At 46.7% G+C, this 48,969-nt stretch carries 52 protein-coding genes, 1 tRNA gene and 1 other RNA gene; 26 read left to right on the plus strand and 28 right to left on the minus strand.

Annotation, left to right across the window (positions count from 1 at the left end; all coding sequences use genetic code 11):
- The 10 genes from ICN24_RS00005 to ICN24_RS00050 form a co-directional block, all read right to left on the minus strand.
- A partial coding sequence (locus tag ICN24_RS00005) for a tetratricopeptide repeat protein (RefSeq protein ID WP_216220509.1) occupies positions 1–1,261 on the minus strand: 1,261 nt, incomplete at its 3' end.
- An 89-nt stretch (positions 1,262–1,350) separates the two neighbouring features.
- Positions 1,351–1,863: a pilin gene (locus ICN24_RS00010; RefSeq protein WP_216220510.1), complete on the minus strand. Its 513-nt coding sequence runs from the start codon at positions 1,861–1,863 to the stop codon at positions 1,351–1,353.
- A 122-nt stretch (positions 1,864–1,985) separates the two neighbouring features.
- Positions 1,986–2,690 carry a TerC family protein gene (locus ICN24_RS00015; RefSeq protein ID WP_216220511.1) on the minus strand — a complete coding sequence of 235 codons (705 nt, stop codon included), beginning with the start codon at positions 2,688–2,690 and terminating at the stop codon, positions 1,986–1,988.
- A 79-nt stretch (positions 2,691–2,769) separates the two neighbouring features.
- Complete coding sequence (gene sucD / locus ICN24_RS00020) at positions 2,770–3,663, minus strand: succinate--CoA ligase subunit alpha (protein WP_216220512.1); 894 nt, start codon at positions 3,661–3,663, stop codon at positions 2,770–2,772.
- Between the two features lie 15 nt (positions 3,664–3,678).
- Positions 3,679–4,848, minus strand: a complete 1,170-nt coding sequence (sucC, locus tag ICN24_RS00025; protein ID WP_216220514.1) for an ADP-forming succinate--CoA ligase subunit beta — start codon at positions 4,846–4,848, stop codon at positions 3,679–3,681.
- 188 nt (positions 4,849–5,036) lie between these two features.
- Complete coding sequence (gene recX, locus ICN24_RS00030) at positions 5,037–5,555, minus strand: recombination regulator RecX (protein ID WP_216220516.1); 519 nt, start codon at positions 5,553–5,555, stop codon at positions 5,037–5,039.
- A gap of 4 nt (positions 5,556–5,559) precedes the next feature.
- A complete protein-coding gene (recA, locus tag ICN24_RS00035) occupies positions 5,560–6,651 on the minus strand; it encodes a recombinase RecA (protein WP_216220518.1) in 1,092 nt (363 codons plus the stop codon).
- A gap of 118 nt (positions 6,652–6,769) precedes the next feature.
- Entirely contained in the window at positions 6,770–7,303 is a 534-nt protein-coding gene (locus ICN24_RS00040) for a DUF2878 domain-containing protein (protein WP_216220520.1), read from the minus strand.
- A 61-nt stretch (positions 7,304–7,364) separates the two neighbouring features.
- A tRNA-Met gene (locus ICN24_RS00045) sits at positions 7,365–7,441 on the minus strand.
- Positions 7,442–7,518: 77 nt separating this feature from the next.
- Positions 7,519–7,944, minus strand: a complete 426-nt coding sequence (locus tag ICN24_RS00050) for a hypothetical protein (protein ID WP_216220522.1) — start codon at positions 7,942–7,944, stop codon at positions 7,519–7,521.
- A gap of 60 nt (positions 7,945–8,004) precedes the next feature.
- Here ICN24_RS00050 and ICN24_RS00055 point away from each other — a divergent pair, with 60 nt between their 5' ends.
- The gene (locus tag ICN24_RS00055) at positions 8,005–8,325 is read left to right on the plus strand and encodes a DUF6150 family protein (RefSeq protein ID WP_216220523.1); all 321 of its coding nucleotides are present in this window, start codon (positions 8,005–8,007) and stop codon (positions 8,323–8,325) included.
- Between the two features lie 17 nt (positions 8,326–8,342).
- Complete coding sequence (locus ICN24_RS00060; protein ID WP_216220525.1) at positions 8,343–8,954, plus strand: MOSC domain-containing protein; 612 nt, start codon at positions 8,343–8,345, stop codon at positions 8,952–8,954.
- A 53-nt stretch (positions 8,955–9,007) separates the two neighbouring features.
- On the opposite strand, the gene ICN24_RS00065 is transcribed toward ICN24_RS00060, so the two are convergent.
- Together ICN24_RS00065 and ICN24_RS00070 are read right to left on the minus strand one after the other, a co-directional pair.
- A complete protein-coding gene (locus tag ICN24_RS00065; RefSeq protein WP_216220527.1) occupies positions 9,008–10,678 on the minus strand; it encodes an MFS transporter in 1,671 nt (556 codons plus the stop codon).
- A gap of 225 nt (positions 10,679–10,903) precedes the next feature.
- Positions 10,904–11,533, minus strand: a complete 630-nt coding sequence (locus tag ICN24_RS00070) for a trimeric intracellular cation channel family protein (RefSeq protein ID WP_216220529.1) — start codon at positions 11,531–11,533, stop codon at positions 10,904–10,906.
- Between the two features lie 89 nt (positions 11,534–11,622).
- Between ICN24_RS00070 and maiA the strand changes: the two genes are divergently transcribed.
- Positions 11,623–12,315 carry a maleylacetoacetate isomerase gene (gene maiA, locus ICN24_RS00075; protein ID WP_216220531.1) on the plus strand — a complete coding sequence of 231 codons (693 nt, stop codon included), beginning with the start codon at positions 11,623–11,625 and terminating at the stop codon, positions 12,313–12,315.
- On the opposite strand, the gene ICN24_RS00080 is transcribed toward maiA, so the two are convergent.
- Genes ICN24_RS00080 through ICN24_RS00090 form a run of 3 tightly spaced genes read right to left on the minus strand, consistent with a single transcriptional unit; the run spans position 12,286 to position 15,017 of the window.
- Positions 12,286–13,215, minus strand: coding sequence for an AEC family transporter (locus tag ICN24_RS00080; protein ID WP_216220532.1), 930 nt, complete (start codon positions 13,213–13,215; stop codon positions 12,286–12,288). The two genes, maiA and ICN24_RS00080, sit on opposite strands and share 30 nt — an antisense overlap.
- A gap of 20 nt (positions 13,216–13,235) precedes the next feature.
- Positions 13,236–13,760 (minus strand): gamma carbonic anhydrase family protein, encoded by a 525-nt coding sequence (locus ICN24_RS00085; RefSeq protein WP_216220535.1) that lies wholly within the window; start codon positions 13,758–13,760, stop codon positions 13,236–13,238.
- 54 nt (positions 13,761–13,814) lie between these two features.
- On the minus strand, positions 13,815–15,017 hold the full coding sequence (locus tag ICN24_RS00090) for an ammonium transporter (RefSeq protein ID WP_216222133.1): 1,203 nt from the start codon (positions 15,015–15,017) through the stop codon (positions 13,815–13,817).
- 136 nt (positions 15,018–15,153) lie between these two features.
- On the opposite strand from ICN24_RS00090, the gene ICN24_RS00095 reads away from it, so the two are divergent.
- Positions 15,154–15,522 (plus strand): Rap1a/Tai family immunity protein, encoded by a 369-nt coding sequence (locus tag ICN24_RS00095; protein WP_216220536.1) that lies wholly within the window; start codon positions 15,154–15,156, stop codon positions 15,520–15,522.
- Positions 15,523–15,569: 47 nt separating this feature from the next.
- Positions 15,570–15,857: a glycine zipper domain-containing protein gene (locus ICN24_RS00100; protein WP_216220538.1), complete on the plus strand. Its 288-nt coding sequence runs from the start codon at positions 15,570–15,572 to the stop codon at positions 15,855–15,857.
- A gap of 45 nt (positions 15,858–15,902) precedes the next feature.
- Here ICN24_RS00100 and ICN24_RS00105 read toward each other — a convergent pair whose 3' ends face one another.
- Complete coding sequence (locus ICN24_RS00105) at positions 15,903–16,292, minus strand: OsmC family protein (RefSeq protein WP_216220540.1); 390 nt, start codon at positions 16,290–16,292, stop codon at positions 15,903–15,905.
- 64 nt (positions 16,293–16,356) lie between these two features.
- Positions 16,357–16,746 (minus strand): rhodanese-like domain-containing protein, encoded by a 390-nt coding sequence (locus ICN24_RS00110; RefSeq protein WP_216220542.1) that lies wholly within the window; start codon positions 16,744–16,746, stop codon positions 16,357–16,359.
- 58 nt (positions 16,747–16,804) lie between these two features.
- On the opposite strand from ICN24_RS00110, the gene ICN24_RS00115 reads away from it, so the two are divergent.
- The 9 genes from ICN24_RS00115 (at position 16,805) to ICN24_RS00155 (ending at position 26,785) form a co-directional block, all read left to right on the plus strand.
- Complete coding sequence (locus tag ICN24_RS00115; protein ID WP_216220544.1) at positions 16,805–18,067, plus strand: putative Na+/H+ antiporter; 1,263 nt, start codon at positions 16,805–16,807, stop codon at positions 18,065–18,067.
- Between the two features lie 67 nt (positions 18,068–18,134).
- A complete protein-coding gene (gene miaB / locus ICN24_RS00120; protein ID WP_216220545.1) occupies positions 18,135–19,481 on the plus strand; it encodes a tRNA (N6-isopentenyl adenosine(37)-C2)-methylthiotransferase MiaB in 1,347 nt (448 codons plus the stop codon).
- Positions 19,471–19,953 (plus strand): rRNA maturation RNase YbeY, encoded by a 483-nt coding sequence (gene ybeY / locus ICN24_RS00125; protein WP_216220547.1) that lies wholly within the window; start codon positions 19,471–19,473, stop codon positions 19,951–19,953. The genes miaB and ybeY overlap by 11 nt, the downstream gene beginning before the upstream one ends.
- Before the next feature lie 33 nt (positions 19,954–19,986).
- Positions 19,987–20,826 (plus strand): HlyC/CorC family transporter, encoded by an 840-nt coding sequence (locus ICN24_RS00130; RefSeq protein WP_216220549.1) that lies wholly within the window; start codon positions 19,987–19,989, stop codon positions 20,824–20,826.
- Between the two features lie 8 nt (positions 20,827–20,834).
- Positions 20,835–22,367, plus strand: coding sequence for an apolipoprotein N-acyltransferase (gene lnt, locus ICN24_RS00135; protein WP_216220551.1), 1,533 nt, complete (start codon positions 20,835–20,837; stop codon positions 22,365–22,367).
- 60 nt (positions 22,368–22,427) lie between these two features.
- Positions 22,428–23,312, plus strand: a complete 885-nt coding sequence (gene glyQ / locus ICN24_RS00140; protein ID WP_216220553.1) for a glycine--tRNA ligase subunit alpha — start codon at positions 22,428–22,430, stop codon at positions 23,310–23,312.
- A gap of 23 nt (positions 23,313–23,335) precedes the next feature.
- Positions 23,336–25,474, plus strand: a complete 2,139-nt coding sequence (gene glyS, locus ICN24_RS00145) for a glycine--tRNA ligase subunit beta (RefSeq protein ID WP_216220555.1) — start codon at positions 23,336–23,338, stop codon at positions 25,472–25,474.
- Positions 25,471–26,043 (plus strand): D-glycero-beta-D-manno-heptose 1,7-bisphosphate 7-phosphatase, encoded by a 573-nt coding sequence (gmhB, locus tag ICN24_RS00150; RefSeq protein WP_216220557.1) that lies wholly within the window; start codon positions 25,471–25,473, stop codon positions 26,041–26,043. Before glyS ends, gmhB begins: the two co-directional genes overlap by 4 nt.
- Before the next feature lie 7 nt (positions 26,044–26,050).
- On the plus strand, positions 26,051–26,785 hold the full coding sequence (locus ICN24_RS00155) for a 1-acyl-sn-glycerol-3-phosphate acyltransferase (RefSeq protein ID WP_216220559.1): 735 nt from the start codon (positions 26,051–26,053) through the stop codon (positions 26,783–26,785).
- A 9-nt stretch (positions 26,786–26,794) separates the two neighbouring features.
- Here the strand turns inward: ICN24_RS00155 and rsmA are convergent, their stop codons facing one another.
- Genes rsmA through ICN24_RS00175 form a run of 4 tightly spaced genes read right to left on the minus strand, consistent with a single transcriptional unit; the run spans position 26,795 to position 32,546 of the window.
- On the minus strand, positions 26,795–27,583 hold the full coding sequence (gene rsmA, locus ICN24_RS00160; protein WP_216220560.1) for a 16S rRNA (adenine(1518)-N(6)/adenine(1519)-N(6))-dimethyltransferase RsmA: 789 nt from the start codon (positions 27,581–27,583) through the stop codon (positions 26,795–26,797).
- Position 27,584: 1 nt separating this feature from the next.
- The gene (gene pdxA, locus ICN24_RS00165) at positions 27,585–28,589 is read right to left on the minus strand and encodes a 4-hydroxythreonine-4-phosphate dehydrogenase PdxA (protein ID WP_216220562.1); all 1,005 of its coding nucleotides are present in this window, start codon (positions 28,587–28,589) and stop codon (positions 27,585–27,587) included.
- Positions 28,564–30,024 carry a peptidylprolyl isomerase gene (locus ICN24_RS00170; RefSeq protein WP_255532507.1) on the minus strand — a complete coding sequence of 487 codons (1,461 nt, stop codon included), beginning with the start codon at positions 30,022–30,024 and terminating at the stop codon, positions 28,564–28,566. The genes pdxA and ICN24_RS00170 overlap by 26 nt, the downstream gene beginning before the upstream one ends.
- Positions 30,021–32,546, minus strand: a complete 2,526-nt coding sequence (locus ICN24_RS00175) for an LPS-assembly protein LptD (RefSeq protein WP_216220564.1) — start codon at positions 32,544–32,546, stop codon at positions 30,021–30,023. Before ICN24_RS00175 ends, ICN24_RS00170 begins: the two co-directional genes overlap by 4 nt.
- A 32-nt stretch (positions 32,547–32,578) precedes the next feature.
- On the opposite strand from ICN24_RS00175, the gene ICN24_RS00180 reads away from it, so the two are divergent.
- The 10 genes from ICN24_RS00180 (at position 32,579) to ruvB (ending at position 42,145) form a co-directional block, all read left to right on the plus strand.
- Positions 32,579–33,580 (plus strand): aminoglycoside phosphotransferase family protein, encoded by a 1,002-nt coding sequence (locus ICN24_RS00180; protein WP_216220566.1) that lies wholly within the window; start codon positions 32,579–32,581, stop codon positions 33,578–33,580.
- A gap of 12 nt (positions 33,581–33,592) precedes the next feature.
- A complete protein-coding gene (gene murU, locus ICN24_RS00185; protein ID WP_216220568.1) occupies positions 33,593–34,309 on the plus strand; it encodes an N-acetylmuramate alpha-1-phosphate uridylyltransferase MurU in 717 nt (238 codons plus the stop codon).
- Positions 34,302–35,669, plus strand: a complete 1,368-nt coding sequence (pepP, locus tag ICN24_RS00190; RefSeq protein WP_370623082.1) for a Xaa-Pro aminopeptidase — start codon at positions 34,302–34,304, stop codon at positions 35,667–35,669. The genes murU and pepP overlap by 8 nt, the downstream gene beginning before the upstream one ends.
- A gap of 7 nt (positions 35,670–35,676) precedes the next feature.
- Positions 35,677–36,825: an FAD-dependent monooxygenase gene (locus ICN24_RS00195; protein ID WP_216220571.1), complete on the plus strand. Its 1,149-nt coding sequence runs from the start codon at positions 35,677–35,679 to the stop codon at positions 36,823–36,825.
- A gap of 143 nt (positions 36,826–36,968) precedes the next feature.
- On the plus strand, positions 36,969–37,985 hold the full coding sequence (dusB, locus tag ICN24_RS00200) for a tRNA dihydrouridine synthase DusB (protein ID WP_216220572.1): 1,017 nt from the start codon (positions 36,969–36,971) through the stop codon (positions 37,983–37,985).
- A gap of 33 nt (positions 37,986–38,018) precedes the next feature.
- Positions 38,019–38,258 (plus strand): helix-turn-helix domain-containing protein, encoded by a 240-nt coding sequence (locus tag ICN24_RS00205; protein ID WP_216220574.1) that lies wholly within the window; start codon positions 38,019–38,021, stop codon positions 38,256–38,258.
- Between the two features lie 47 nt (positions 38,259–38,305).
- The gene (purH, locus tag ICN24_RS00210) at positions 38,306–39,886 is read left to right on the plus strand and encodes a bifunctional phosphoribosylaminoimidazolecarboxamide formyltransferase/IMP cyclohydrolase (protein WP_216220576.1); all 1,581 of its coding nucleotides are present in this window, start codon (positions 38,306–38,308) and stop codon (positions 39,884–39,886) included.
- A 24-nt stretch (positions 39,887–39,910) separates the two neighbouring features.
- Positions 39,911–40,429 carry a crossover junction endodeoxyribonuclease RuvC gene (ruvC, locus tag ICN24_RS00215; RefSeq protein ID WP_216220578.1) on the plus strand — a complete coding sequence of 173 codons (519 nt, stop codon included), beginning with the start codon at positions 39,911–39,913 and terminating at the stop codon, positions 40,427–40,429.
- A gap of 36 nt (positions 40,430–40,465) precedes the next feature.
- On the plus strand, positions 40,466–41,047 hold the full coding sequence (ruvA, locus tag ICN24_RS00220) for a Holliday junction branch migration protein RuvA (protein ID WP_216220579.1): 582 nt from the start codon (positions 40,466–40,468) through the stop codon (positions 41,045–41,047).
- A gap of 27 nt (positions 41,048–41,074) precedes the next feature.
- A complete protein-coding gene (ruvB, locus tag ICN24_RS00225) occupies positions 41,075–42,145 on the plus strand; it encodes a Holliday junction branch migration DNA helicase RuvB (protein WP_216220580.1) in 1,071 nt (356 codons plus the stop codon).
- Here ruvB and tyrS read toward each other — a convergent pair.
- Positions 42,142–43,374, minus strand: coding sequence for a tyrosine--tRNA ligase (gene tyrS / locus ICN24_RS00230; RefSeq protein WP_216220581.1), 1,233 nt, complete (start codon positions 43,372–43,374; stop codon positions 42,142–42,144). The genes ruvB and tyrS overlap by 4 nt on opposite strands.
- 76 nt (positions 43,375–43,450) lie before the next feature.
- On the opposite strand from tyrS, the gene ICN24_RS00235 reads away from it, so the two are divergent.
- On the plus strand, positions 43,451–44,578 hold the full coding sequence (locus tag ICN24_RS00235; RefSeq protein ID WP_216220582.1) for an anhydro-N-acetylmuramic acid kinase: 1,128 nt from the start codon (positions 43,451–43,453) through the stop codon (positions 44,576–44,578).
- Between the two features lie 12 nt (positions 44,579–44,590).
- On the opposite strand, the gene erpA is transcribed toward ICN24_RS00235, so the two are convergent.
- The 4 genes from erpA to rplM all read right to left on the minus strand — a co-directional run bounded on the left by erpA (position 44,591) and on the right by rplM (position 47,068).
- Positions 44,591–44,965: an iron-sulfur cluster insertion protein ErpA gene (erpA, locus tag ICN24_RS00240; RefSeq protein ID WP_114639235.1), complete on the minus strand. Its 375-nt coding sequence runs from the start codon at positions 44,963–44,965 to the stop codon at positions 44,591–44,593.
- A 92-nt stretch (positions 44,966–45,057) separates the two neighbouring features.
- Positions 45,058–46,116 carry an N-acetyl-gamma-glutamyl-phosphate reductase gene (gene argC, locus ICN24_RS00245; RefSeq protein ID WP_216220583.1) on the minus strand — a complete coding sequence of 353 codons (1,059 nt, stop codon included), beginning with the start codon at positions 46,114–46,116 and terminating at the stop codon, positions 45,058–45,060.
- Positions 46,117–46,228: 112 nt separating this feature from the next.
- Positions 46,229–46,630, minus strand: coding sequence for a 30S ribosomal protein S9 (gene rpsI, locus ICN24_RS00250; RefSeq protein WP_071466175.1), 402 nt, complete (start codon positions 46,628–46,630; stop codon positions 46,229–46,231).
- A gap of 9 nt (positions 46,631–46,639) precedes the next feature.
- On the minus strand, positions 46,640–47,068 hold the full coding sequence (rplM, locus tag ICN24_RS00255) for a 50S ribosomal protein L13 (RefSeq protein ID WP_068949468.1): 429 nt from the start codon (positions 47,066–47,068) through the stop codon (positions 46,640–46,642).
- Between the two features lie 411 nt (positions 47,069–47,479).
- Between rplM and ICN24_RS00260 the strand changes: the two genes are divergently transcribed.
- Positions 47,480–47,902 carry an OsmC family protein gene (locus tag ICN24_RS00260; RefSeq protein WP_216220584.1) on the plus strand — a complete coding sequence of 141 codons (423 nt, stop codon included), beginning with the start codon at positions 47,480–47,482 and terminating at the stop codon, positions 47,900–47,902.
- On the opposite strand, the gene rnpB is transcribed toward ICN24_RS00260, so the two are convergent.
- An RNA gene (gene rnpB, locus ICN24_RS00265) (RNase P RNA component class A) lies at positions 47,903–48,209 on the minus strand.
- Between the two features lie 48 nt (positions 48,210–48,257).
- Positions 48,258–48,969 (minus strand): dihydroorotase (pyrC, locus tag ICN24_RS00270; RefSeq protein ID WP_255532508.1); only part of this gene is annotated, 712 nt, incomplete at its 5' end.

Below are 48,969 nucleotides of genomic sequence, written 5' to 3' on the forward strand. Positions count from 1 at the left end.
CACGACGATGGGTCTCAAAGAGCTGTGCAGTCAAAATGGCTACCGCATGATTATTCAGATCAGCAGAAAAGTACCCAATGCGGATTTTTGAAGCAGGCGCCCTCTTGGGGATGGGGCCTAAGCTCAAGTTGGCCGGGAACTTCTCCTGAGCATAAGTTTGGGCAGCCAACTGATGCAAGGCGGGGTCATCGGTGAGGGCGAGGACGAGGAAGGGTTCTGTAACTTTTTTCTTGGCTCGGATGTCGTCAGACAATATCGTATTCTTCTGCTCAAACCGATCCCAGAGGCACATTTTCATTTGAGTGTGAAGAGAGGCGCCCTTCATCCAGTCAATATGCACGCCAATATCATTGGCTTTCTGATAACTAGCTAAAGCGTCTGGATACTCTTTGAGATCATTGAACGCTACACCCTTATTAAACCAAGCCTGCGCATGTTTTGGGTTCAGGGATATCGCCTTGTCATAACAATCAATCGCATCCTGATATTGCATTAAGGCACTTAAAGAGGCGCCTTTATTTAACCAAATCTCAGCAGAAGTTGGCTCAATCTGCAGAGCATGGTTGTAGTGTTCTAGCGCCTCTGGATAGCGCTTTAAGGAATGCAGAGTATTGCCCTTATTCAACCAAGCCTCTACTAGATCAGGCTTGATACTTAAGGCCAAATCATATTGAGTAATTGCATCATCAAAACGTCTTACTCGTTTTAGTGCAGCACCGTAATCCACGATGCAATTCAGATAATTTGAATTGATGGATAGTGATTTTTCGAAATAGGCTAAGGACTCTTCTAGCTGGCCAAGCTCTACCAAGGCTTTAGCGTGGTTGTAGTAAGCCTCATAAAAGTCGGGCTTTAATGCCTCTGCTTGAGCATAGTGCAGGAGTGCTTCCTGATATTCACCAAGATCACTGAGGATATTTCCTGCATTAAACCAAGCCTGAAACATCCCAGGATTGATCGCCAATGCTTTTTTCATCACTACAATCGCCTCGGCATTCTGTCCCAAGGCATTGAGCGAAGAGCTCAAATTTGAGAGTGCAGAATCACTGTCTGGATTTAGCAAAAGAGCATGTCCATATTCTTCAATTGCTTCTAAATGCTTTGCTTGGCTAGCGAGAACTACGGCCAAAAGGTGTAATGCATCAAAGTGATTTGGCGCCAACTGAATGGCACTCTTTAGTAGCATTTCTGCCTGTGAATAATTGCCACCCTGAAATGCATGAAAGGCTTTGCCAAGGATTTCGTTTAGTTGGGTGGTCATGAAGTTGGCTGGCTCAGATTTCTTGACAGTTTACTAAACTATCAACATCGAACGACACTCATCTGAGCCAGTGAACCCATCTAAAAAGACTACTTAGTGATTCTGCATTCCGAAGGCAATAGTTGGGGGATAAGATTGGTCTCTACAGATCTACAAGACCAACCACCAGCCCAAGTTGAGGCCTCTGGTTTTGATAAATCAAGTGCTTTAGGAGAATTTGCATCAGGCTCATTCGTGGGCACGAGATGTAATGTATTTTTACCTTCAGGCGCCACACTGACCTGGTAATCAATCGCAATGGCACCAGAGGGTGTAATTTCAATTAACTTCACACTTCGGGTTGGCGTAAAGGTAAATGAGCCCTGGGTTGCTTCATCCATAGGAACCGTGCCCCGACTCGCAAAAGCCTCAGTAACCGCTAGCTTTGCACTGGATGATAAATTCATGCCCTCCACTACCCGGCTACGAGCGATGTAATCCTGATATTGCGGCACTGCTACTGCGACCAATATCCCAATGATGGCGACGACCACCATCACTTCGATTAGGGTGAAACCCGCTTCTGAATCTTGATCTTGCAATGCTTTACTTGAACGTTCCATATCTTTTAGCTCCCGAGGTGAAAATCTACTATCTTCCAGTCTATACCCGTTCAGCTCAAGGAAGTCAGCAACAAAAAAGCCGGCTATTGAAGCCGGCTGATTCTGATTGAGATGAATGAAATTTATGCCTCTTTAGCGGCATTCTTTTTCTTGAAATAGTTACCTAGCAAAATCACGACGGCCACGCCAACACCCTCGAAAATCATATGGGCATCAGACATCGCCTCCTGAATAGAGTCTTTAATTGCTGGATCTTCAACTAACATACCGCCAGCCAATAAGCCCAATAAGCCCGCTCCCAAAGTGATGATGATCGGAAAGCGATCCATCACCTTGAGCAACATAGTGCTGCCAAAAATAATCAATGGAATTGATAAGCCGAGGCCAATGATGAGCAAAACCAAGCGAGTTTCTTCTGGACCTTTTTGAGCTGCAGCTGCTACCGCGATCACATTATCTAAACTCATTACCAAATCTGCTACCAAAATCGTACGAATAGCGCCCCAAATATTGGAGTGGCCATCCATTTCTGCTTCATCATCGCTGTCAGCCAATAGCTGCACACCAATGTATACCAATAGAATGGCGCCAATAATTTTTAAGTACGGCAGTGATAGTAATTGGACTGCGGTAATGGTGAGTACCACACGCAAAATAATGGCTGCAGCACTTCCCCAGAAAATCGCCTTCTTTTGCTGACTAGGCGGCAGATTGCGTGACGCTAAAGCAATTACCACGGCGTTATCGCCGGATAACAAAATATTGGCAACGATGATGGAAAGTAATGCTGCCCAAAAAGTGGCGTCAGAAAATGCTGAAAAATCCATAAATTGTCTCCCTAATTTTTTATATTTTTAGTAGGTATATATTACAAAAAGGGCGCTGTTTTTGCAGCGCCCTTCTTTATTACAACATCGCTTTTAACAAAGCAGCCATTTCGGATGGGTTCTTCGTTACCTTGAAGCCACACTCTTCCATAACAGCAAGCTTGGCATCTGCAGTATCGGCACCACCAGAAATCAATGCGCCCGCGTGGCCCATACGTTTTCCAGGAGGCGCTGTCACACCAGCAATGAAGCCAACCACTGGCTTTTTCATATTCTCTTTGCACCAACGAGCAGCTTCTGCCTCGTCTGGTCCACCGATTTCACCAATCATGATCACAGCATCTGTTTCAGGATCTTCATTGAACATCTTCATGATGTCGATGTGCTTCAATCCATTGATTGGGTCACCGCCAATACCAACGGCAGTGGATTGACCTAAGCCAACAGCCGTCAATTGACCAACCGCTTCATAAGTCAAGGTACCAGAACGACTAACAACGCCGATGCGGCCTTTCTTATGAATATGGCCTGGCATGATGCCAATCTTGAGTTCGTCCGGAGTGATGATGCCTGGGCAGTTTGGGCCAAGCAATAAAGTCTTTTTGCCACCCTTCGCTTCTTTAGCCTTCATCTTATTGCGCACTTCAAGCATGTCGCGCACTGGAATGCCTTCAGTAATACAGATCACGAAATCCAAATCAGCCTCAACCGCTTCCCAAATTGCAGCAGCTGCACCTGGAGGCGGAACATAAATAACTGAAGTAGTTGCGCCAGTTTGCTGAGCAGCTTCTTTAACAGTTCCATAAATAGGAATATTAAAAATAGACTCGCCAGCTTTTTTAGGATTTACACCAGCAACGAAACAATTCTTGCCGTTTGCATATTCCTGGCATTTTTCAGTATGGAACTGACCGGTCTTACCAGTAATACCTTGTGTAATAACTTTGGTGTTTTTATTGATCAAAATAGACATATTGAAATTCCTGGATTATTTGTTTTTGGCAACAGCAGCAACTACCTTGGTAGCTGCTTCAGCCATTGAATCGGCACTAATGATTGGCAAACCAGAGTCTGCAAGAATCTTCTTGCCCAACTCTTCGTTTGTACCTTTCATGCGCACAACCAAAGGTACTGTGAGGTTGACTGCTTTACATGCAGTAACAACACCATCAGCAATCACATCGCAACGCATAATGCCGCCGAAGATATTGACCAAAATCGCTTCAACGCTCTTGTTCTTGAGCATGATCTTGAAAGCTTCGGTTACTTTTTCAGCTGTAGCACCACCACCAACGTCCAAGAAGTTTGCTGGCTCACCACCGAACAACTTAATCGTGTCCATCGTAGCCATTGCCAAGCCTGCGCCGTTTACTAAGCAACCAATGTTGCCATCTAAAGAGATGTAAGCAAGGTCAAATTTAGAAGCTTCGATCTCCGCAGCATCTTCTTCATCGATATCGCGATAAGCAACGATTTCTGGATGACGGAACAATGCGTTTGGATCAAAGTTGAACTTGGCGTCCAAAGCCTTGATCTTGCCATTGCCTTCAAGAATCAATGGGTTGATTTCAACCAATGAAGCATCGGTATCCCAGTAAGTCTTGTACAAATTCTTAAATACATCACGTGCCATTGGAATGGAAGCTTCTGGAACGCCAATACCTTTAGCAACGATGTCACAGTCAGCATCTGTTAAACCAATCAATGGATCAACAAAAACTTTGATAATTTTTTCTGGATGCGATTCAGCCACTTCCTCAATATCCATACCGCCTTCGCTAGAAGCCATGATCACATTCTTTTGTGTCGCGCGGTCTGTAACGATGCTGAAGTAGTACTCTTTTTTGATATCTGCGCCGTCTTCAATTAAGAGACGATTTACTTTTTGACCTTCTGGTCCTGTTTGGTGAGTCTTGAGCTGCATGCCCAAAATTTCTGAAGCATATTTCTTCACTTCATCCATGCTTCTTGCTAATTTAACGCCGCCGCCCTTGCCGCGACCACCAGCGTGAATCTGCGCCTTTACAACCCATACTGGGCCACCAAGCTTTTCAGCAGCTTTAACTGCCTCATCAACACTAAATGCAGGAATGCCATTAGGAACAGGCACATTAAATTGGCGAAGAAGTTCTTTGCCCTGGTACTCGTGAATTTTCATAATTACTCCGAAACGGTATCTTTTTTAGCAAGCGATGAGGATTAGTAAAACCGATTTCGCCTGAATCTCATACTTACCCTGGATATAGCTAAATTAGCTAAATTTGAATAAATGCGAACGGCTTGACCGACTCCCTAAGTCTATCATGCTGCAATGCCGCAAATTGCGTTTCTAGATCCGTAATTGCCCTAATCCGGGGTCTGGCCACCGATGATCTTGGCCACCACATCCGAGCTAAATCCCTTTGAAGCCAAGAAGCGATATTGCCGCGCACGCTCCTTCTGATCCTGGGCCTTTGCACCATATTTTCGAGACCAAAGCTCATAGGCACGCTGAAATTCTGTCTCTTTTAGTTGTCCAAGCAGCTGAGATGACTGCTTCGAATCAATGCCCGCCCGCTCTAACTCATCGGCAATTTTTCGGACTCCATAACGCTCGCTACGCCTGCGCACGAGGGCTTCGGCAAAACGCTCGTTGGACAGCCAGCCCCGCGCCTCGAAATCATCCAAAACAGCTTCAATATTCAAAGCGCTTGTCTGGGGGGTCTGCTCATTTTGCTCAGCCCCAAGTTTTGCCCAGCGTGCTTCTGATTCGGCGAGCTTTGCAGCCAAACCCTTGCGACTGTATTCGCGCAAGGATAAAAGACGCAAAGCCCGAGCTTTGAGACTCGGGCTTTGTTTGGGTTTTTTACTACCTAATTCTGACATCGAATTATTCGACTTCCTCTTCCTCGCTCAGGACATCAGTCACCACAGCAGAGCCGACTTTCACACCCAGCTTCTCGCGGATTTTTGCTTCGATATCTTTTGCAATCTCTGGATTCTCTTTTAAGAATTCACGCACATTATCTTTACCTTGACCAATGCGATCGCCGTTGTAGCTATACCAAGAGCCTGATTTTTCAACGATATCGGCTTCAACACCCATATCAATGATTTCACCTTCTCTTGAAATTCCGGCGCCATACATAATGTCAAAAATCGCTTCACGGAATGGTGGAGAAACCTTGTTCTTAACAACCTTCACGCGGGTTTCGTTACCAACAACCTCATCACCTTTTTTGATGCTGCCAATACGACGAATGTCTAAACGCATAGAGGCATAAAACTTCAATGCATTACCACCAGTGGTGGTTTCTGGTGAGCCAAACATCACACCAATCTTCATTCGAATTTGGTTAATAAAGATCACAGTTGTATTGGTGCGCTTAATTGCACCAGTCAACTTACGCAGAGCCTGACTCATCAAGCGGGCTTGTAAGCCTGGCAATGAATCGCCCATATCGCCTTCGATCTCAGCCTTAGGTACCAATGCTGCAACAGAGTCAATCACGATTAAATCGATCGAACCAGAGCGCACCAAGGCATCGGCGATTTCCAATGCTTGCTCACCGGTATCTGGTTGAGAGATCAATAGATTATTAACATCCACACCAAGACGGGAAGCGTATTGAACATCTAATGCGTGCTCAGCATCGATAAAGGCACAAGTACCACCAAGCTTTTGCATTTCAGCAATCGCATGCAAAGTTAAAGTGGTTTTACCGGATGACTCTGGGCCGTAAATCTCAATGACGCGACCACGTGCAAGACCACCAACTCCCAAGGCAATATCGAGGCCTAGGGAACCGCTGGATACCACCTGAATATCTTGACTAATTTCAGCATCACCCAATCGCATGATTGAACCCTTACCAAATTGCTTCTCAATTTGGGCTAGCGCTGCTGTAAGTGCTTTTTGCTTGTCTCCGCTCATCCCCTCAAATTCTGAAGAGGCTGATTTTCTTTTATCATCCAAGGCCATTTTTTGTTCCTTTTTCGCTTTTATTGGGCTTTTTCCCGAAGTTTTTTCTACTATTCGACAACTTAGGAGTTACTGTATATAAAAACAGTATTCTTTGCAAGCGACTTTTTCAAGGAATTTACGGATTTTTTACTAAGCCACCTTCGACAGGGGCGCCATCCCAATAGAAAAAGAGGGGAATAGCGATGGCCCAAACAAGCCCGATAAGGATCATTCCGATGGTCTGATTGCCAGTACCCCAGCTACCAGCCCCCATTCGCATACCCGCCTCATAAGACAGGGGACCGCAAATCCCACCTAAAAGCGCTGCCAAAACAGGTTTGCCGCGCAGCCAAGACAAAGAACCATTAATAGTGGTGGCAACCAATACCCAAAGCACCCACATCCATGCCGGAGATAAGTAGGGTGTAGGCCAAGAGTCCTCAAAACCCAAATACCCCAAATGCATGACTAAGCTATCGGTCACGATCCCATATATGAGGGCCCTACCCAAGAGGCGCATCGACACCTTAGGCTCATCCAACTGCCAAATATGAAAGGCGATATAAGCCAGCGTCGCGAGAACAGCCCAAAGCACCTGCTGATGTGCGGCGCCCAAGACACAAGCAAACCAACCAAGCTGGAAAAAGACAAAGTTCCAAAATTTAGCCATCTTGATATACCCAGCGAACCTAAGAAAAAGGCCACTGCCGGTGGGCAATGGCCTTTGGATTTGGTGGCGAATCAGGGATTTGAACCCCGGACCTGCGGATTATGATTCCGTCGCTCTAACCAGCTGAGCTAATTCGCCGAACTCGCTATTGTAAATGATCAGGCTTCATCTGTCTAAACGACGGGGGTAAAGGGCCTAAAACCCTCGATTAACCCTTATTTAATCTGAAATACGCTGACCGCCTCTTCGCGCCCATAGAGGACGTTAAATTCCACTTTTTTAGCCAAAAAGAGTTTTTTAAGAACCTCGTCCTTATTTTCAAAAATAATGGCAGTTTGCTCCGGATAGTGAGAAAAAGGGTCGCTCGTCACATCAATGACTGCGCCATCAATCTTCATTTGCTTAATAGAGCGCTTGTAGAGCCTATCCGGACGAATAAAAATGAGCCGCTTTACATACTTGTCCAATACGAGCTTTTGCCCCTGCTCGTTGGTCTTGTAGTAGTAGACCAACTCCTCTTTGCCATTAGCAGTCATATCACGCTCCTCATCCCACTTGGCGTAGATCGTTTGACTCATCATGCCCGCAAGCAAGATGAGGGCCAAACGGCTAATCACAAAATGCCTCTTTTGAAACTTCATGGGTTGATCATATCAGCCGAGTGAACACACTCAAAGCAGAAGGCGTACCATTTCACCACCATGAGTCGATTTCTTTTGCACTCCCTCAAGTGGATGCTGTTGAGTATCCTTTTCCACGCCCCTGTTTTTGGTGCGCAAATTTTTATCACCAATTACCCTTCCGAGGCAAATGCCAAAGTGTTTGTCACCAAATACCCATCTGAAGCCAATTGCATTGTGTATGAGACCCAATACTCCAGCGATAACGACCCAGGCGTATGGTTTTACACAAAATACAAAGGTGATGCGCGCGCAGTCATTTATTACACCCAATACAAATCAGATGCCGATCTCATTGTGTATTTCACCAAATACAAGAGTGATGCTCGCTGTCGCTATTAACCAAACTCAAGGTCCCCATGAGGCTACTCTCTATTTGCAGCGGTAAAGTTGCACCCCTATTTGGCAATCATCATCCCAACTACAAATCGGTAGCCTCAGCGATACGAAAATCGAGTATTAGCTCCTTACTAGATGCACAGCTTGTTGAAATCAGTGCGCTCGGCATTCAAGGAGATGAGCAGGCGGACCTGAGTGTGCATGGTGGAATTGACAAAGCAATCTATGTATATCCAGCGGAGCACTACCCTTTCTGGAATGCGCTACTCACCCGAGAAACCAAAAGAGCTGTGGAGTTGCAGCATGGAGCTATTGGCGAAAACTTCACGATCGAAGGCTTATTAGAAGCCGATGTCTTTGTTGGCGATAAGCTATTAATTGGTGAGCTCGAGTTTGCTGTTGTCAAACTGCGTGAACCTTGCTTCAAATTCAATGCCGCTCTTGGCTATCAGGGTGCCAGTAAGGCAATGTTGCAATCTGGGTTTAGCGGATGGTACTTACGGGTTCTCAAAACTGGAGTACTGAGCGCCGGCGCTCAAATTACGCTTATCCCAGGCCCTAGAGAAATCTCCATTGCACAGCAAAATCTCAAGCTCTTAAACAATCGCAATCAAAAAGATTTATGGGAATAAAAAAACCCGACCATTTCTGATCGGGTTTCTGATTTGCTGCAGACTAAAAATACTTAGTCGCGGGCATAGATATCTACGTCTTTGGTTTCACGTACAAACAATGTACCGATTACCAATGTCATTGCAGCAATGATGATTGGATACCAGAGGCCATAGTAAATATTGCCGTTTTGCGCAACCAAGGCAAAGGAGATTGTTGGCAATAAACCGCCGAACCAACCGTTACCGATATGGTATGGCAAGGACATCGATGTGTAACGAATGCGGGTTGGGAACATCTCAACCAACATCGCTGCAATCGGACCATAAACCATGGTGACTAAAAGTACGAGGTAAACCAAGAGGAGCAATACAGCGACATAGTTAATCTGTGCTGGATCTGCTTTAACTGGGTAACCTTCTTTAGTCAGAGCTTCACGAATGGCTTTCTTGAACTCAGCATCCTTCGCTTTTGCTTCTGCTGGGTCTAAGCCCTTAGAAGAGTAGCCTTGGATTTCGATATCGCCAATTTTCACAACCGCTGTAGAACCAGCTGGACCAGGAATCGTGCTATAGCTAGCAGAATTAGAGGCCATCACTTGCTTTGCAATGTCGCAAGAGCTAGTGAACTTGGCTGTACCAGTTGGGTTGAACTGGAATGTACATTCATTCACATCAGCAGTAATAGTCGCTGGCGCAGTAGCCATCGCTTTTTCCAACGCTGGGTTAGCGAAGTGGGTCAAAGCGTTGAACACGGATACGGGAGTGTTCGGGATGTAAGTAATTACAGCCAATAACAAGCCGCCCATGATGATGACCTTACGGCCAATCTTATCTGACAAGCTACCAAATACTACGAAGAATGGTGTACCGATTACCAATGAAGCGGCAATCAATAAGTTTGCTGTCTTCGCATCTACCTTCAACACCTGGGTGAGGTAGAACAAAGCATAGAACTGACCTGTGTACCAAACCACCGCTTGACCCGCAACCAGACCAAACAATGCCAAGATCACAATCTTCAAGTTCTTCCATTGACCGAAAGACTCAGACAAAGGTGCTTTTGACAACTTGCCTTCTTCTTTCATCTTCTTAAAAGCAGGTGATTCATTCATGGATAAACGAATCCAAACAGAAATCGCCAACAATGCAATAGAAACGATGAAAGGAACGCGCCAACCCCAAACATCAAAGTCTGGGCCAGTGAATTCACGTGTGAACAAAATCACGAGCAAGGAGAGGAACAAGCCTAATGTTGCAGTAGTTTGAATCCAAGCTGTGTATGCACCACGACGACCATGCGGAGCGTGTTCTGCAACATAGGTAGCAGCACCACCGTACTCACCGCCCAAAGCCAAACCTTGCAGCATACGCAATGCGATCAAGATTACTGGAGCGGCAACGCCGATCGTTGCATAGTTAGGCAAAATACCCACGATGAAGGTTGCGCCACCCATTAGGAGGATGGTGACCAAGAAGGTATATTTTCGACCAATCAAGTCACCAAGGCGACCAAACACCAACGCGCCGAATGGACGCACGATGAAACCGGCAGCAAACGCTAACAGAGCAAAAATGAAGGCAGAGCCTGCATCTAGACCTGAGAAGAATTGCTTAGCAATAATTGCGGCAAGTGAACCGTAAAGATAAAAGTCGTACCACTCAAAAACCGTTCCCAAAGAGGAAGCAAAAATCACTTTGCGTTCTTCGGCGGTCATTGGGGCTGCTTTAGTTGATGTTGACATCAGTAGCTCCTAACTATTTTTATTGAAATAAATTACAACGAGCTGATTATGCTGCGAAAGATTTCAAAGAAATCCACTACTTAGGGTAATTCCCCATCAAATAGAGTGAGGGTTTTCCCACAAAAAATATGAGTGCGCTGCAATTACGCAACAAGAACTAGCTCTAGGTCTAATAAAAAACAAAATAACCATGAAACTAGAATGGGAAATTAGTAGGCTAATTGTTTAGCGAGTTTTGGTAATCAATATTTTGGGTACACGTAGGTCCCAGTAAATTGCAGCCGCACGCAAACCAAAAATGCCCAACATGCAAAGTGCCGAGCCCTCGAGAGCGTATTGCGGCAAGAAATTTAAAATCAACACGTAAGCACAGCAGCCCAAGGTAACCGGAATGGCATACAACTCATGCGACATGATGAGTGTTTTTCTGCCAGCCAAAATATCCCGAATCAAGCCGCCGCCAATTGCGGTAATGACGCCCAAAATGACTGGCGCCACTGGCAAACCAAAATCCATGCTCCAAGCTTTATCAGCACCCTGAATCCCAAAAAGGGCCGCACCAAAGCCATCAATGTAGAGCATCCAGCGATAGATCTGCGGCTGTGTAAAAAATGATTCCGCAACAAATGTCAGAATGCTTGCCCCCAATGCAAGCCAAACATATATTTGATTCTCAGACCAAAATACCGGCGCCTCCAAAATAATGTCGCGAATGGTTCCACCCCCAATCGCAGTAATTAAGCCAAGTACGAGAACGCCAAAAATATCTACGCCACGATCAGCAATAGCCAATACTCCAGTGACAGCAAATGCCATCGTTGCAATAACGCCAATCCAAAATTGAGTTTGTTCCATAGTTAGCAGTCTAAAACACTTTAATTTTCGTAGGCGTGATGATCTTGTGATCAATATACTAAGAGCAATCTATTTATTGAAATCCGCACATGACTTCACAGCCTAAACCCCAGCTCTATAGTTTCTGGCGCAGCTCTGCAGCCTTTCGCGTCAGAATTGCTCTCAATCTCAAGGGCATGGACTATGAAGTGCTTCCAGTACATTTAAATAAAAATGGTGGCGATCAACACTCTGAGTCATATGGCAGTAAAAATCCTAATCGCTTGGTGCCTTTATTGGATGATGGCAAAAACCACCTGCATCAATCTCTTGCCATCATTGAATACCTTGAGGAGTTACAAGCAACACCACCTCTACTCCCTAAATCTTTAATCGATCGGGCTTGGGTACGTTCTCTCGCTTTTGATATCGCCAGCGATATTCACCCTATTGATAATTTGCGTGTCTTACGTTACCTCGTCAAACAATTGGGCGTAAGCGCCCAAGCGAAAGATACCTGGTATCAACACTGGATTACCGTTGGGCTTGCTAGTCTTGAAAAACGCTTGAGCACGGATAAGCGGGTTGGGCGTTTTGTGTATGGTGATGAGCCAGGTCTTGCAGATATCTGCTTAGTGCCCCAGTTGTTTAATGCATTGAGCGCCAAAATCGATGTCAGCACATACCCTACGCTCATTCGCATCTTGAACGAATGCATGAAATTACCAGCTTTTATTGATGCCTCTTGGGAAAAGCAAATCGACGCCGAGGGATCAAACCCCGTTATTCCACCACAGGAATAAAGACAGAGTTAGCAAAGAACAAACGGTAGTAATCAATACCACGCGTGAAATGATGCTGCCATCCGCTTTGTAATATTGCGCCAACATAAAAGGGCCTGTACCCGTTGGCAGCGCACTCAGAATCACAATCGCATGCGTCCACAGTTTAGGCAATTCCAAAATCGGATCCGCAATCAGCCATGCGATCGCTGGTTGAATAACGAGTTTTGCAAAACCAATTCCCCACGCTTGACTAGGGGCAGTGTCCCGTTTTTGCATCAGGAATAATCCAATCGATACCAATGCACAAGGGATAGCGGCTGCAGCTAAAAATTGAATGACTTGTGCCAGAGGTCCATAGATCTGATAGCCAGTTACAGACCATAGCAAGCCTAGCGTGGGTGCAATCAATAGCGGGTTACTACACAAGGACCTGATCACACTCCAAACTATTTGATGTGTTTTCTGATGTGAGGCCGCACCAATTTCTATAAAAATCGTTGCAATCGCAAACATGCCAATCACAATAAAGGTAGAAATAATGGCTGGCGCCAACCCCTCCGGTCCAAGTGCAAGTACGCAAAGGGGGATACCCATATATCCGGTATTCGAATAGGAGGCACTCAGGCCATTAAAGCTAGCAGCCGCTAAGTCTTGATCACGCCACCAACTCAAACCCAGAACCAATGCAAAGACAATGATGCAACTTAAAAAGAAGGCGGCAATAAAACCGGGTTGCCAGAGTGTTTGCCAACCCGCATTCGCAGCAAAATTAAAAAGCTGGGCGGGCAGAGCCAACCAGACTACAAATCGATTAATTTCTACTGAAGCGCTTTCGCCCAATTTACCGGCGCGCCCACAGACATACCCAATCAGGATGAGAGCAAATACAGGCAGTACTACATTAAATACGTAGAGCAAGTGATTTTTATTTAAGTGAATTAAGTGATCTTTTTAAGCGTCTTGATGTAGCGCTGCGCATTATTGACATAGCGCCCTGCAATCTCACCAATCCCAGCAATTTGCTCTGGACTCAGTGTTTTTACTGCTTTAGCAGGAGAGCCAATAATCATAGAGCCGTCAGGAAACTCTTTGCCTTCGGTCACCAATGCACCAGCACCAACCAAGCAATGCTTTCCAATTTTGGCGCCATTTAATACTACCGCTCCAATACCAATCAAGCTGCCATCACCGATATGACATCCATGCAGCATCACTTGATGACCCACAGTCACATTTTTACCAATGATGAGTTCGTAACCTGGATCAGTATGCAAAACAGAGGCGTCTTGCACATTACTACCTTCGCCAATCTGAATGAGATCGTTATCGCCACGGATAACCACCTTTGGCCAAATATTGGCATTTTTGTGTAGCGCGACTTTGCCGATGACTTCGGCACTCTCAGCAACCCAAGCGCCCTCAGCCAATTGCGGGGCAATTCCGTCTAGTTCAAATATAGCCATGACTCATTATAGGTAGGAATCATGGCTATAGGTCAGCTGCCGTTTTTGATGCGCTTACCAGTTCGGTTCGCGATCCGGAGTTGAAGAAATGCGATGCACGCTCAAGTCAGCACCTTCGTATTCTTCCTCTTGAGACATGCGGATACCTAAGACTGTTTTTAGAGTGCCATAGACCACAAAGCCGCCCACGAGCGCGATACCAACACCTAGAGCACTGCCAATCAATTGACCGGTAAATGTCACGCCACCAATGCCGCCAAATAATTTAGTACCAAAAATACCGGCTGCTAATCCACCCCATAAACCGCAGAGTCCATGCAAAGGCCACACACCTAACACGTCATCAATCTTCCAACGGTTTTGCACTAAGGTAAACATATATACAAACAGAGCGCCAGCAACTAAGCCCACAAATAACGCTCCCATCGGGTGCATCAAATCCGATCCGGCGCATACCGCAACCAGGCCTGCAAGGGGGCCGTTGTAGGTAAAGCCAGGATCATTGCGACCAATGACCCAAGCTGCCAATGTGCCTCCGACCATCGCCATCAGGGAATTTAATGCGACCAAACCGCTAATCTTGTCGATAGTCTGTGCGCTCATGACGTTAAATCCAAACCAACCAACCGCGAGAATCCACGCGCCCAAAGCCAAGAAAGGAATGCTTGATGGCGGGTGTGCGGAAATTTGCCCTTCTTTGGTGTAACGCCCACGACGCGCCCCCAAGAGAATGACTGCCGGCAAAGCAATCCACCCGCCCACGGCATGCACTACAACTGAGCCAGCGAAGTCATGGAACTCCTCGCCAGTCAATCCTTTAATCCATGCCTGAATTCCATAATGCTGATTCCATGCAATGCCCTCAAAAAAGGGATACACAAAACCTACCAATACAAAGGTAGCAATGAGTTGAGGATTAAATTTGGCACGCTCAGCAATACCGCCCGAAATAATCGCTGGAATAGCTGCGGCAAAAGTGAGCAGGAAAAAGAACTTCACCAACTCATAGCCATTTTTTTCAGCGAGCAATTCAGCGCCGGAGAAAAAGTTCACGCCATACGCAATGCTGTATCCAATAAAGAAATACGCGATGGTTGACACTGCAAAGTCCACCAGGATTTTTACCAAGGCATTGACTTGGTTTTTCTTGCGAACGGTACCCAGCTCTAAGAATGCAAAACCTGCGTGCATCGCCAAGACCATGATGGCACCAAGCAAAATAAATAAAGCATCACTTCCGGATTTCAAAATTTCCATCTCAAGTTCCCCCTTCTTTTTTTGCATCATTATGGGGAATTAAAAACCTAATTCGGTGCACATTGCACTAAATTAGTGCATTAAATGCTTGAATTTATGGTTTATGATGGATTTACATACACTTAAGGGAGAACCCATGAAGAAAGTCCTCGTAGCTTTAGCCACTCTTGCAGCATTCTCAGGCATTGCTCAAGCCCAACAAAATGCCAGCGTAAAAGTACTCAGCACTCAAGAGCTCGTGAACGCCTGCAAGTTACCAGCAAGCCCAGAATCCCGTAGTTTCTGCGTTGGTTACTCCACTGCTATTTATGACACTTACCTGGCAACTCGCCATCCTCAACGTGCAAAACCATTTATTTGCGTTAAGCAACCCGCTCCATCACGCGATGAAGTAATTGCTGATTTCGTAAAATTTGGACAAGATGTTCCGCAACTTGCCAATCAACCAGCATCTGGTGTTTTCTTAGGCTTTTTGGCTTCACGCTTCCCTTGCGCCAAGAAGTAATCCAAACAAGCTAATCAATTACACATTTATTTAAAGGATCTGTTGATATGAAAAAAATTATCGCGATTACAGCTGCTACTCTCGCAATTGCAGGTTGTTCTAATATGAGCAACACTGAGCAACGCACTCTCTCTGGCGCAGGTATTGGCGCTGCTGCTGGTGCAGTTGGCACAGCAATTTTCCACGGCAACCCGATTTGGGGTGCGGTTGGTGGCGCAGCAGTTGGCGCAGCATCTGGATATGTTTATGATGCCTACAAAAAAGAACAGGCATCTGAATACAACTCTGGTTACAACGCTGGCAAAAATAACAAGCCTGCAAACGCACCGAACTAATTTAGTACTCTACTCGTAGTACTGCATTACCCAGCCCAGCTTGGATTAATTTACAAGCTGGGTTTTTATTTGGATGTCGCCTGATAAAGCCTTATGGATCGGACATTTGTTGGCAATCTCTATAAGGCGCTCTTTTTCTTCTGAGCTTAGTTTGCCTTCGAGCTGAATGGTGCGCGTAAAAATTTCTACATCGTTTGCGCGCTCAATATCCACCTTCACAATGGCATTGTCCAAATTGAGCGACTTACGACCAGCATACATTTTTAAGGTCATGCTAGTACAGGCCGCCAATGCGGCTCCTAAGAATTCATGTGGAGTGGGGCCAGTCTCTGCCCCTCCATTGCTAACGTAGGCGTCCGATAATAAATGCAGATCGCCAATCGTTAACTTTTGCTGCAAAGCCCCAACACCAAACTGAGAAACAACTGTTTTCATTTTTCTATCCATTCTAAAAATATTGATCTAGCTAAATTCATTACTAAGCGAATGCTATACGCATTCATTTTTTTACAATCGGCAAACCGGCATTTTTCCATGCAGTAAACCCACCCTCAAGGTGGCAAACATGGGGAACACCCATCTTTTGCAATGTAGCCGTGGCCAAGGCTGATCGCCATGCGGAAGCACAATACAAAAGCAAACGCTTACCCTCGCCAAATACGGGTTTGAAATACGGACTTTCGGGATCTACCCAAAACTCCAACATACCTCGCGGCGCATGAAACGCGCCAGCAATCATGCCCTCGCGCTCTAACTCGCGCACATCACGGATATCGACCCACTGAACATTCGGATCAGACAACAGTAGCTGCGCCTCGCCAAGCGGAATGGTTTCAATATGCGCCATTGCATCGGCAATGAGGGCTTGATATCCAATCTTTAATTTCACCAAAATCTCCTAAATCAACATTGCTTTTAATGACTCTTTGACCTGCTACCATTCTGTTATGAACTTTACCCCTACAGAACTTGGCGCAAGTATTATTTTTGCAATTGCAGTGTTACATACCTTCTGTACAGGGTATTTTGAATCGCTGGCTAGAAAAAATCCAAGACATGCGGGTTTATGGCATCTATTGGGCGAGGTTGAGATTGTCTTTGGGTTTTGGGCAGCCATACTGATTATTTATATTTCTCTCACTGACAATCTGAGTACAGCAAAAGATTTTCTCAATCATCGCAACTTTACTGAACCCCTATTCGTATTCGCCATCATGATCGTGGCGGGTAGTAAGCCTATTTTGTATTTTTCCACTCAACTCCTACATGCGCTTGCCAAAGGCCTGCAGTATGTATTGCGTACCGGCAGCGCACCGACGCTCTACTTTTTAACCCTGGGTATTACTCCCTTACTTGGCTCATTGATTACAGAGCCTGCTGCGATGACCTTAGCAGCATTTTTGTTGCGTGACTTGGTATATCGCCATCGCCCATCCTCATTAGTTCTGTTTGGCACTCTGGGAGTATTGTTTGTCAATATCTCCATTGGCGGGACCCTTACAAACTTTGCGGCTCCACCGGTATTAATGGTTGCTTCTACTTGGGAGTGGAGCTCTGCATTTATGTTCTCCAACTTTGGACTTGAATCTTGTATTGCCATCTTCATCAACGCATTAGTAGCAACACTACTATTTAAAAATCAATTACTGGAGCCCAGCAAGACCAATAAAGAGGTTCGCATACCCGCCGCTGTGATTGCGATGCATTTGCTGTTCTTATTCGGCGTGGTGTTTTTTGCGCACGATCCAATCATCTTTATGTGGCTTCTTTTATTCTTCATTGGCTACACCACCGCATACCCCAAACATCAAAGCCCACTTATTCTGAAGGAGGCCTTATTAGTTGGCTTCTTCTTGGCTGGCTTGGTAGTCCTTGGCGCGCTGCAAGGGTGGTGGTTACAGCCCATACTGCAAATGATGAGTCCAACCGCTGTGTTTTATGGCAGTCTGGCGCTCACAGCCATTACCGACAACGCCGCTTTAACGTATTTAGGCTCACTAGTGACAGGCACTTCACTGGAATTTAAATTGGCTTTAGTGGGTGGTGCAGTTGCAGGTGGCGGGCTTACTGTCATTGCCAATGCACCTAACCCAGCGGGTATTGCGATTTTGAGACCCTACTTTCCAGGCAATGCGGTCTCCGCAATCTATCTATTTATTGCAGCTGTTCCGCCCACATTGATAGCGATTGCTGCCTATAGACTGATATAAGGCTTGCTAAAACGTTCTAGCAGTAAAATCTGAGCTTCGCCCCCAGCTATAAACCTGAGAACGGCATATGAAAAAGCTCTATATCAAAACCTTTGGCTGTCAAATGAACGAGTATGACTCGGGCAAGATGGCAGACCTCCTCCATGCCGATGAGGGCATGGTCATGACTGACACCCCTGAAGATGCAGATGTTGTTTTACTCAACACCTGCTCTATTCGTGAAAAAGCCGAGGACAAAGTCTTTTCTGATTTGGGTCGCTTGCGTGAGCTGAAAAAAACCAAGCCGGATCTCCTGATTGGCGTTGGTGGCTGCGTGGCCAGCCAAGAAGGTCAACAAATTGTCAGTCGCGCACCTTATGTCGATGTTGTATTTGGCCCCCAAACTTTGCATCGCTTAAGTGATCTCATTGCAAAGCGTCGCCAGACGGGTATCTCGCAGGTCGATATCTCCTTTCCAGAAATCGAAAAATTTGATCATCTCCCAGCATCGCGCCAAACCCGCGGATCCGCTTATGTCTCCATCATGGAAGGCTGCTCAAAATATTGCAGTTATTGTGTTGTGCCCTACACCCGTGGCGAGGAAGTATCCCGACCTTTTGATGATGTTCTAACCGAAGTAGCTAGTCTTGCCAGTAAAGGTGTTCAAGAAATCGTATTGCTCGGACAAAATGTGAATGCCTACTTAGGTAAGATGGGTGATACAGAAGAGATTGCTGACTTTGCTTTACTGATTGAATATATTGCCGAGATTCCGGGCGTGGAACGCATTCGCTTTACTACCAGCCATCCAAAAGAATTTACACAACGTTTGATCGATGTGTATGCCAAGGTACCAAAGCTGGTAAGCCACCTTCACCTGCCCGTGCAGCACGGCTCTGACGCCATGCTATCGGCCATGAAGCGCGGCTATACCGCACTTGAGTACAAAAGCATTATTCGCAAAATGCGGGCCGTTCGACCAGATCTCACCTTATCGAGCGATTTCATCGTCGGCTTTCCCGGCGAAACAGATGCAGACTTTGAGAAATTATTAAAAATGGTGCGAGAGCTAGAGTTTGATAACAGCTTTTGCTTTATCTTTAGTCCGCGCCCAGGCACACCTGCCGCCAATTTGACTGACGATACGCCCTATGAAGTCAAACTCAAGCGCCTGCAGACCTTGCTGGGAGTGATTGAAGAGCAAGCCAATCAAATCAGTCAAAAGATGCTGGGTAATACTGAGAAAGTATTGATCGAGGGACTTGCAAAAGATGGGGTGAACTTGCAAGGTCGTGCTGAAAACAATCGCGTTGTGCACTTCACGCCACCCAATCAAGACCTTGATTCACTAATTGGTCAGATGGCAGACATTCGCATCACTGAAGTTCTTAATTACACCCTAAGAGGTGAGCTGGTAAATCGTCATGCAAATTAAATCGAAACTTGGCAGTGCCAAACTGGCTATCGATATTCAATACGCCAGCCCAGCAATTGAGGCGACGCTCTCCACAGCAGCCTCATCTGCCTTAATGAAAAAGTGGCTTAAGGCTAGCATTAACTCTAGCGGATTAATCACCCTGCGTTTTGTGAATGCCGCAGAAGGAAAAAAATTAAACCTCGCTTTTCGCAAGAAAAATTACGCTACCAATGTTTTGACCTTTCCCTACGAGCAGGACAAATATCATGTCGTTGCGGATATTATTTTTTGCCTACCGATTCTGCAAAAAGAGGCAAAAGCGCAAGGCAAGTCCTTAAAAGCGCATTTAGCTCATCTCGTCGTTCATGGCTGCCTACATGCTCAGGGCTACGATCATGAAGTAGATAAAGAGGCAAAGAAAATGGAAGCGCTAGAAATTAGCCTCTTGAAAAAACTAGGCTTTACTAACCCCTACCTCCCTACAAACTGAGCCCCTGACATATTTCTACGCTATTCTTGCAACATGCCTGACCCCAATAAATCTCTTTTAGATCGTTTAGCTGAATTTTTATCACCTCAGCCAACGAGCCCCGCCGAACGCCGCCAAGAACTCATCGATACCCTGCGCGAAGCCCAGTCTGAAGGCTTAATTGATGCTGATGCGCTGTCGATGATTGAAGGCGTCTTTCAGGTAGGTCAACTTTGCGCTCGTGATATTTTGGTGCCACGTGCTCAGATCGATTGGATTGATATCACCCTTCCGCTTGCGGAAATTGTGAAGACTGTGATTGAGGCGGCTCACTCTCGTTTTCCTGTATTTGAAGGTACGCGCGATAACGTCATCGGAATTCTATTAGCAAAAGACTTGTTGCGTCATTCCACCGAAAAGGATTTTCAAGTCCGAGATTGGCTGCGGCCAGCCGTATTTATTCCTGAATCAAAACGCTTGAGTGTTCTGTTGCGCGACTTTAAAGATAATCGCAATCACCTTGCGGTAGTGGTCGACGAATACAGCGGCATAGCCGGGATCATCACGATTGAAGATGTCCTTGAGCAAATTGTTGGCGACATCGAAGATGAGCATGATATTGACGAAGAAGCAGATAACATCATCTCTCTGGACAACGGTGATGTTCGCGTCAAAGGTATTACCGAGCTCGATCAATTCAATGAAGCCTTAGGTACGCAGTTCGCAATAGATGATATTGAAACCGTTGCCGGCTTAGTCATTCAACACTTGGGGCGTGTGCCCAAGATGGGTGAATTGATTGAAATCGACGGCATTGAATTTGAGGTGCAACGAGCTGACCCACGGCAAGTTCACATTTTGCTTGCGCGGCAAATACCCAAAAAATCCGACTAAGGATCCCCTTGGTCAAAAAGCCTCCCTTCTCATCGGAAAAGCGTCAACGTGCATTAGCACTCTCGGGATTATTGATCTTAGGTGCGTTGCTTGCTGGTGTAACTGAATTGCCTTATGGTGGCTGGATTCAGATTCCGATTCTGAGTCTGATCTGGTGGCATCTAGATCGCACAACAACCCACACTTGCAAAAGTTATTTTCAATCGGGTTTGATTTTTGGCCTTGGCTATTTTGTGATTGGGTTGTGGTGGCTCTACATTAGCCTGCATGATGTTGGCGGCATGAATAGCATTCTTTCTTGCGCGGCCGTATTTCTACTATCCACCTATATGGCACTGTATTTCTCGATAGCCACAATGGCCATTCCGTATTTCAAAAAAAGTGTGGTGACGGGATTGCTCTTAGCTGCTAGCTGGGTAGCTATGGAATTTCTGCGCGGCTATCTCTTTACTGGCTTCCCTTGGATGGGCTTAGCAGAAGGTCAAATCAATGGTCCGTTCGCAGCTCTTGCTCCCTTATTGGGTGGTCTAGCCTGCACCTTTTTGACCATTTGGATTTCCTGGGAGCTCTTACAGCTATCCAAGCGTCCCATTGTCAGCGCAAGCCTTGTCATCGGCAGCATTCTGATTGCACAGCTGGCAGGATTACTACACTTTACCCAAGCACTTGGACAACCTATTACTGTTCGTATCATCCAAGGAAACTTTGAGCAGAGTCTCAAATTCAATCCTTCTGCGATTGCCAAACAGATTGATTTTTATGCTACTGAAATTACTAAGGCACCGGCCGAGCTCATTGTCATTCCTGAAACTGCCTTCCCTTGGCCACAAAGTAATCTTCCTGCAGGCCTCATCAATTACCTGCAAAGTTTTGTCAATGCGAGCGCTAGCAATGTCTTACTTGGTGTAATCGGTGAAGCTGCCAACCAGCGCAATATTCAATACACTAATCGAGCTCTAGGCCTTTCTCCTAAAGGCTCTACTTACCAGTACGATAAATCCCACTTAGTGCCATTTGGTGAATTTATTCCACCGGGTTTTCATTGGTTCGTGAATGCCTTTCAAGTTCCGCTCAGTGATTTTGCGCGCGGCGATACCGCTCAAACACCATTCAAAATTGATCTTCAAGATCAAACCTCTATTTACGCAGCGATCACGATTTGCTACGAGGATGTCTTTGGCGGAGAATTGGCTGCACGCATTAGAGATAGCAAACCAGAAGTCAATCTACTGATCAATATGACTAATCTCGCCTGGTTTGGGCAATCGCAAGCGCCTTCCCAACAGTTGCGCCTCTCGCAACTTCGCTCATTGGAAACTGGCCTACCTGCCTTACGCGCAACCAATACCGGCATTACCGCAGTGCTTGGCCCGGACGGCAAGGTACTGCAATCCCTCCCTGAGTTCACCCAGGCTACCCTGAGCACCCAAGTACAGGCGTATTCCGGAAAAACGCCTTATGTGATCTGGGGCAATTTCCCTATTTTGAGTATTTCTTGCTTACTCTTGATCTGGGGCCTGATTCGCCGCAGACGTTTTTAGTCATTTTTTGACTCCAAACCGGGCTAGCCATGTAAAATCAAAGGCTTAGCCAGGTTAATCATGCTTACTTTTCAGCAAATCATTCTCAAACTTCAAGATTATTGGGACCAACAAGGTTGTGCCCTATTGCAACCCATTGACCTCGAGGTAGGTGCAGGCACGTCACACACGGCCACCTTCCTGCGTGCGATTGGACCCGAGCCCTGGAAGGCGGCCTATGTGCAGCCTTCTCGCAGACCAAAAGATGGTCGCTATGGTGAGAACCCAAATCGCTTGCAACACTATTACCAATATCAAGTGGTTCTCAAGCCCGCGCCAGAAAATATTCTGGAGCTCTATTTAGGATCCTTGGCCGCTCTAGGTCTCGATCTGAAAGAAAATGACATTCGCTTTGTGGAAGATGATTGGGAAAACCCAACCCTCGGAGCCTGGGGCCTGGGATGGGAAGTTTGGCTCAATGGCATGGAAGTGACGCAATTTACCTACTTCCAACAAGTGGGCGGCTTAGACTGCAAACCAGTTTTAGGAGAGATCACCTACGGTATTGAGCGCTTGGCAATGTACATTCAAAATTGCTCCAATGTCTATGACTTAGTTTGGGCTGATGGTATTTCGTATGGCGATGTCTATCACCAAAATGAAGTTGAGCAATCTTGTTATAACTTTGAGCACTCCAATACAGACCTTCTCTTTGCAAACTTCACTAACTATGAAAGTGAAGCAAAACGCTTAATGGAAGTACCACTAGCACTGCCTGCTTATGAAATGGTCCTGAAGGCAGCACATACGTTTAACCTCTTAGATGCCCGTGGCGCTATCTCCGTAACAGAGCGTGCAGCCTATATTGGTCGCATCCGCAACCTATCCCGCGCAGTTGCTCAGGCCTACTTTGAATCCCGAGAGAAGTTGGGCTTCCCTATGTGCCAACGCCAAGCTAAAGCCTAAGACCAGAACAGCGCAAGTTAAATATGAGTACAACCAATTCATCTTCTCAATCTGCAAATTTATTGATTGAAGTATTTACAGAAGAGCTTCCACCAAAATCACTGCGTCGCCTGGGTGACGCCTTTAGTGAAGGTATTTTTGCCAGCCTCAAAGCTGCCAAGCTGACGACAGACTCATCCTCCGTCACCAGCTTTGCGACACCACGTCGCCTGGCGGTTCAAGTGAGTAACGTGCTTGCTCAAGCGCCCGACTATCCAGTAAGAGAAAAACTGTTGCCCACCAGCATTGCCTTCGATGCCGGTGGCAATGCAACTCCACCTTTACTGAAAAAATTAGCGGCGCTGGGCTATGCAGACGTCGATTTATCCACCTTAGAAAAAGCAGGTGAAGGTAAGAACGAAGCCCTCTACCTCAATGCCATTGCTAAAGGTGCAGTGCTGGAGTCCACCGCACAAACAGCGCTCGAGCAAACGCTTAATAAGCTACCGATTGCAAAAATGATGCACTACCAAGTGCAGCAGAAAGATGGTCAATTGGCCGACGTTCAATTTGCACGTCCTGCACATCGCATCATCGCATTGCATGGCAATACAGTCCTCAATATCAGCGCCTTGGGAATACATGCTGGCAACCAAACTGAGGGGCATCGCTTCTTAGCCCCTGGAACCCTAGCAGTAAGCGCAGCAGATCAATATGAAAATGTGCTCCAAAACCAAGCCAAGGTTATCCCAAACTTCAACCAGCGCCGCGCACAGATTGAAGCCGCCCTATTAAAAGCCGCTGGTGACGATCTAGTGTTAATGCCAGATAGCTTGCTAGATGAAGTAACTGCTTTAGTGGAATGGCCAGCAATTTATGAATGCCATTTTGATCAAGAGTTCTTAGAGGTGCCTCAAGAATGCTTGATTTTGACCATGCAAACCAATCAAAAATACTTTGCTTTAACTGACAAGCAAGGCAAATTGCGCAATCGCTTCCTGATTGTGTCTAATATTGAAACTGCTACTCCAAACGCCATCATCTCTGGTAATGAGCGAGTGGTACGCCCTCGCCTCTCTGATGCTCGCTTCTTCTTCCAACAAGATCAAAAGCGCACCTTAGTTTCTCGGGTAGCGGACTTAGGTAAAGTGGTTTATCACAACCAACTGGGTAATCAATTAGATCGCACGAAACGTGTTCAGGGTATCGCCACTGCAATTGCTGAAGCGCTCCAAGCCGATACCTCTTTAGCAAGCCATGCTGCAGAGATCGCTAAGACCGACTTACTCACTGATATGGTTGGGGAATTTCCAGAGCTGCAAGGCATCATGGGGCGCTACTACGCCACCCATGATGGGGAACACGCTGAAGTGGCTGCTGCCTGTAGCGAGCACTACATGCCAAGATTTGCTGGCGATGCGCTCCCACAAACCCAAACTGGCACGATCTTGGCAATAGCCGATAAGCTAGAGACACTCGTTGGCATTTGGGGCGTAGGCCTTGCTCCAACGGGCGATAAAGACCCATATGCATTACGCCGCCACGCTCTTGGTATTTGCCGTCTATTGTTAGAAAAAAATCTTTCTTTGAGTCTGCCGGAGCTGATCGAAATTGCTCGTAAACAATTTCCGCAAGCAGATGTTCAAGAAAAGGCCAAAGCTGCCGATATATACGAATTCATCATCGACCGCTTGCGTGCCTATTTGCGAGATCAGTCGGTTGGTGGAAAACCGTTCACAAGTGCTGAGATTGATGCTGTTTTGAGTCAGTCTCCCGCACAAATTAATGATCTCATCGAACGCTTGAGCGCCTTGCGTCAATTCAATGCACTTGAGCAAGCGCCGCAACTGGCTGCAGCGAATAAGCGCATCAGTAATATTCTGAAGAAAACCACAACTACTATCCCAGCAGCTTGCTCAAACAAATTACTCCAAATCCCGGCAGAAATTGCAGTACATCAAGCCTTAGAAGCGGCCGCTCCTGCATTGACCGCCGCTTATGAAAAGCGCCAGTTTGTGGAAGTGTTAAAAGCGCTTGTCACCCTGAGCGGCCCTATAGATCAGTTCTTTGCTGATGTCATGGTGATGGACCCTAATCCGGAGTTACGCGATAACCGCCTAGCTCTCCTGCAACAACTTCACCAGAAAATGAATCTCGTTGCCGATCTCGGCAAATTAGCATGAGCAATAGCTCTTCTAAACTCATTATTCTCGATCGCGATGGTGTGATCAATGAAGATCGCGATGATTATGTGAAGTCTGTAGATGAATGGGTACCTCTACCCGGAAGTCTAGAAGCGATTGCCTTACTCAATCAAGCGGGATATCAGATTGCGATTGCTACCAATCAGTCAGGATTGGCTAGAGGCTACTTCACCATCAATGACTTAGATGCAATGCATAGCAAAATGGAGCAATTGCTCAAACCATTGGGCGGTCATATCGATAGTATTTTTTACTGCCCCCATGTAGATGCGCATGCTTGTGATTGCCGTAAACCAGCTCCCGGCCTCATGAAAGAAATTGCATTGCGCTACCAACGAGCCAATAGCACTCAACCACTCTTGGGCGTACCGATTGTTGGCGATTCATTACGAGATTTACAAGCCGGGATTGCGCTGGGAGCCGCGCCTCATCTGGTTCTCACCGGCAAAGGTCAAAAAACTTTGGCCAAAGGGGATTTGCCAGAGGGCACCCAAATTCATGCTGACCTTCTCGCTTTTGCAACTACACTGCTAAAAAACCAAGCCTAAGGCAATTATGGTCTTCATTCGCTCCACCCTGTTCACGCTATTTTTGCTGATATTCACGCCCATCTGGTCGGTGCTGTGCATGTTGGCATTTCCATTCTTGAGCCCAGAAAATCGCTATCGCTTCATTGGACTATGGAACAAAATCGTGATTTGGTTGTTGTGGCATCTATGTGGCATCCATTATGAAATTCGTGGCATGGAGAATATGCTTGCAGTGCTCAATGAGCCGGTAGTGATCCTCAGCAAACACCAATCAGCCTACGAAACTATTGCTTACATCGCTCTGCTACCTAAACAACTATGTTTTGTATTTAAACGTGAATTGCTTTGGATCCCATTTTTTGGGTGGGCGCTCGCCTTACTCAAAATGATTCACATTAATCGCGCCAATAAACAGACGGCAGCACTATCGGTGGCCAGCCAAGGACGCAAACGTTTAAGTGAGGGCAAGTGGATTCTGCTTTTCCCAGAGGGAACCAGAACCCCCACCGGCTCGAATAAACCTTACCGCAAAGGCGGTGCTCGCCTAGCCAGCGCTACCGGGGCTTTGGTAATACCAATTGCGCACAATGCAGGACGTTGCTGGCCTAAGAATAGCTTTCTAAAAAAGCCAGGTACTGTGATCTTTTCGATTGGCCCAGCCATTAGTTCAACCGGTAAATCTGGTGAAGAATTACAGCAAGAGATAGAGGGTTGGATTGAAACCGAAATGCGCGTAATTGATCCAAGCGCTTACCAGTAGGCAGACGTTCTAAGTCCTCACTGACGGAGATAGGGTCTTCGCCCATTCAATATAGCGCCCTACTGAAATATCCTGCGCTCTAGATTTAAGCTCTTCTTCAGTTAGCTTCAGTCTGTCAGAAAAATTCTGTAGATTAGTACGCAACATTTTTCTTCTTTGAGAAAAAGCAGCTGCCACCACTTGCTCTAGGGCATTCCATTGCGCCAGACTTAAATCAAAATGTTGACGGGGAATCATGCGGACAACCGCAGAGTTCACCTTGGGGGCAGGATCAAAGGCTTCTGGTGGAACTTCTAGAACTAGCTCCATCTCGTAACGCGCCTGTAGCATTACGGAAAGCCTGCTGAAGTCGGAGCTCCCTGCAGGTGCAACCATTCTTTCAACCACTTCCGCCTGCAACATAAAAACTTGCTCATCGATGTGTGCTGCAGCCGAAACGAGATGAAAGAGTAATGGCGAAGAGATGTTGTACGGCAAGTTGCCAACAACCTTGGTAAGACCTGTTTTATCACCGTGATTGATGGCCCATGCATCAAAATCAAATTTCAGGGCATCCCCCTCGATTATGGTCAGCCCCTGAAGGCTCTCTTGATTCCAATAGGCAACTAAATCACGATCAATTTCTAATAGATCTAATTGGTCTAGATTGCTTAACAGGGGTCTTGTTAAGGCGCCAAGGCCGGGACCGATTTCAATCACATGCATTTCTGGACTGGGATTAATCAGTGCAACGATGGAATAAATAATTCCCTGATCTTGTAAAAAATTTTGCCCAAAGCGTTTGCGAGCGCGATGCATATTATGAAATTACCTTCTGGTTTAGCGCTAACTGATAAGCCAAGCGCAAAGCTTCTAGCATGCTGCCTGAGTCAGCCAAACCTTTGCCAGCAATATCCAGCGCTGTACCATGATCCACAGAGGTTCGAATAATGGGTAGACCCAAGGTGACATTGACGCCGCCTCCAAAGGTGACAAACTTGAATGGCGCCAAACCTTGGTCGTGATACATAGCAATAAATGCATCCACAGATCCTAGTGCAGCAGGGTCAAACATCGTATCCCCAGGATAGGGGCCAGTGACATCAATTCCCAGCGATTTGGCAGCCTCAATGGCAGGAGTAATGATACTCACTTCTTCTTGCCCCAAATAACCAGACTCACCAGCATGAGGGTTTAAGCCCGCGATCCGAATAACAGGATGCGCAATGCCAAATTTTTTCTGCAAGTCTTGGGCAACAATTTGAATCGTCTCAAGCACTAGCTCATGGCTGAGCGCAGTTGAAACCGCATTCAATGGCAGATGGGTAGTCACCAAAGCCACTCGCAATTCTCTTAATGCCTGTAGACCTAAGAAGCCTTTGGGTAAATTGGCTGTGAGCATCATCACTACATGATCAACACCACAACGTTGCGCTAAATACTCGGTATGCCCTGTAAAAGGTATGCCCGCTACATTAATAATGCTTTTTTGAACTGGTGCAGTCACCATCGCGTCAAACTGCCCATTGAGACAGCCATCAATTGCTTGGTTGAGAATATTAATTAAATACGGTGCATTTTTTGTATTTAAAACACCGGGCTTGACTACGTCAGCGAGTGGTACAGCTTGAATTTTCAGGCGTCTGGAGTCGCTATGTAGTAAGCGATCAGAATGAAATAGGCCGGGATCACCCAAAAGCGTGACCACTACATTTGGCTGCTCATCTAGAAACGCATTGGCTGCAGCAAGTGAAACCTCAGGCCCAACGCCAGCAGGCTCACCAGTGGTAAGAACTAAATTAACGTGGTGCGCTGCTTGCTGCATCTTCAACGTTCAAGATCTTGACTGTTGCGGTATCGCGCAACTCTCGCATCCAATCTTGGTAAGCCTGCTCAAATTTTCTTTCGCGAATGGCCGCACGCGCATACTCACGTTGCTTTTCTACTGTGAGCTGAGCATCTCGACGTTCGAGCACTTGAATCAAATGCCATCCGAATTCTGTTTTTACAGGATTACTGACTTCACCGATTTGCAAACGGTTCATTGCTAACTCAAACTCTGGGACCAAATCACCAGGCCCCATCCAACCCAAACTGCCGCCATTGGCAGCCGCCCCATCTTCGGAATACTTTTTAGCTAAGTCGCCAAAATCTGCCGTCTTAGCACGAACTTGATCGCGATATCCCTGGAGACGTCGTTCTGCATCTTGATCACTTAAGCCAGGTCTATTTTTCAGCAAAATATGACGTGCCAGAGTTTGAGTGATCATGATATTTTGCGGAGTTGAAGCGGCCGTATCTTGTGGGGCAGCTTGCTGTTGCGGGCTTGAGCCAGCAACTAATGCACGACGATCCAATACTTTTAAGACGTGATAACCAGCTGGACTTTTCACAACCGAGTTAGCAACTTGGCCACCACCAGTATTTCTGACAGCCTCATAAAACAACTGTGGCAATCTGTCTGGAGATCTGTAGCCGAGTTCCTGAAACTTAATTTTGGGATTCTCTTTGCTGGCCATAGCGCCAAGCTGCACAAAGTCAGCATCTCCTTTTGCATCACGCAATAAAGCTTCTGCCTTCTTTTTAGCCTCTGCCTGAGCTCCAACCCCGGCATTGGGGTCCACTGGGATAAAGATCTGCGCCACATCGATTTCTTCTGGCTCGCCTTTTGCTGCAGGAGCAGAGCGAGGCGCTGGTCCACCGCCCATTCCACGATTACGCTCAGCAATGAAGTTATCAATTTCTGCATCAGAAATTTTTATCTTAGCCTCGACCTCGCGCTCACGATAGCGACCAACAATAATGTCTTCACGGAGCATTTCGCGATAACGGTCCATTGTCATCCCTGATGCAATTACCTTTGCCTTAAATTCTGCAACTGATAATTTATTTTTTGCAGCAATATCGCCAATGATCTTGTCTAACTCTTTATTGGTAACTTTAATGCCTTCCTGTTCGGCATTTTGTAACTGAATTTTTTCAATGATGAGGCGCTCTAAAATTGCCTTACGCAAGGTAGATTGCTCTGGGAGTTTAGTACCTTGTTTTTGAAGCGTAACAATGCGATCGTCAATTTCTTTACGGGTAACATAACCAGTATTGACTACCGCCGCTACTCCATCAATATTGCGAATCTTGCTGTCTGTGGTTGAGCTTGTACGCGATGAGTCTTGCGCGCTCACAGAGCCAGCCAGTAAAAATGCCCCAACAATCATGATGGAGTGAACAATCCGTTTCAAGCGATTACAACAAAGCATCATTGATAATTCTCATATATAGAAGGTGGGATAGGCTTCGAAGTAGGCATATATCCAGGAACATTTAACTTCATGATATCAACTGGATTGCTTCCGGCGCTAGCAAAGCCCCTAAATTCGACTTGGAAAAGCACTTGTGTGGTGGTAATCAAGGATGTGTTCACCGCCTGTGAATAGGCGCCGCGGAAGGTCCAGCAGTCTCGAGTCCATTCTAGGCCGACCATCGTATTCAAGGTTTTTACCGTGAGGGCGTCATAACCCCAGCGCCCCAGAACTGACAATTCGCGCGTCACCGGCCATTGCCCAGAAACGTTATATTGATCGGTAGTTGTGGCAGAGGGTGTGAAGGCTTGATTATTCTGAACAGAAGCCTGCACTGGTGGCGACCACACATTGCGGTAGCCAAAGTTCAAACTACGCCCAGGTGTAGGTCTCCAACTTGCACCAACCGTTGTTTGCACAAAGCGATTTAACTGTGTGTTGTATTGACCAAACATGTCTGCACTAAAGTTCCCGAGCAAACGCACCGATGCCGATCCCAAGGTATCCGAGTAAGTAGATGGCGTAGCAATATTGCCGTTCAAGCCAACACGCTGCCCAGTGAATTGCTGCTTTTGTGCCAAGGTGACATTGGCACGCTCTGCCCCGGTGTTCGCCTCCAACATGCGACTCGTTAAACCTACAGTAGCGGCATTGGTATCAGAAACACGGTCATTACCGATGAAGGTGTTTGCAGTAAAAATTTGTGACACACCAAAGCCTGCATCAGCGGTATCAAACACCGGCGTATTGGCTTGACTCTGATATGGAGTAAAGGCGTAAAACGCACGCGGCTCCATAGTTAGCAACATATCGCGACCGTAAAAACCTTTTAACTCAGATGCATCACGCTCAAATGCCAAACCAGAATCTAGACTGAAGGTAGGAATAGTGAAGCCTTGTGCATTTGGTGTGGTGTTGCTAGATGCGTAGGGGGTCGCATTGTAAGTGTTCGACTGAAAGCTCACGGTAGGAGTGATGTAATAGCCTGGCGTAATTTGCGGCAGGGAGATAGCGCCTTTGACTACACTCCGGTCTGCTTGGGTATAAGCACCTGGAGGTGGCGCGCCAAAGTTGCTCCCTAAGGCGTATGCAAAGCGTGTGTAGTCAGCAGAGAAAGTGGTTTTAGGTCCAGAAGGCAGAGCCAAATACTTACCGCTAGCATCTGAAACAACTGGGCTGAGCTGGCTGTTATAAGCGGCAGTAATGTTTGGCAATACGTTATATGGTGCTTGTACTAAATTATTGGGATCAGGCTGCAAAGTTTGAAAGCTTGCTGCTTTCGCTCCTACCATCCAGTTACTTAACTCACCGGTTAACTGTTTCGTAGTACCAACCTCTTGGCGGAACTGACTCGTTACCTGGCCGGCAATACTCTGAGAGAAATCGGTTGGATAAAGACTATCGGAAACTCGCGCCATATTGACATAGCCACTCCATGAGCCCGGCAATGGTGCACCGCCTGGTCCAACCCCGCCTGAAAAAATTTGACGTTGCTGCCAGTCATACTTCCATCGATTGGTACCGGTTTGCTTGTCGTAAGGCAGATACTCACCTGTAGCAACGCCTGAGTACTCTCGCTCCAAGAATCGATACGATGCGCCCAACATAAAGCCGCGGTGATTCATCTCTCGAGGAAGCAACAACAAATCACGATTGGGCGCAATGTTGATGTAATAAGGCTGAGTAATATCTAAACCGTTGTTCGAGTTATAACCGGCAACGGGGGCTAGAAGGCCGGTTCGGCGCTCACCAGAGGTTGGTGCGGTGAAATAAGGTACGTACGCAATAGGCACATGGAAGAAGCGCATGACGCCATTCGTGCCAACCATTTCTTTTTGTTCGTTATCAATTTCTAAACTGCTTACAGTGAAATACCAATCCATATTTTCTGGAGTGCAAGTACTATAAGTGGCTTTATCAAAAACAAAAATATCCGAATTTTCTATTGTGAGTTTTTGAGCGGTGCCGTTTCCACGCGTATCGCGAATCTCATAACTCGGAGTCTCCATGACACCTTCGCGGGCATCGACCTTAAATTGTCCTTTTGGACCCTTAAAAGTAGTGTTACCTTTTGATAGTTCTGCATTACCCAACAAATCAGCAACATCGGTATCTGGGTTATATGTAATTTCATCCGCCTTCAGTACGGCGCCATTCCGACGAATTTGAGCACGTCCTTTTAGATGCATATCGCGCTCCACCACCCCATCAATTGCATCACTTGAAGTAAAAGTTAGCGCCTTGCCATCATCAATTGGCTTGCCAACGCGCAACTGATCATCTAACTTCAAAACGGTTACTGATCCACGATCTGGCAATAAAATAAAATTGCTATTGGACTGTGAAATTGGCGGTAATGGAGCAGGAGCCTGAGCACTTGTCGGCAAGGCAAATTGAAGCAATACAACCCCCATCATGACGCGTAGGGTTATCAGCAAAAAAAGAGGGGCGCGAAGGCCGGCGCGAAGGCGATAATGACTCATGGATCCAGACCGCCTTATTATACGAATCGACCATGACTGACGCTCGCTTAGATACCCTCCGCAACTGGCTAAAAGGCCTCCAGCCTAGCTGGCAATTAGATCTTGATACTTTGGCCCCAGCTTCAGCTGATGCCAGCTTTAGACGGTATTTCCGAATTGAGTCCAAAAACCCGGATTTTGGCACTCTCATCATCATGGATGCCCCTCCTCAACATGAGCCCTTGGATGCCTTCATTCAAGTAGATTTATTACTTTCTGATGCCGGCTTGAATGTGCCAAAAATTTTGGAGCAAGACATTGCTCTCGGCTTTCTATTACTCAATGATTTAGGTAACAAAACCTATCTATCAGAGTTGAATAATGAGACAGCAAACGTCTTATATCAAGATGCCACGCACGCATTAATTCAAATGCAATTAGTAAGCAAGCCAAATGTGTTACCAAACTATGATGAAGCACTACTTCAGCGTGAGTTAGATTTATTTCCAGAGTGGTATTTAAAAAAACATCTATCAATTGAACTGAGCGATACGCAGCAAGCACAACTGAAAAATGCTTTTGCATTAATCATTGAAAATAACTTAACGCAAGCAAGGGTATATGTTCACCGCGACTATCATTCGCGCAACCTCATGGTGACAAGTATCAACAATCCAGGCGTACTGGACTTTCAAGATGCCGTGTATGGCCCTATCACGTACGATGCTTCATCCTTGTGGCGTGATGCTTATATTGCATGGCCAGAAGAAAGGGTGATTGATTGGGTAATTAAATTTTGGGAGCAAGGTCGCAAAGCCGGACTAGCAATGCCAGAAGACTTTGGACAGTTTTATCGCGACTTTGAGTGGATGGGTCTCCAGCGACACCTCAAGGTGCTCGGCATTTTCGCCAGACTCTTTCATCGCGACGGCAAAGATGGTTATCTCAAGGACATCCCTTTGGTTTTGGAATATGCGATTGCAACAGCAAATCGCTATATTGAATTAAAGCCGCTGGCGCGTATTTTAGAATCTACACGCACCAATAAAGCGTGATCACTTCATTCAATGAGTAAGAGCGATCTCCTTCCCTGTTTTTTACTAGCTGCCGGCAGAGGCGAACGTATGCGCCCTCTGACAGATGATTTACCAAAACCACTACTCACCATCAACAATAAATCGCTACTCGCATGGCACTTAGATGCTTTAGCTGGAGCTGGTATTCAGCAAGTTGTCATTAACCATGCGTGGTTGGGAGAAAAAATTGAGGCCGCCTTAGGTGACGGCACCCAATTTGGCTTACACATTCAATACTCACCTGAGGGTGCTGCTCTAGAAACTGCGGGCGGCATTGCGAAGGCGCTACCCTTGCTTAAAGCGGATGATTATTTTTTAGTCATCAATGGCGATGTTTTTACACCTGGTTTGCCAGTTCAAGATCTCTTGGCCAAGGTTGCGCAACTGCGAAGCTCGCCGTACAAAACGCTCGCACACCTGTTAATGGTGCCTAACCCAGTCCAACACCCGGACGGGGATTTCTATCTAAAAGACTCCCAGGTAAGTGCTACAGGGTCTCCAAACACAGAAAAACTCACTTTTTCTGGCATTGGCCTTTATCACAAAGACTTATTTAACACTGTAGAAATCGGCACTCCAGCCAAATTGGCACCCCTTCTGCGCGTAGCAATGGCGCAAAATCAAGTGTCCGGTGAAAAATATACTGGTCCATGGCACGATGTAGGGACTCCGCAACGCTTACAAGAGCTCAATGCAGCATATGAATAACAATGTAATTTATCAGCAACGCAGAAATGCCTTAGCCAAAAAGATTTTTGAAAATACAGGTGGCGGTATTGCCATCATTTCCACTGCGCCTGAACTTGCTCGTAATCGCGATAGCGAATTTCCCTATCGACATGACAGTGATTTTTTCTACCTGACTGGCTTTGAGGAGCCTGGTGCAACTTTAGTAATGCAAGTGACAGCGAGTGGCAATCAATTTCAATTAGCGTCCCATTTATTTTGCAGACCTAAGGACCTCGAACGCGAAATCTGGGACGGCATTCGTCTTGGACCAGAAGCAGCACCAAAAGCACTCGGGATTGAATTTGCACACAGCAATCAAGATTTGGATCAAGAACTCGCCAAATTACTCGCTGATCAACACGCCATGTACATCAGGCTCGCAGAGAGCGCTGAAGCCGACCGACGACTACGTCATTGGATGAAAGAAGTACGCAGCCAGGCACGGAGCGGGGTCAATCCACCCTCTGCGTTTCATGATGTTGAAGCCCTGATTCATGAAATGCGTTTATTTAAAAATGCTCATGAAATTGACATCATGCGTCGCGCAGCAGTCATTTCAGCACGCGCCCATATTCGCGCAATGCAAGCCTGCAAGCCAGGCATGCGTGAATATCAACTCGAAGCAGAATTACTCCATGAGTTCCGCAATAGCGGAGCCCAAAGCGTGGCATACAACAGCATTGTTGCGGGCGGTGCAAATTCTTGCATTCTTCACTATCGCGCGGGCGCCCAAGAATTACGTAGTGGCGAACTCTGCTTAATTGATGCGGGTTGCGAATTAGATGGTTATGCATCTGATATCACTCGCACCTTTCCGGTGAATGGAAAATTTACAGGGCCGCAACGCGCCCTGTATGACATTACCCTGGCAGCACAAGAGGCCGCTATTGCGAAGACCAAACCCGGAAATACCTTCATGGAACCCCACGAGGCGGCAGTAATGGTATTGACGCAAGGCCTCCTCGATGAAAAGATACTCAAACTTTCAGAACTCGGTTCACTGGAAAACGCCATTGAAACCGGCGCCTATCGACGCTTTTATATGCACCGTACCTCACACTGGTTGGGCATGGATGTTCATGATGTGGGCTCTTATCGCGAAACCCTGCAAGAAAAGTCGGAAACAGAAAAACCCTGGCGAATTCTCAAGGCTGGTATGGTGCTCACGATAGAGCCAGGCTTGTATATCAGGCCCGCAGAGGATGTTGATGAAGAATTTTGGAATATTGGCATCCGCATCGAAGATGATGCGGTACTGAATGACTCTGGCTGTGAATTGATCTCACGTGGCGTACCTGTGAAGGCCGATGAAATCGAAGCCTTAATGCAAAGTCGGTGATGAACTCATGAGCACTAAATCCGATATTGTGATTCAGGGTGGTGGCCCAGTTGGCCTTGCCTGCGCTGCCTGGATTTTGCAAAAATTTCCAGCAGCAAATCTCACCTTGCTTGATCGTAATCCAGCAGAGGATGAAAAGTTAACAGCAGCAGATAGCAGAGGAATAGCGCTATCTCATGGCAGCAAAATTTTGTTGGATACGATTGCAGCATGGCCTCATGATTGTGCCGATATTCATCGAGTACATGTTTCACAAGCTGGACGTTTTGGTCGTGCATTAATGACTCGCGAGGAGCTTCACCAAGATGCACTCGGACACATTGTGCGATACCGTGATATTCATCTTGCTTTGCGCCAAGCATTAAGAGCTATTCAACTCAAAAGCCCCAACTTTACTTGGCAACATATCGAAGGCGAAGCCCCTTCACCCGATGCAAAATGTGTTGTGCATGCTGAAGGCGGACTCTTTAAAACCCAGGATTGGGTTGAATCAGGTCGTGACTACGGCCAGTCCGCTTTAGTAGGACTTGTTGAGGTGGAAAATGCTGCGCCCCATCAAGCTTGGGAGCGCTTCACGGCAGAAGGTCCTTTAGCGGTATTACCCAGTCACTATGGCAGCAATATCTTGAATTTAGTGTGGTGCGGCTCACCAGAATCCTCACAACATCGCCTGCAATTAAATGATGAAGATTTTTTAAATGCTTTACAAGCTGAGTTTGGCTCACGTATTGGACGATTCCTCAAAATTCGTGATCGTCGTTTGTATGAGCTTGGCCTGAACTATCGCAAGCAAATCACCAAAGACAATGAAGTATGGATTGGAAATGCTGCACAAACATTGCACCCCGTTGCTGGCCAAGGCCTTAACCTTGGTCTACGTGATGCTTTTCTGTTGGCCGAAAAATTGGTTGCGGTTTATTCTGGATCTGCAGAACATCAATCATCAACAGAATTGCAATCTGCACTAGCAAGCTATGCACAAAGTCGAAAAGCAGATCGAACCACCACCATCGGTTTAACTGACTTTATGGCCCGCGTATTCACCTCTAATTTAGCGCCAGTTGTCCTGGCCCGCGGATTGGCTTTAACAGCCCTCCAGTGGCTTCCACCAGTCAAAACAGCCTTAGCTCGCCAAATGATGTTTGGTAGGCGCTAAGCGGCTTAAAGAGCCTCCAAAAGTCCTAGCTCTGCGCTTTGATCTAAATCAGGCAATCTGCCTAAAAAATAGGCAGATTTAGGCCTAAATGTGCTAAAGTGTCATGCTTTCCCTACGGCATCCAACTCCCCACACCCTGCTAGATGAAGATTGGCTCACACCTCCTCGCAAATAGACTATTTGTAGCCCCAATGGCTGGGGTAACGGATCGCCCATTTAGACAGCTATGCAAAAAATTAGGTGCGGGTTATGCCGTTTCAGAGATGGTGGCCTCAAACGCCCTTCTATGGAAAAGTGAAAAGACTCAACGACGTGCCAATCACGTAGGCGAATTCAAACCCATTGCAGTACAAATTGCAGGCGCCGATCCAGAAATGATGGCGGCAGCTGCAAAAATCAATGTGGATCATGGCGCCCAAATCATCGATATCAATATGGGTTGCCCCGCAAAAAAAGTATGCAATGTTGCAGCTGGCTCTGCCCTATTGCGCAACGAGCCATTAGTGCGAGATATTTTGGAAGCGGTTGTCAATGCAGTAGGCATTGGCCCCGATGCGGTTCCCGTCACTCTAAAAATTCGTACCGGCTGGGATCGAGAACACAAAAATGCCATCGACATTGCACGACTTGCAGAAAGCATTGGCATTTCCATGCTGACTGTTCATGGCCGTACACGCGCAGATCTTTATCACGGCGAAGCAGAATACGAAACCATTACTGCCGTTAAGAACACCGTCAATATTCCGATTGTTGCCAATGGGGACATCAATAATCCAGAAAAGGCGGAGTTCGTTCTCAAGACCACCGGCGCTGATGCCATCATGATTGGGCGTGCCGCACAAGGACGCCCTTGGATCTTTCGCGAGATTGATCACTATTTAGCGACAGGCGAAAAACTGCCTACGCCAGAAATTAATGAGATTCAAGCGATCATGAATGCTCACCTGCTAGATCACTATGAGTTCTATGGTGAACACATCGGCCTGCGGACTGCACGCAAGCATATTGGCTGGTACTGCAAGGGGCTGCGTGATTCTCATGCTTTTCGTCAACGCATGAATACTGCCGATGATTGCAAAACCCAACTGCAAATGGTGAATGATTATTTCGATGAAATGAAATCCCATTCTGACCGTTTGCTCTTTTTAGAAGCAGCGTAATTACTTTTTTAGATTTTAGGATTTGTAGAATTTATGAGCAATAAGCACCCAATTACTGAATGCATTGAAACGCACTTGCAGAGTTACCTCAATGATCTCAAAGGCACACCTCCTACAGATATCTATCAAATGGTATTAGCTGTAGTTGAAAAACCGATGCTAGAACTTGTCATGCAGCATGCTAAACACAACCAGTCATTAGCTGCGCAATATCTAGGCATCAATCGGAATACCTTGCATAAAAAATTAGTTGAACATCAACTGCTCAAATAATTCACCTCTATTTAAAACCCTATCTATCCATTTGACCTACTGAACTTATGATCCGTACAGCCCTACTCTCCGTCTCCGATAAAAATGGCATCGTGCCTTTTGCTAAAGCCTTGCATGAACAAGGAATCAAACTGATCTCCACTGGAGGCACGGCAAAATTATTGGCCGAGAACAATCTTCCAGTTGTTGAGGTCTCTTCTTTAACCAAGTTCCCGGAAATGCTAGATGGCCGCGTGAAAACTCTCCATCCCATGGTGCATGGTGGCTTGCTGGCACGCCGCGATTTTCCTGAGCATATGGCGGCATTAAAAGAGCATGGCATCAACACCATCGATATGTTGGTGATTAACCTTTACCCATTCAATGAAACTGTAGCGAAGGAGAGTTGCTCTTTTGAAGACGCAGTTGAGAATATTGATATTGGTGGCCCAGCCATGCTTCGAGCAGCCGCCAAAAATCATCAAGATGTGACCGTATTGATTTCGCCTGAAGATTACGCGCCTGTCTTGGCCGAGATGAAGGCTAATGGAAATACTGTTTCATATAAAACCAATTTAGGTTTGGCAAAGAAAGTGTTTGCTCATACCGCACAATACGACGGCGCAATTGCTAACTACCTTTCTGCCCTGGGTGATGATCTAGATCATCAGAAACGCTCCGCCTATCCAGAAACCTTGCACCTTGCCTTTGAAAAAGTCCAAGAGATGCGTTACGGTGAGAACCCACACCAATCAGCAGCCTTCTATAAAGACATTTACCCTGTTGAAGGTGCGCTTGCCAATTACAAGCAATTACAAGGCAAAGAACTCTCATACAACAATATTGCTGATGCAGACTCCGCTTGGGAGTGCGTAAAAAGCTTTACTGGCAACGCTGGTGGAGCTGCTGCTTGCGTCATCATTAAGCATGCCAACCCTTGTGGCGTTGCAGTTGGTGCCTCAGCATTAGAGGCCTACCAAAAAGCATTCAAAACGGACCCAAGCTCTGCCTTTGGCGGCATTATTGCCTTTAACGTCCCCTGTGATGGCGCAGCCGCTGAAGCCATCTCCAAGCAGTTTGTTGAAGTATTGATTGCACCAAGCTTCAGCGCTGAAGCAAAAGCTATCTTTGCAGCCAAACAAAATGTGCGCCTCCTAGAAATTCCATTAGGTACTGCGTTTAATACCTTTGACTTCAAACGGGTTGGCGGTGGTTTGTTGGTGCAGTCCCCTGATGCAAAAAATGTTTTACAAAACGAGATGCGCGTTGTCAGCAAGCGTCAACCAACTCCTAGCGAGATGAATGACATGATGTTTGCATGGCGGGTAGCGAAGTTTGTTAAATCCAATGCGATCGTGTATTGCGCCAATGGCATGACTTTAGGAATTGGCGCCGGCCAAATGAGTCGTGTGGACTCTGCACGCATGGCCAGCATCAAAGCTGAAAATGCTGGCTTAAGCTTAAAAGGCTCCGCAGTGGCTAGTGATGCATTTTTCCCATTCCGCGATGGTCTAGATGTTGTCGTCAACGGTGGTGCAAGCTGCGCCATTCAGCCAGGCGGCAGTATGCGTGATGACGAAATCATCGCAGCCGCAGATGAGCATGGCATTGCGATGATTTTTACAGGCACACGCCATTTCCGTCATTAAGCAACAAGGTAAGCCTTAATACTCATGCGCTGGATTGGAATCGACCCGGGCTTACGTACTACTGGTTTTGGCATCATTGATGTCGATGGCCAAAAATTGAGCTACGTAGCCTCCGGGACTATCGAAAGCGGTGATCCAGCCCAAGGCCTACCCATTCGTCTGGGTACGCTTTATGCGGGCATTCAAGAGGTAATCGAAACATACCATCCTGAATCTGCTGCCATTGAGGAAGTATTTCTTAACGTCAATCCACGCTCCACGCTCATGCTTGGTCAAGCTAGGGGTGCAGTGATTGCCGCCCTGGTTGCGGCAAAACTTCCGGTTGCAGAATACAGCGCCTTACGCGTAAAACAAGCTATCGTCGGGACCGGACGAGCAGCCAAACCTCAAGTACAAGAGATGGTTAAACGCTTATTACGCCTAAGCCGTGCTCCTGGTACAGATGCATCCGACGCATTAGGCGTAGCAATTTGTGCCGCTCACCACGCCCAACTACCAAAAGCCCTCAGTACTGCCATCGCTCCTAAAAAGCGTCAGAAGTAAAAAAATAAATTGTTCATTACAGGTTAAGATCTTCATATGATTGGTCGCATACAAGGCATTCTCGTTTCGGTTCACCCACCCCGCCTCTTGGTTGATTGCCAAGGTATTGGTTATGAGGTCGATGTTCCAATGAGCACCCTGTATCAACTACCTCAAACTGGTCAAAAAGTTACCTTGCTCACTCACTTTCAAGTACGAGAAGATGCGCAGCAACTTTTTGGCTTTGCTACCGAGACTGAGCGAGAGGCATTTAGACAGCTCATCAAGATTAGCGGTGTCGGCTCAAGAACGGCATTAGCAGTTCTATCTGGTATGAGCGTCAATGAGTTGGCCCAAGCCATCGCCCTTCAAGAGGCAGGTCGTCTGACACAAGTACCTGGGATCGGTAAAAAAACAGCTGAGCGCCTCTGTCTAGAGCTCAAAGGCAAGCTAGCCCCAGATCTTGGAATAGCGGGCGCAACACCTCAAGCGATTGAAGCGAATAGCGAAGTACTCCAGGCCCTTTTAGCCTTGGGTTATTCAGAAAAAGAAGCGCTCTTGGCGTTAAAGCAAATTCCACCAGACACTTCAGTTTCCGACGGTATTCGCCTAGGCCTTAAATATCTATCTAAGGCTTAATTCGTTAAACACCACTACACTTGTAGCATGGCAATTCATACAGACGACCTCAGCTCTATCCCCGAAGATTTACCGGAAGGTAACGACCGCATTGTGAGCGGGGCGGCGGGTAACTCTGAAGCTGTATTTGAGAGAGCTCTGCGTCCAAAACAACTCGATGAGTATGTTGGTCAAACTAAAGCGCGGGCGCAATTAGAAATCTTTATTAGCGCCACCAGAGCAAGGCAAGAAGCCTTGGATCACGTCCTACTATTTGGCCCACCTGGTCTTGGTAAGACGACTCTTGCGCACATCATCGCACGAGAGTTGGGCGTGAATTTACGCCAAACTAGTGGCCCTGTTTTGGATCGGCCTGGTGACTTAGCAGCACTGCTCACGAATTTAGAAGCGAATGATGTGCTCTTTATTGATGAGATTCATCGCCTCTCGCCAGTAGTTGAAGAGATTCTGTATCCAGCCCTAGAGGATTACAGTCTTGACATCATGATTGGTGAGGGTCCTGCAGCACGCAGTGTCAAAATTGACCTCAAGCCATTTACCTTGATAGGTGCCACTACTCGTGCCGGCATGCTCACCAACCCATTGCGAGATCGCTTTGGTATTGTGGCCAGACTAGAGTTCTACACCACTGAAGAGCTCACCAAAATCATCGAGCGTTCCGCAAGCCTTCTCAAGGCTGACATCGATCCCGAGGGATCAGTAGAAATTGCTAAGCGTGCTCGCGGAACACCGCGGATCGCTAATCGTTTGCTACGGCGCGTGCGTGACTATGCCGAAGTTAAAGGGACTGGTACGATTACCAAAGCCATGGCTGATGCCGCATTGAAAATGCTCGATGTTGACCCCAGTGGCTTTGATGTGATGGACAGAAAATTACTAGAAGCCATCTTGCATAAATTTGATGGTGGTCCAGTAGGTATCGATAACTTAGCAGCCGCAATTGGCGAAGAACGCGACACCATTGAAGATGTTCTTGAGCCTTATCTCATCCAACAAGGCTATTTACAAAGAACGTCTCGTGGCCGTGTCGCTACACGTCAAGCATACGAGCACTTTGGCCTAACGCCACCCAGTGGCAGCACTAGCTTAGATATTTAAGCGAGCGTTACTTTCGCAAACTTTCGTTTGCCTACCTGCACTACATAGGTTCCCGCTTCAATCTTTGCTTGTTTATCGCTAATGGTTGTGCCATCAATCTTGACGCCATTTTGCTCAACGTTGCGCATCGCTTCTGAGGTCGATGGAGCCAAGCCAGCAGCCTTGAGAAGAGCCGCAATGCCCATAGGGGCTCCAGAGAGATTTACTTCGGGGATGTCATCAGGCACGCCACCTTTAGCGCGGTGATTAAAGTCTTCTAAAGCTTTTTCAGCGGCAGCTTGTGAATGAAAACGTGCAACGATTTCTTGCGCAAGAAGCACTTTGCAGTCTTTTGGATTTCGTCCAGCAGCAACTTCTTGTTTCATCAAGTCAATTTCAGACATTGGACGGAATGACAGCAATGTGAAATAGTCCCACATCAAATCATCTGAGATGCTCAAGAGCTTACCGAACATATCACCCGCAGGCTCACTGATGCCAATGTAATTTCCCTTGGACTTACTCATCTTTTCAACACCGTCCAGGCCTACTAGTAAGGGCATGGTCAAAATACATTGTGGCTCTTGGCCGTATTCACGCTGAAGCTCGCGCCCAACCAAGAGATTAAATTTTTGATCGGTGCCACCAAGCTCTAAATCGCTCTTCAGTGCAACGGAGTCGTAACCCTGCATTAATGGATATAAAAACTCATGGATAGAAATGGGAACACCATTGCGATAGCGTTTCGTAAAGTCATCGCGCTCAAGCATACGGGCCACAGTATGCTTGGCGGCCAATTGAATCATGCCGCGTGCACCCAGAGGATCACACCACTCACTGTTGTAACGCACTTCAGTTTTCGAAGGATCGAGAACCATGCTCGCTTGACGATAGTAAGTCTCAGCATTCACGGCAATTTCTTCGGCAGTTAATGGTGGACGCGTCGCGTTACGGCCTGATGGATCACCAATCATGCTCGTAAAGTCGCCAATCAAGAAAATGACGGTATGGCCTAAATCCTGAAGCTGGCGCAATTTATTCAGAACCACGGTATGGCCTAAATGGATGTCTGGCGCTGTCGGGTCTAAACCCAATTTAATGCGAAGTGGTGTCTTGGTAGCCTGGCTACGAGCCAATTTCTGGACCCAGTCAGCCTCAACCAATAGCTCATCGCAGCCCCGCTTAGTGACTTCAAGGGCCGCAAAGACTTCGGGGGTCAAAGGATATTTTGGTTCTGGTTTAGCCGTCATGCTGATTCGGATAACTGTTTCAGTTAAATTAGTATTTAAATTGCTAAAGCATAATTGTCGCATCACTGAGAACCGCATGAACAAACCGCACTCCCTCTATATTGGCCTGATGTCTGGCACCAGCCTAGATGGGATTGATGCCGTTTTGGCAAAGATTGGGCCCAATGGGGAGGCAAGCACGCTAGATGCCGTTAGTACCCCATTTAGCCCTGAATTACGCAAAGCCCTTTTTGAGCTACAAAGCCCCGGACCCAATGAGCTTCATCGAGAAAAACAGGCTGGAAATGCCTTGGCTTTGGCCTATGCAGATGCCATACACCAATTATTGAAGCAGGCCCATTTAAAGCCAGTGGATATTACTGCCATTGGAGCCCATGGGCAGACCATTCGCCATCAGCCCCACTTGGGTGACTTGGCTTATACACACCAGACCCTGAACCCAGCACTGCTCGCAGAAAAAACGGGGATTGATGTCATTGCTGATTTTAGAAGTCGTGATCTTGCTGCAGGTGGTCACGGCGCACCACTAGTTCCCGCTTTTCATGCACAACAATTTATATCCCCAAAACACAGTGCCGTGCTCAATATTGGTGGCATTGCTAATCTCACTCTGCTTCCAAAAAATGGCGAAGTGACTGGTTTTGATTGTGGCCCCGGCAATATGTTGATGGATGCTTGGATACAAGAACATCAAGGCAATGATTTCGATCAGAATGGTAACTGGGCACTACAAGGCAAAGTGAATGAAGCTTTACTCAATACTCTGCTAGCAGATTCTTATTTTGCAAAAGCGCCACCCAAAAGTACTGGACGAGATGATTTTCATCTTCAGTGGCTACAAGAAAAAATGGGCTCTGAAAATTATGAAGTCGAGGATGTGCAAGCTACATTACTCCATCTCACGGCCCATTCTGCTCTTGAGGCTTTAGCGCATCATGCCCCGCAAACCCAGGTGCTGATTGTCTGTGGAGGCGGCGCACGCAATACCGCCTTAATGAATTTACTCAAAGCAAAAGCACCCTCTTTTTTTGAAGAGTCGCTAGAAATTACCACTAGTGATTTAGCGGGTGTAGACCCCCAGCAGGTTGAAGGTCTTGCCTTTGCATGGCTTGCATGGGCCCATAAAGAAAAACGGCCAGCAAATTTGCCAGCCGTTACGGGAGCGAAAGGGCCTAGAATTCTAGGCGCTTACTACCCAGCGTAGTTTGCAACTCTCTTAAGCAGAGAAAGAAGATCCGCAACCACAGGTTGTTGTCGCATTTGGATTCTTGATCACAAATTGTGAACCATTGATGTCTTCTTTGTAATCGATCTCAGCGCCAACCAAATATTGGAAGCTCATTGAATCCACCAACAAAGTAACGCCATTCTTTTCAAAGAGGGTGTCATCTTCATTGACCGCATCATCAAATGTGAAGCCATACTGAAATCCGGAGCAACCACCACCTTGAACAAATACGCGTAACTTTAATTCTGGGTTACCTTCTTCAGCAATCAAGTCAGCCACTTTTGCAGCAGCAGCGTCAGTGAACACCAATGGGGTTGGTGGCTCAGCTAAATCTTGTGCAGTTTGTGTAGCTAATTCAGTCATGATTTACTCCTAATTCAAAAGGCAATATCTTATTTTAGGCTTTTAATGGCCAGCTTGCTGGAGGGGTATTTATCACCCAACACCCCACCCCTTTATGGGGATACAGCGATTTGGGTCAAGCCAGTAGTTTCTGGCAAGCCAAACATCAAATTCATGCACTGCACACCTTGGCCTGAAGCGCCTTTGACCAAATTGTCCTCAACCACCAAAACAACTAAAGTATCCCCGCCACCAGGACGATGAATTGCAATCCGGATGCCATTGCTACCGCGTACTGAGCGGGTTTCTGGATGGCTTCCAGCTGGCATTACATCAACAAAGGGCTCGCCCTGATAAAAATTCTCATACAACTTTTGGTAATCAACGTCCTTGCCGGCTTCAGTTAAGCGCACATAAAGAGTCGAGTGAATACCCCGAATCATTGGTGTTAAATGCGGCACAAATGTCAGGCCAATCTGATCGTGGCCGGCAATCGCCTTTAAACCCTGAACAATTTCAGGAAGATGACGATGGCCCTTGACTCCATAAGCCTTAAAGTTATCGCTAGATTCAGATAGCAAAGTACCTATCTCCGCCTTGCGACCAGCACCAGAAGTGCCAGACTTAGAATCGGAAATGATGTGATTTCCATCAATCAATTGTTTGCCACCAGTCGATTTCGGGGAAAGTAGCGGCGCCAGTCCAAGCTGTACTGAAGTTGGATAGCAGCCCGCCAAACCGACTACGCGGGCTTTCTTAATTGCCTCACGATTAATTTCCGCCAAACCATAAACCGCTTCAGCCAAAATTTCGGGGCAGCTATGCTCCATGCCATACCACTGGGCAAATTCTTTTACGTTTTTCAGTCGGAAGTCTGCTGCTAAATCCAAAATCTTGACATTATTAGCGAGTAATTCTTTTGCTTGTGCCATAGCAACGCCATGCGGTGTTGCAAAGAACACCACATCGCATTCATTAAGCTTCGCCTCATCTGGGGTCGTAAATTTCAGAGCAACGCGGCCACGTAAAGATGGGAACATCTCTGCTACTGGCATACCAGCTTCTGTACGCGAAGTAATTGCAGTGAGCTCTACCTCAGGATGCTGTGCCAATAAGCGCAGCAGCTCCACTCCGGTATATCCAGTGCCGCCTACGATGCCAACTTTAATCATGCCATTCTCCAAAATACCGACTGATGAATTGTATTTCTTTAATACTTAGATTGTAGAAACAAAAAGGGCCGCTTGCGCGACCCTTTCGATAAAACTTGAGCGACTGAAAGAATTAGCGCTTGCTGAACTGCTTACGACGACGTGCGCCATGCAGACCAACTTTTTTACGCTCAACTTCACGAGCATCGCGAGTAACCAAGCCTGCTTTAGACAGAGTTGGCTTCAAAGCGTTGTCGTAGTCGATCAATGCACGTGTTACACCGTGACGAACTGCACCAGCTTGGCCAGTTTCACCGCCACCAGAAACGTTCACTTTGATATCAAAGGTCGTTAAGTGGGCTGTGAGAGCCAAAGGCTGACGAGCGATCATGCGGGATGTTTCGCGAGCAAAATAAGCATCGATAGGCTTACCGTTAACGATAATTTCGCCTTTGCCTGATTTAATAAAGACGCGCGCAACAGAACTCTTGCGGCGACCTGTACCGTAATTCCAATTTCCGTAATTAATAGCCATTTGGTTTCCTTAAATCTCTAACGCTTTAGGCTGTTGAGCCGTATGCGGATGATTAGCGTCGCCATAGACTTTCAATTTCTTGATCATGGCATAGCCTAATGGGCCTTTTGGCAACATACCCTTCACAGCCTTCTCCAAAGCACGACCTGGGAAACGATCTTGCATCTTGTCGAAGTTAGTCGAGCTAATACCACCTGGGTATCCGCTGTGACGGTAATAAATCTTGTTTAAGCCTTTGGTGCCTGTGACACGCAGCTTAGATGAATTGATCACGACGATAAAGTCGCCAGTGTCAACGTGTGGTGTGAATTCAGGCTTGTGCTTGCCGCGTAGACGGTGTGCCACTTCACTGGCGACACGACCGAGGACTTTGTCCGTAGCGTCAATCACGAACCATTCACGCTTTACCTCATGGGATTTTGCGGAAAAAGTTTTCATGATTTCTCAAATTGTTATAGTCAAAATAAAAATTACTCCAATTACACCGCGTCCACCTTGGCCCTGCTTATGTTTGCAAGCTCGCAGATTCTGCAATCTAATCGGTACAACAATTACCGCTGACTAGTTCGGTAATTCAGTAAAGCCTTGAATTATAACCCAAAAAAAACCCAGGAACGAGTCCTGGGTTGGAATCCACCTATGTTTGGGTGGAGGAGACACTGGGAGGTAAGTCGCAGTCTTATACAAGACTGACTACCAATATGGTTATTCTACACAGAGAACATACTGCGACGCAAGAATATTGACCAAAATCAAGTTTTTTATGTTGCTATGCAACAACTAGAGATGCAGAGAAATTGGTAAACTATTGATAATATTGATAAATTTTGTAAGTTAGGGATCACTAATATGGAATGTCGAGTATCTTGGTTGGGTAATGGCGGAATGGCTTTTTCTGCAGAAACTGGCAGCGGACACCTGGTGAACATGGATGGAGCCCCTGAAGCAGGTGGCAGAAACCTAGCCCCAAGGCCAATGGAACTACTCTTGGCTGGAGCCGGAGGCTGCGCTGCATTTGATGTGGTTTTAATCCTACAAAGAGCCCGCCAGGAGATTAGCGGCTGCGATGTGACCCTTCAGGCCGAACGTGCAAGCGAAGATCCAAAAGTCTTCACAAAAATTAATCTGCACTTCACAGTCAAGGGCAAGAATCTTGATCAAGCCAAAGTCGATCGTGCTGTCAAACTATCCCATGACAAATATTGTTCAGCTACGAGCATGCTCGCCAAAACCGCTGAACTGACTTACAGCATTGAAGTCATCTCGGAATAAGTGCAGAGTCAATCGATAAGCCGGATTCTGTCGCCTAGATTTGCATCTAGGGGCAATCATTCCTCTAGGCCGGCAGTTACCTGACGGCTCAAGCTCCCTACCCGCAGACTCAGCGGGACGCCTCATCGTCTGCATACTTGGGATTGCTCCAGGTGGAGGTTACCGCGTTTCACCGTAACTAAATACGCTCGTCTCTGTGGCCCTATTCCTCACGTCACCGTGGATGGCCGTTAGCCATCACCCTACCCTTTGGAGTCCGGACTTTCCTCCCCCTCAATAAAGAGGCGGCGATTGCCTAATTGACTCTGCGCCTGCAGTCTAACGCAGTCGAGGGAGTTTGGCTAAAGATTGTGGATTAAACCAAAGACCAAGCGATAGTTTCGCCGGCACGCAATGGCACGATGGTGGCATCACCCAAAGGTAGCTCTTGAGGAATGCTTTGCGCTTGCTTGATCAAGGTAATTTGTTTGGTATTACGCGGCAATTCATAAAAATCAGGGCCAAAAAAACTAGCAAACCCTTCTAGCCGATCTAGCTTACCAACACTTTCAAATGCTTCGGCATACAAACCCAAGGCGTTGAAAGCGCTATAACAACCTGCGCAGCCACAAGCAGCTTCTTTAGCGCCCTTAGCATGCGGGGCACTATCCGTTCCCAAGAAGAAACGAGAATTACCGCTAGTAGCCGCTTCTAATAAAGCGATGCGATGCTCTTCACGCTTCAGAACGGGTAGGCAATAGTTGTGTGGACGAATACCGCCCGCAAAAATCGCATTCCGGTTCATCAGCAAATGTTGGGGAGTGATCGTAGCTGCAATCGTATTTTTTCCACTAGTGGAGGAATCACGCACATAGTGAGCCGCTTGCTTAGTAGTGATGTGCTCAAACACAATCTTGAGCGCAGGAAATTGTTTACGTAAAGGCTCTAAGACATTGTCGATGAAGACTGCTTCACGATCAAAGATATCAATATCAGCACTAGTGACCTCACCATGCACTAAGAGCGGCATTCCTACAGCCTGCATAGCCTCTAATGCAGCACTGCAATGTTGAAGATCACTCACCCCG

It is taken from the genome of Polynucleobacter sp. UK-Kesae-W10, from assembly GCF_018881575.1.
Lineage (GTDB): Bacteria > Pseudomonadota > Gammaproteobacteria > Burkholderiales > Burkholderiaceae > Polynucleobacter.

Excerpts from the sequence above, each read along its gene's own strand:
- ICN24_RS00010 (WP_216220510.1), bottom strand. The coding sequence starts at position 1,863 with ATGGAACGTTCAAGTAAAGCATTGCAAGATCAAGATTCAGAAGCGGGT.
- ICN24_RS00015 (WP_216220511.1), bottom strand. The coding sequence starts at position 2,690 with ATGGATTTTTCAGCATTTTCTGACGCCACTTTTTGGGCAGCATTACTT.
- sucD (WP_216220512.1), bottom strand. The coding sequence starts at position 3,663 with ATGTCTATTTTGATCAATAAAAACACCAAAGTTATTACACAAGGTATT.
- sucC (WP_216220514.1), bottom strand. The coding sequence starts at position 4,848 with ATGAAAATTCACGAGTACCAGGGCAAAGAACTTCTTCGCCAATTTAAT.
- recX (WP_216220516.1), bottom strand. The coding sequence starts at position 5,555 with ATGTCAGAATTAGGTAGTAAAAAACCCAAACAAAGCCCGAGTCTCAAA.
- recA (WP_216220518.1), bottom strand. The coding sequence starts at position 6,651 with ATGGCCTTGGATGATAAAAGAAAATCAGCCTCTTCAGAATTTGAGGGG.
- ICN24_RS00040 (WP_216220520.1), bottom strand. The coding sequence starts at position 7,303 with ATGGCTAAATTTTGGAACTTTGTCTTTTTCCAGCTTGGTTGGTTTGCT.
- ICN24_RS00050 (WP_216220522.1), bottom strand. The coding sequence starts at position 7,944 with ATGAAGTTTCAAAAGAGGCATTTTGTGATTAGCCGTTTGGCCCTCATC.
- ICN24_RS00055 (WP_216220523.1), top strand. The coding sequence starts at position 8,005 with ATGAGTCGATTTCTTTTGCACTCCCTCAAGTGGATGCTGTTGAGTATC.
- ICN24_RS00060 (WP_216220525.1), top strand. The coding sequence starts at position 8,343 with ATGAGGCTACTCTCTATTTGCAGCGGTAAAGTTGCACCCCTATTTGGC.
- ICN24_RS00065 (WP_216220527.1), bottom strand. The coding sequence starts at position 10,678 with ATGTCAACATCAACTAAAGCAGCCCCAATGACCGCCGAAGAACGCAAA.
- ICN24_RS00070 (WP_216220529.1), bottom strand. The coding sequence starts at position 11,533 with ATGGAACAAACTCAATTTTGGATTGGCGTTATTGCAACGATGGCATTT.
- maiA (WP_216220531.1), top strand. The coding sequence starts at position 11,623 with ATGACTTCACAGCCTAAACCCCAGCTCTATAGTTTCTGGCGCAGCTCT.
- ICN24_RS00085 (WP_216220535.1), bottom strand. The coding sequence starts at position 13,760 with ATGGCTATATTTGAACTAGACGGAATTGCCCCGCAATTGGCTGAGGGC.
- ICN24_RS00090 (WP_216222133.1), bottom strand. The coding sequence starts at position 15,017 with ATGGAAATTTTGAAATCCGGAAGTGATGCTTTATTTATTTTGCTTGGT.
- ICN24_RS00095 (WP_216220536.1), top strand. The coding sequence starts at position 15,154 with ATGAAGAAAGTCCTCGTAGCTTTAGCCACTCTTGCAGCATTCTCAGGC.
- ICN24_RS00100 (WP_216220538.1), top strand. The coding sequence starts at position 15,570 with ATGAAAAAAATTATCGCGATTACAGCTGCTACTCTCGCAATTGCAGGT.
- ICN24_RS00105 (WP_216220540.1), bottom strand. The coding sequence starts at position 16,292 with ATGAAAACAGTTGTTTCTCAGTTTGGTGTTGGGGCTTTGCAGCAAAAG.
- ICN24_RS00115 (WP_216220544.1), top strand. The coding sequence starts at position 16,805 with ATGAACTTTACCCCTACAGAACTTGGCGCAAGTATTATTTTTGCAATT.
- miaB (WP_216220545.1), top strand. The coding sequence starts at position 18,135 with ATGAAAAAGCTCTATATCAAAACCTTTGGCTGTCAAATGAACGAGTAT.
- ybeY (WP_216220547.1), top strand. The coding sequence starts at position 19,471 with ATGCAAATTAAATCGAAACTTGGCAGTGCCAAACTGGCTATCGATATT.
- ICN24_RS00130 (WP_216220549.1), top strand. The coding sequence starts at position 19,987 with ATGCCTGACCCCAATAAATCTCTTTTAGATCGTTTAGCTGAATTTTTA.
- glyQ (WP_216220553.1), top strand. The coding sequence starts at position 22,428 with ATGCTTACTTTTCAGCAAATCATTCTCAAACTTCAAGATTATTGGGAC.
- glyS (WP_216220555.1), top strand. The coding sequence starts at position 23,336 with ATGAGTACAACCAATTCATCTTCTCAATCTGCAAATTTATTGATTGAA.
- gmhB (WP_216220557.1), top strand. The coding sequence starts at position 25,471 with ATGAGCAATAGCTCTTCTAAACTCATTATTCTCGATCGCGATGGTGTG.
- ICN24_RS00155 (WP_216220559.1), top strand. The coding sequence starts at position 26,051 with ATGGTCTTCATTCGCTCCACCCTGTTCACGCTATTTTTGCTGATATTC.
- rsmA (WP_216220560.1), bottom strand. The coding sequence starts at position 27,583 with ATGCATCGCGCTCGCAAACGCTTTGGGCAAAATTTTTTACAAGATCAG.
- pdxA (WP_216220562.1), bottom strand. The coding sequence starts at position 28,589 with ATGCAGCAAGCAGCGCACCACGTTAATTTAGTTCTTACCACTGGTGAG.
- ICN24_RS00170 (WP_255532507.1), bottom strand. The coding sequence starts at position 30,024 with ATGATGCTTTGTTGTAATCGCTTGAAACGGATTGTTCACTCCATCATG.
- ICN24_RS00175 (WP_216220564.1), bottom strand. The coding sequence starts at position 32,546 with ATGAGTCATTATCGCCTTCGCGCCGGCCTTCGCGCCCCTCTTTTTTTG.
- ICN24_RS00180 (WP_216220566.1), top strand. The coding sequence starts at position 32,579 with ATGACTGACGCTCGCTTAGATACCCTCCGCAACTGGCTAAAAGGCCTC.
- murU (WP_216220568.1), top strand. The coding sequence starts at position 33,593 with ATGAGTAAGAGCGATCTCCTTCCCTGTTTTTTACTAGCTGCCGGCAGA.
- pepP (WP_370623082.1), top strand. The coding sequence starts at position 34,302 with ATGAATAACAATGTAATTTATCAGCAACGCAGAAATGCCTTAGCCAAA.
- ICN24_RS00195 (WP_216220571.1), top strand. The coding sequence starts at position 35,677 with ATGAGCACTAAATCCGATATTGTGATTCAGGGTGGTGGCCCAGTTGGC.
- dusB (WP_216220572.1), top strand. The coding sequence starts at position 36,969 with ATGAAGATTGGCTCACACCTCCTCGCAAATAGACTATTTGTAGCCCCA.
- ICN24_RS00205 (WP_216220574.1), top strand. The coding sequence starts at position 38,019 with ATGAGCAATAAGCACCCAATTACTGAATGCATTGAAACGCACTTGCAG.
- purH (WP_216220576.1), top strand. The coding sequence starts at position 38,306 with ATGATCCGTACAGCCCTACTCTCCGTCTCCGATAAAAATGGCATCGTG.
- ruvC (WP_216220578.1), top strand. The coding sequence starts at position 39,911 with ATGCGCTGGATTGGAATCGACCCGGGCTTACGTACTACTGGTTTTGGC.
- ruvA (WP_216220579.1), top strand. The coding sequence starts at position 40,466 with ATGATTGGTCGCATACAAGGCATTCTCGTTTCGGTTCACCCACCCCGC.
- ruvB (WP_216220580.1), top strand. The coding sequence starts at position 41,075 with ATGGCAATTCATACAGACGACCTCAGCTCTATCCCCGAAGATTTACCG.
- tyrS (WP_216220581.1), bottom strand. The coding sequence starts at position 43,374 with ATGACGGCTAAACCAGAACCAAAATATCCTTTGACCCCCGAAGTCTTT.
- ICN24_RS00235 (WP_216220582.1), top strand. The coding sequence starts at position 43,451 with ATGAACAAACCGCACTCCCTCTATATTGGCCTGATGTCTGGCACCAGC.
- erpA (WP_114639235.1), bottom strand. The coding sequence starts at position 44,965 with ATGACTGAATTAGCTACACAAACTGCACAAGATTTAGCTGAGCCACCA.
- argC (WP_216220583.1), bottom strand. The coding sequence starts at position 46,116 with ATGATTAAAGTTGGCATCGTAGGCGGCACTGGATATACCGGAGTGGAG.
- rpsI (WP_071466175.1), bottom strand. The coding sequence starts at position 46,630 with ATGGCTATTAATTACGGAAATTGGAATTACGGTACAGGTCGCCGCAAG.
- rplM (WP_068949468.1), bottom strand. The coding sequence starts at position 47,068 with ATGAAAACTTTTTCCGCAAAATCCCATGAGGTAAAGCGTGAATGGTTC.
- ICN24_RS00260 (WP_216220584.1), top strand. The coding sequence starts at position 47,480 with ATGGAATGTCGAGTATCTTGGTTGGGTAATGGCGGAATGGCTTTTTCT.